This is a genomic window from Allobosea sp. WAO (assembly GCF_001509835.1).
Taxonomy (GTDB): domain Bacteria; phylum Pseudomonadota; class Alphaproteobacteria; order Rhizobiales; family Beijerinckiaceae; genus Allobosea.
Genome location: NZ_JXTJ01000011.1, coordinates 56401 through 111488, shown reverse-complemented (window position 1 = coordinate 111488; position 55088 = coordinate 56401). Strand labels below are relative to the sequence as shown.

Annotated in this window: 56 protein-coding genes (2 of these 56 only partly in view); 33 read left to right on the top strand and 23 right to left on the bottom strand. The window is 67.5% G+C overall.

Going from position 1 to position 55088, the window contains the following annotated elements; translation table 11 throughout:
- From pqqB to DK26_RS21340, 5 genes are all read right to left on the bottom strand, one after another.
- A protein-coding gene (pqqB, locus tag DK26_RS21360; RefSeq protein ID WP_066476738.1) for a pyrroloquinoline quinone biosynthesis protein PqqB crosses the window boundary here: on the bottom strand, nucleotides 1-191 show its 5' end (the start). Its footprint begins 697 nt before the window's first position; 191 of the gene's 888 nt are visible here — the first part of the coding sequence; it begins with the start codon at nucleotides 189-191; its stop codon lies beyond the left edge, outside the window.
- Nucleotides 192-484: 293 nt separating this feature from the next.
- On the bottom strand, nucleotides 485-1990 hold the full coding sequence (locus tag DK26_RS21355) for a tripartite tricarboxylate transporter permease (RefSeq protein WP_066476735.1): 1506 nt from the start codon (nucleotides 1988-1990) through the stop codon (nucleotides 485-487).
- Nucleotides 1991-2044: 54 nt separating this feature from the next.
- The gene (locus DK26_RS21350) at nucleotides 2045-2599 is read right to left on the bottom strand and encodes a tripartite tricarboxylate transporter TctB family protein (protein WP_066476733.1); all 555 of its coding nucleotides are present in this window, start codon (nucleotides 2597-2599) and stop codon (nucleotides 2045-2047) included.
- A complete protein-coding gene (locus DK26_RS21345; protein WP_066476731.1) occupies nucleotides 2596-3564 on the bottom strand; it encodes a tripartite tricarboxylate transporter substrate binding protein in 969 nt (322 codons plus the stop codon). Before DK26_RS21345 ends, DK26_RS21350 begins: the two co-directional genes overlap by 4 nt.
- A gap of 51 nt (nucleotides 3565-3615) precedes the next feature.
- Complete coding sequence (locus tag DK26_RS21340; RefSeq protein ID WP_248310064.1) at nucleotides 3616-4308, bottom strand: FCD domain-containing protein; 693 nt, start codon at nucleotides 4306-4308, stop codon at nucleotides 3616-3618.
- Nucleotides 4309-4407: 99 nt separating this feature from the next.
- On the opposite strand from DK26_RS21340, the gene DK26_RS21335 reads away from it, so the two are divergent.
- Genes DK26_RS21335 through DK26_RS21325 form a run of 3 tightly spaced genes read left to right on the top strand, consistent with a single transcriptional unit; the run spans nucleotide 4408 to nucleotide 7245 of the window.
- Entirely contained in the window at nucleotides 4408-5604 is a 1197-nt protein-coding gene (locus tag DK26_RS21335; protein ID WP_066476729.1) for a CoA transferase, read from the top strand.
- Nucleotides 5605-5635: 31 nt separating this feature from the next.
- Complete coding sequence (locus tag DK26_RS21330; RefSeq protein ID WP_066476728.1) at nucleotides 5636-6421, top strand: enoyl-CoA hydratase; 786 nt, start codon at nucleotides 5636-5638, stop codon at nucleotides 6419-6421.
- A 14-nt stretch (nucleotides 6422-6435) separates the two neighbouring features.
- A complete protein-coding gene (locus DK26_RS21325; RefSeq protein WP_066476725.1) occupies nucleotides 6436-7245 on the top strand; it encodes an enoyl-CoA hydratase in 810 nt (269 codons plus the stop codon).
- A gap of 214 nt (nucleotides 7246-7459) precedes the next feature.
- Here DK26_RS21325 and DK26_RS21320 read toward each other — a convergent pair whose 3' ends face one another.
- The gene (locus tag DK26_RS21320; protein ID WP_066476722.1) at nucleotides 7460-8428 is read right to left on the bottom strand and encodes a tripartite tricarboxylate transporter substrate binding protein; all 969 of its coding nucleotides are present in this window, start codon (nucleotides 8426-8428) and stop codon (nucleotides 7460-7462) included.
- 16 nt (nucleotides 8429-8444) lie between these two features.
- The gene (locus tag DK26_RS21315) at nucleotides 8445-9638 is read right to left on the bottom strand and encodes a M20 aminoacylase family protein (protein WP_248310063.1); all 1194 of its coding nucleotides are present in this window, start codon (nucleotides 9636-9638) and stop codon (nucleotides 8445-8447) included.
- 96 nt (nucleotides 9639-9734) lie between these two features.
- On the opposite strand from DK26_RS21315, the gene DK26_RS21310 reads away from it, so the two are divergent.
- Together DK26_RS21310 and phnD are read left to right on the top strand one after the other, a co-directional pair.
- Complete coding sequence (locus tag DK26_RS21310; RefSeq protein WP_210179287.1) at nucleotides 9735-10652, top strand: LysR substrate-binding domain-containing protein; 918 nt, start codon at nucleotides 9735-9737, stop codon at nucleotides 10650-10652.
- A 341-nt stretch (nucleotides 10653-10993) separates the two neighbouring features.
- Nucleotides 10994-12043 carry a phosphate/phosphite/phosphonate ABC transporter substrate-binding protein gene (phnD, locus tag DK26_RS21305; RefSeq protein ID WP_066476708.1) on the top strand — a complete coding sequence of 350 codons (1050 nt, stop codon included), beginning with the start codon at nucleotides 10994-10996 and terminating at the stop codon, nucleotides 12041-12043.
- 93 nt (nucleotides 12044-12136) lie between these two features.
- Here phnD and DK26_RS21300 read toward each other — a convergent pair whose 3' ends face one another.
- The 7 genes from DK26_RS21300 to DK26_RS21270 all read right to left on the bottom strand — a co-directional run bounded on the left by DK26_RS21300 (nucleotide 12137) and on the right by DK26_RS21270 (nucleotide 17388).
- The gene (locus DK26_RS21300) at nucleotides 12137-12847 is read right to left on the bottom strand and encodes a cytochrome c3 family protein (protein WP_066476889.1); all 711 of its coding nucleotides are present in this window, start codon (nucleotides 12845-12847) and stop codon (nucleotides 12137-12139) included.
- A gap of 12 nt (nucleotides 12848-12859) precedes the next feature.
- Complete coding sequence (locus DK26_RS21295) at nucleotides 12860-13363, bottom strand: nitrate reductase cytochrome c-type subunit (RefSeq protein WP_083533429.1); 504 nt, start codon at nucleotides 13361-13363, stop codon at nucleotides 12860-12862.
- A complete protein-coding gene (napA, locus tag DK26_RS21290; RefSeq protein ID WP_066476707.1) occupies nucleotides 13330-15831 on the bottom strand; it encodes a periplasmic nitrate reductase subunit alpha in 2502 nt (833 codons plus the stop codon). Before napA ends, DK26_RS21295 begins: the two co-directional genes overlap by 34 nt.
- Nucleotides 15828-16106, bottom strand: a complete 279-nt coding sequence (locus DK26_RS21285) for a chaperone NapD (RefSeq protein ID WP_066476706.1) — start codon at nucleotides 16104-16106, stop codon at nucleotides 15828-15830. Before DK26_RS21285 ends, napA begins: the two co-directional genes overlap by 4 nt.
- Nucleotides 16099-16608: a ferredoxin-type protein NapF gene (gene napF / locus DK26_RS21280; protein WP_066476705.1), complete on the bottom strand. Its 510-nt coding sequence runs from the start codon at nucleotides 16606-16608 to the stop codon at nucleotides 16099-16101. Before napF ends, DK26_RS21285 begins: the two co-directional genes overlap by 8 nt.
- Before the next feature lie 10 nt (nucleotides 16609-16618).
- Nucleotides 16619-16798, bottom strand: a complete 180-nt coding sequence (gene napE / locus DK26_RS21275) for a periplasmic nitrate reductase, NapE protein (protein ID WP_066476704.1) — start codon at nucleotides 16796-16798, stop codon at nucleotides 16619-16621.
- A gap of 293 nt (nucleotides 16799-17091) precedes the next feature.
- Entirely contained in the window at nucleotides 17092-17388 is a 297-nt protein-coding gene (locus DK26_RS21270; RefSeq protein WP_066476703.1) for a hypothetical protein, read from the bottom strand.
- A gap of 360 nt (nucleotides 17389-17748) precedes the next feature.
- Here DK26_RS21270 and DK26_RS21265 point away from each other — a divergent pair, with 360 nt between their 5' ends.
- From DK26_RS21265 to DK26_RS21250, 4 genes are read left to right on the top strand one after another with little or no spacing between them, the layout of a single operon-like run.
- The gene (locus DK26_RS21265; RefSeq protein ID WP_066476701.1) at nucleotides 17749-18762 is read left to right on the top strand and encodes a phosphotransferase; all 1014 of its coding nucleotides are present in this window, start codon (nucleotides 17749-17751) and stop codon (nucleotides 18760-18762) included.
- The gene (eno, locus tag DK26_RS21260; RefSeq protein WP_066476698.1) at nucleotides 18759-20054 is read left to right on the top strand and encodes a phosphopyruvate hydratase; all 1296 of its coding nucleotides are present in this window, start codon (nucleotides 18759-18761) and stop codon (nucleotides 20052-20054) included. The genes DK26_RS21265 and eno overlap by 4 nt, the downstream gene beginning before the upstream one ends.
- A 4-nt stretch (nucleotides 20055-20058) precedes the next feature.
- Entirely contained in the window at nucleotides 20059-21012 is a 954-nt protein-coding gene (locus DK26_RS21255; RefSeq protein ID WP_066476695.1) for an NAD(P)-dependent oxidoreductase, read from the top strand.
- 4 nt (nucleotides 21013-21016) lie between these two features.
- Nucleotides 21017-22030 (top strand): LacI family DNA-binding transcriptional regulator, encoded by a 1014-nt coding sequence (locus tag DK26_RS21250; protein WP_083533428.1) that lies wholly within the window; start codon nucleotides 21017-21019, stop codon nucleotides 22028-22030.
- A gap of 36 nt (nucleotides 22031-22066) precedes the next feature.
- Here DK26_RS21250 and DK26_RS21245 read toward each other — a convergent pair whose 3' ends face one another.
- From DK26_RS21245 to DK26_RS21235, 3 genes are all read right to left on the bottom strand, one after another.
- Nucleotides 22067-23341, bottom strand: a complete 1275-nt coding sequence (locus tag DK26_RS21245; protein ID WP_066476690.1) for a TRAP transporter large permease — start codon at nucleotides 23339-23341, stop codon at nucleotides 22067-22069.
- Between the two features lie 51 nt (nucleotides 23342-23392).
- A complete protein-coding gene (locus DK26_RS21240) occupies nucleotides 23393-23962 on the bottom strand; it encodes a TRAP transporter small permease (RefSeq protein ID WP_066476687.1) in 570 nt (189 codons plus the stop codon).
- Nucleotides 23963-24023: 61 nt separating this feature from the next.
- Complete coding sequence (locus DK26_RS21235) at nucleotides 24024-24941, bottom strand: TRAP transporter substrate-binding protein (RefSeq protein ID WP_248310062.1); 918 nt, start codon at nucleotides 24939-24941, stop codon at nucleotides 24024-24026.
- A gap of 389 nt (nucleotides 24942-25330) precedes the next feature.
- On the opposite strand from DK26_RS21235, the gene DK26_RS21230 reads away from it, so the two are divergent.
- Complete coding sequence (locus DK26_RS21230) at nucleotides 25331-26035, top strand: GntR family transcriptional regulator (RefSeq protein WP_066476681.1); 705 nt, start codon at nucleotides 25331-25333, stop codon at nucleotides 26033-26035.
- A 9-nt stretch (nucleotides 26036-26044) separates the two neighbouring features.
- Here DK26_RS21230 and DK26_RS21225 read toward each other — a convergent pair whose 3' ends face one another.
- Complete coding sequence (locus tag DK26_RS21225) at nucleotides 26045-26926, bottom strand: NAD(P)-dependent oxidoreductase (RefSeq protein WP_066476676.1); 882 nt, start codon at nucleotides 26924-26926, stop codon at nucleotides 26045-26047.
- 245 nt (nucleotides 26927-27171) lie between these two features.
- Here DK26_RS21225 and DK26_RS21220 point away from each other — a divergent pair, with 245 nt between their 5' ends.
- The 9 genes from DK26_RS21220 (at nucleotide 27172) to DK26_RS21185 (ending at nucleotide 36426) form a co-directional block, all read left to right on the top strand.
- Nucleotides 27172-28695: a serine hydrolase gene (locus DK26_RS21220; RefSeq protein ID WP_066476674.1), complete on the top strand. Its 1524-nt coding sequence runs from the start codon at nucleotides 27172-27174 to the stop codon at nucleotides 28693-28695.
- Nucleotides 28692-30005: an ABC transporter substrate-binding protein gene (locus tag DK26_RS21215; protein WP_198162387.1), complete on the top strand. Its 1314-nt coding sequence runs from the start codon at nucleotides 28692-28694 to the stop codon at nucleotides 30003-30005. The genes DK26_RS21220 and DK26_RS21215 overlap by 4 nt, the downstream gene beginning before the upstream one ends.
- Complete coding sequence (locus DK26_RS29430) at nucleotides 30002-30271, top strand: hypothetical protein (RefSeq protein ID WP_198162386.1); 270 nt, start codon at nucleotides 30002-30004, stop codon at nucleotides 30269-30271. The genes DK26_RS21215 and DK26_RS29430 overlap by 4 nt, the downstream gene beginning before the upstream one ends.
- Nucleotides 30272-30380: 109 nt before the next feature.
- Nucleotides 30381-30590, top strand: coding sequence for a hypothetical protein (locus DK26_RS21210; RefSeq protein ID WP_066476671.1), 210 nt, complete (start codon nucleotides 30381-30383; stop codon nucleotides 30588-30590).
- 105 nt (nucleotides 30591-30695) lie between these two features.
- On the top strand, nucleotides 30696-31817 hold the full coding sequence (locus tag DK26_RS21205) for an anhydro-N-acetylmuramic acid kinase (RefSeq protein WP_066476668.1): 1122 nt from the start codon (nucleotides 30696-30698) through the stop codon (nucleotides 31815-31817).
- 32 nt (nucleotides 31818-31849) lie between these two features.
- On the top strand, nucleotides 31850-32428 hold the full coding sequence (gene rfbC, locus DK26_RS21200) for a dTDP-4-dehydrorhamnose 3,5-epimerase (RefSeq protein ID WP_066476665.1): 579 nt from the start codon (nucleotides 31850-31852) through the stop codon (nucleotides 32426-32428).
- Entirely contained in the window at nucleotides 32425-33480 is a 1056-nt protein-coding gene (gene rfbB, locus DK26_RS21195) for a dTDP-glucose 4,6-dehydratase (RefSeq protein WP_066476662.1), read from the top strand. The genes rfbC and rfbB overlap by 4 nt, the downstream gene beginning before the upstream one ends.
- Nucleotides 33481-33574: 94 nt before the next feature.
- Nucleotides 33575-35740, top strand: a complete 2166-nt coding sequence (locus DK26_RS21190) for a protein-disulfide reductase DsbD domain-containing protein (protein ID WP_198162384.1) — start codon at nucleotides 33575-33577, stop codon at nucleotides 35738-35740.
- A 56-nt stretch (nucleotides 35741-35796) separates the two neighbouring features.
- Nucleotides 35797-36426 (top strand): redoxin domain-containing protein, encoded by a 630-nt coding sequence (locus DK26_RS21185; RefSeq protein WP_198162382.1) that lies wholly within the window; start codon nucleotides 35797-35799, stop codon nucleotides 36424-36426.
- A gap of 23 nt (nucleotides 36427-36449) precedes the next feature.
- On the opposite strand, the gene ubiB is transcribed toward DK26_RS21185, so the two are convergent.
- Both ubiB and ubiE read right to left on the bottom strand, forming a co-directional pair.
- On the bottom strand, nucleotides 36450-38006 hold the full coding sequence (gene ubiB / locus DK26_RS21180) for a 2-polyprenylphenol 6-hydroxylase (protein ID WP_066476658.1): 1557 nt from the start codon (nucleotides 38004-38006) through the stop codon (nucleotides 36450-36452).
- A 145-nt stretch (nucleotides 38007-38151) separates the two neighbouring features.
- Entirely contained in the window at nucleotides 38152-38913 is a 762-nt protein-coding gene (gene ubiE / locus DK26_RS21175) for a bifunctional demethylmenaquinone methyltransferase/2-methoxy-6-polyprenyl-1,4-benzoquinol methylase UbiE (protein ID WP_066476879.1), read from the bottom strand.
- A 96-nt stretch (nucleotides 38914-39009) separates the two neighbouring features.
- On the opposite strand from ubiE, the gene mutM reads away from it, so the two are divergent.
- On the top strand, nucleotides 39010-39900 hold the full coding sequence (mutM, locus tag DK26_RS21170) for a bifunctional DNA-formamidopyrimidine glycosylase/DNA-(apurinic or apyrimidinic site) lyase (RefSeq protein WP_066476657.1): 891 nt from the start codon (nucleotides 39010-39012) through the stop codon (nucleotides 39898-39900).
- 54 nt (nucleotides 39901-39954) lie between these two features.
- Here mutM and DK26_RS21165 read toward each other — a convergent pair whose 3' ends face one another.
- Entirely contained in the window at nucleotides 39955-40428 is a 474-nt protein-coding gene (locus DK26_RS21165) for an SRPBCC family protein (RefSeq protein ID WP_066476655.1), read from the bottom strand.
- Nucleotides 40429-40600: 172 nt separating this feature from the next.
- Between DK26_RS21165 and DK26_RS21160 the strand changes: the two genes are divergently transcribed.
- From DK26_RS21160 to DK26_RS21120, 9 genes are all read left to right on the top strand, one after another.
- Entirely contained in the window at nucleotides 40601-41374 is a 774-nt protein-coding gene (locus tag DK26_RS21160; RefSeq protein WP_066476646.1) for an enoyl-CoA hydratase, read from the top strand.
- Between the two features lie 153 nt (nucleotides 41375-41527).
- Nucleotides 41528-42526, top strand: coding sequence for a threo-3-hydroxy-L-aspartate ammonia-lyase (locus DK26_RS21155; protein ID WP_184231771.1), 999 nt, complete (start codon nucleotides 41528-41530; stop codon nucleotides 42524-42526).
- On the top strand, nucleotides 42523-42918 hold the full coding sequence (locus DK26_RS21150; RefSeq protein ID WP_066476643.1) for a RidA family protein: 396 nt from the start codon (nucleotides 42523-42525) through the stop codon (nucleotides 42916-42918). The genes DK26_RS21155 and DK26_RS21150 overlap by 4 nt, the downstream gene beginning before the upstream one ends.
- A 175-nt stretch (nucleotides 42919-43093) precedes the next feature.
- Nucleotides 43094-43360 carry a 30S ribosomal protein S20 gene (rpsT, locus tag DK26_RS21145; protein ID WP_066476640.1) on the top strand — a complete coding sequence of 89 codons (267 nt, stop codon included), beginning with the start codon at nucleotides 43094-43096 and terminating at the stop codon, nucleotides 43358-43360.
- A 782-nt stretch (nucleotides 43361-44142) separates the two neighbouring features.
- Nucleotides 44143-45660: a chromosomal replication initiator protein DnaA gene (gene dnaA / locus DK26_RS21140; RefSeq protein WP_066476637.1), complete on the top strand. Its 1518-nt coding sequence runs from the start codon at nucleotides 44143-44145 to the stop codon at nucleotides 45658-45660.
- A gap of 171 nt (nucleotides 45661-45831) precedes the next feature.
- A complete protein-coding gene (dnaN, locus tag DK26_RS21135) occupies nucleotides 45832-46950 on the top strand; it encodes a DNA polymerase III subunit beta (RefSeq protein ID WP_066476634.1) in 1119 nt (372 codons plus the stop codon).
- Nucleotides 46951-46961: 11 nt separating this feature from the next.
- Nucleotides 46962-48089 carry a DNA replication/repair protein RecF gene (recF, locus tag DK26_RS21130; RefSeq protein ID WP_248310061.1) on the top strand — a complete coding sequence of 376 codons (1128 nt, stop codon included), beginning with the start codon at nucleotides 46962-46964 and terminating at the stop codon, nucleotides 48087-48089.
- A gap of 138 nt (nucleotides 48090-48227) precedes the next feature.
- On the top strand, nucleotides 48228-48842 hold the full coding sequence (locus DK26_RS21125) for a LysE family translocator (protein WP_066476629.1): 615 nt from the start codon (nucleotides 48228-48230) through the stop codon (nucleotides 48840-48842).
- A 1-nt stretch (nucleotide 48843) separates the two neighbouring features.
- The gene (locus DK26_RS21120; protein ID WP_066476628.1) at nucleotides 48844-49197 is read left to right on the top strand and encodes a cupin domain-containing protein; all 354 of its coding nucleotides are present in this window, start codon (nucleotides 48844-48846) and stop codon (nucleotides 49195-49197) included.
- A gap of 3 nt (nucleotides 49198-49200) precedes the next feature.
- On the opposite strand, the gene DK26_RS21115 is transcribed toward DK26_RS21120, so the two are convergent.
- Together DK26_RS21115 and hrcA are read right to left on the bottom strand one after the other, a co-directional pair.
- Nucleotides 49201-49809, bottom strand: a complete 609-nt coding sequence (locus tag DK26_RS21115) for an ankyrin repeat domain-containing protein (protein WP_248310060.1) — start codon at nucleotides 49807-49809, stop codon at nucleotides 49201-49203.
- 47 nt (nucleotides 49810-49856) lie between these two features.
- Nucleotides 49857-50939, bottom strand: coding sequence for a heat-inducible transcriptional repressor HrcA (hrcA, locus tag DK26_RS21110; protein ID WP_066476613.1), 1083 nt, complete (start codon nucleotides 50937-50939; stop codon nucleotides 49857-49859).
- 141 nt (nucleotides 50940-51080) lie between these two features.
- On the opposite strand from hrcA, the gene rph reads away from it, so the two are divergent.
- The 4 genes from rph to DK26_RS21090 all read left to right on the top strand — a co-directional run.
- The gene (gene rph / locus DK26_RS21105) at nucleotides 51081-51797 is read left to right on the top strand and encodes a ribonuclease PH (protein WP_066476874.1); all 717 of its coding nucleotides are present in this window, start codon (nucleotides 51081-51083) and stop codon (nucleotides 51795-51797) included.
- A 189-nt stretch (nucleotides 51798-51986) separates the two neighbouring features.
- A complete protein-coding gene (rdgB, locus tag DK26_RS21100) occupies nucleotides 51987-52637 on the top strand; it encodes an RdgB/HAM1 family non-canonical purine NTP pyrophosphatase (RefSeq protein WP_066476611.1) in 651 nt (216 codons plus the stop codon).
- Nucleotides 52638-52669: 32 nt separating this feature from the next.
- Nucleotides 52670-53836 (top strand): radical SAM family heme chaperone HemW, encoded by a 1167-nt coding sequence (gene hemW / locus DK26_RS21095; protein WP_066476872.1) that lies wholly within the window; start codon nucleotides 52670-52672, stop codon nucleotides 53834-53836.
- A gap of 196 nt (nucleotides 53837-54032) precedes the next feature.
- On the top strand, nucleotides 54033-55088 hold the 5' portion of the coding sequence (locus DK26_RS21090) for an SMP-30/gluconolactonase/LRE family protein (protein ID WP_157089778.1). Its footprint extends 156 nt past the window's final position; the window shows 1056 of its 1212 coding nt (coding positions 1-1056); its start codon is at nucleotides 54033-54035; the stop codon falls past the right edge of the window.

Genomic DNA, 55088 nt, shown 5'->3' with positions numbered 1-55088 from the left:
ATCTGGCCGCCGAGATCGGGCGAGGCGTTCAGCACGGTCCAGCTCTCGCTGTCGAGGCTAACCGCGAGGCTCGCTTGCGTCCGCCAGGGCGCACGAGGATCCCTGTTCCAGGCCAGCGCACAGGCCGGGCAGCGGCAATTCCATTGCGGGAAGCCGCCACCAGCCGCCGCACCGAGAACGATGGCCTTCACCGGCGCCCCTCAGCTCACCGCCTTGTCGCGAACGCAAAGGGCGAGCGCGCCGGCTTCCGACGCTGTCGCCCGCATTCGATCCAGGACATGCCCGGCTCCTTCGGTTGCACCGTAGGCTACGCCCGACGCAAGGCGGCTTCCTTGCGCCGGGTGTAGCCTAAGCCATCGTTCGCGTACCGGCTACGGGGCTTCGCCTCTCTCACCGCCCGCCCGCGGTGAAAGCGGGCCTGCCTGACATCCGCACGATACGGCACGTCATTCTCGGTCGTGCGCCAGCCGCCCCCGCCAGGCGACTATTTCTGAGCAGCGCGCAGGCGCGCCGATGCCATTGCGCCTCTGACTGTCCGTGCGAGCCAGGGCGCGCAGACACTCAGCGCCGTCACCACGAACAGGGCGACCACGATCGGCCGGGTGAAGAACAACAGCCAGTTGTGGTCGAAGATCAGCAGGGACTGCTTCAATGTCTCCTCGACCATCGTGCCGAGCACCAGGCCCATCACCAGGGGCGCAGGCGAGAATCCGTAGCGGCGCATCACGAAGCCGATCACGCCGAAGCCGAGCATGACCAAGACATCGACCAGCGACTGGTTGGGACCGTAGGCGCCGACGATCGCGAAGACCAGCACGCCCGGCCACAGGATCGCGTCGGGGATCAGCGTGATCCGGGCGAAGAGTTTGGCGGCGAACAGGCCGAGGAAGACATAGATCAGGTTCGAGGCCAGCATCGAGGCGAAGACGGCATAGAGCAGAGTAGGCTGTTCGTTGAACAGATGCGGGCCGGGCCGCACGCCCTGCACGATCAGGCCGGCGAGGATGATCGCGGTGGTCGCGCTACCGGGGATGCCGAGCGCGAGCGTCGGCACCATGCTGCCGCCCACGGCAGCGTTGTTGGCGGCCTCGGGCCCGGCGATGCCCTCGATCGAGCCCTTGCCGAACTCGTCCTTGTATTTCGACCAGCGCCTGGTCTCGTTATAGGAGATCAGGGCGGCAGTGGTCGCGCCCAACGCCGGCAGGATGCCGATGAAGGTGCCCAGCACGCTCGACAGGCCAATCGCCTTGGCGCATTTGCGATAATCGGCCATGGTGGGCAGCTTCATCACCCCAAGGCCGAGCCGCTCGGGAATGATCTGCAGCCTGCCGGCCTGCACCAGCAATTCGCTGATCGCGAACAATCCGGTCAGCACCGGCACCAGGCCGAGCCCCTCGCTCAGTTCGGGAACGCCGAAGGTGAAGCGGTCGACGCCGGTCATCAGATCGAGCCCGACCGTTGCCAACAGCACGCCGAAGGCCCCGACCATCAGGTTCTTGATGCCCGTCGAGCTGCCCACGGCAGCCAGCATCGACAGACCGAAGATGGCGAGCGCGAAATATTCGGGCGGGCCGAAGCTGTATGCGGCCTTCGCCAGCAGCGGGGCCGCGACGATCAGCACGAAGACGCTGAATATGCCGCCGATCGCGCTTGCGATCGTCGATATGCCCAGGGCTCGCCCGGCCTCGCCGCGCCGCGCCATCGGATAGCCGTCATAGGCGGTCGCCGAGGCGGACGGGTCACCGGGCGTGTTGATCAGGATCGCGGTGATCGAGCCGCCGAAATTTGCGGCGCAATAGATCGCGCCGAGGAAGGCGATACTGGCGACCGGGCTCATGGTGATGGTGATCGGCAGCAGAAGCGCCGCCGTCGTGCTGCCGCTGAGGCCCGGCAGCGCACCAACGATGACGCCGAGCACAGTTCCCGCGAGGATGATGCCGACCATATAGGGGTCGGCGAGGATCGCCATGCCGGCAAGAAAAGCGTCCATCTGGTCCTCGTAGCGGGTTGCACAACGCTCCAGCAGGCGCGATGCGCGCGCTGCTCAGCTCAACCAGGTCTGAAGAAATCCGCGGGGCAGGCCGATGCCAAAGCCGCGCACGAAGGCGAAATGCAGAGAGAGCGACATGCCGACGGCGATCGTCGCCAGCAGCAACAACCGCCGCTCGCCCCAGAGACGCCCGATGCCGATGATCGATGCGACGACGGCGCCGTGGATGCCGAACACCGCCATGGCCGCCATCACGCCACCGATCGCCGCCGCCGTGGCGTAGACCATCGGATGCACCGCCTCGATCTCCGGCTGGCAACGGCTGCTGGCTGTCCAGGCCAGCCAGCACGCCAGCACGATGATGACGCCGAGCACGAGCTGCGGAAAAGCCGCCGGACTCATGCCCGTGGAAATCGCCGCCGGGACGTCGTCGAAGGCCAGTGTCAGGCCCCAGACCGCGAGGGACAGCGCGATGATGACAAGGGCGGTCGCAACATCCGGGCGGACACGGCCGGGCACGGCCCCGGCCGCAGCGGATGCCTCGTCGTCCCGTTCCGTCGTCGACGCCGCAAGCGAGGCCGCCGGCGACGGAAGCTGCCGGGCCATCATTTCTTGATCCCGATCGAGGTCAGGGCGGCGTCGCCGGTTTTCAGGAATTCATCGATCTCCGCCTGCCATTCGGCGCGGCCGACGACGCTGTCCCGGGATTGGCCGGAGCTTTTCAGATAATCCTGATAGATCTGGCCTTTCATGGCCTTGATCAGGCCCTCTTCCAGCACCTTGATCCGGTCCTCCGGCGTGCCCTTCAGAACGGCGAAGCCGCGCGTCGTCGAGTAGACCGCCGGGATGCCGATCTCAGCCGCCGTCGGGGTCTGCGGCAGCGAATCCATCTTGTTCTTGGAGAACGCGATCAGCGCCCTGACCTCATTCGCCTTGATCTGCGATTCAGCCTCGGCGTAGTTCAGCAGCGCGCCATCGAGATTGCCGCCGACGAGATTGACGACAATGTCGCCTCCGCCGCGGAAGGGCACCACGATCGGCTTCAGCAGCCCGGCCTTCTCGGCGAAGCCGACGACCGCGATGTGGTCGACGCTGCCGATCTGTGTGGTGCCGAACTTCAAGGACTTGGTCTTGGCAGCCGCGATGAAGTCCTGCGCCGTCTTGTAGGGGCTATTGGCCCCGACCATCAGGACTTGCGGATCTTCGGTGGCACGGGCGATGCCGACGAGATCGCCGACCTTCACTCCAGCGCCCTTGCCTTGCAGCAAGGTCAGCAGATGGGTCTGCGTGATCAGCATGATGGTGTGCCCATCCTTGGGACGGGAGACGGCATATCCAAGCGAGGCCGCCCCGCTGCCGCCGGTCTTGTTGGCGACCGCGAGCTCGGTCTTCAACGCGGCGGGTGCCTGAACCATCATCATCCGGGCGGTGATGTCGGTGCCACCGCCAACACCGGCGTGGGTGACGACCTCGATCGGCTTTGACGGAAACGCCTCCTGGGCCCTGACTGCTCCCGCGGCCAGGACAGCGAGGCCGAGGCCCAGCGCAAGGCACGTCTTCTGATGTGCTGGCATTGTCGTTCCCTCCTCCATTGTGGGCCGGCCCATTCGGGCTCGTTCCCTTCTTCAGCCTTCTTTGCGTTCCTCCGCTTCCTGGCGCGAGAGCAGCCAGCGGCGTTTGCCGCCATGGGCGTGATCTTCGGCGAGCCTGCGGGCACGATCGGCATCGCCGGCGGCCATGGCCTCGACGATTGCCCTGTGCTCGGCGTTGGATTCGCGCATGCGTGGCGCCGTGCTGAGCGCGCTCTGACGCAGGAGATGGGTCTCCTTGATCAGCGCTTCATAGGTTTGCCTGGCGCGACCATGGGCGGCGAAGTCCAGGACCACATCGTGAAATTCGAGGTTGAGGCGATAGTAGCTCGCGCCATCGTCCCGCTCGATGGCGTCGTCCATCTGCGCCACCAGCCCCGACAGTGCCGCGAGCTGCTGCGGCGTGATCAGGTTCGCCAGTCTCTGGCAAACGAAGCCGAAGACGACGGCGCGTAGATCGTAGATCTCGTTGGCCTCCTCGTCCGTAATCTGGCGGACGAACACGCCGAGATTGACGACCGAGTTGAGCAGCCCGGAGCGGACCAGACCGCGCGTCGCCTCGCGAATCGGCCCGCGGCTGACACCGAGGCGGGCAGCCAGCGCCTGCTCGTTGATGCGCTCGCCGGCCGCCAGCTCCCCGCTCAGGATCATGCGCTCGATCTCGTCCTGGACGATATCGGTCAGGGTCTGCGTGCGGCGCTGGGCGATGGCTGACATGACGTCGTTCATGGCCCGATCCTTGACCTGCAAAGAGCAACTGTCAACAGTTGACGAAACATTGTTGACAGTCTGCATTCTGCTCGGCAGGCTGCTGACAAGGAGAAGGCCATGCCTTTCGAACCCGCCTCGCAAGCCCTGTCCCGCTTCACCGTGCTCGATCTGACCCGCGTCAGATCCGGACCCACAGCCGTCCGCCAGCTCGCCGACTGGGGGGCGAACGTCATCAAGATCGAGACGCCGCCTGAGCTCGAGCCGGGCGAGGGGCCGGGCGGACCGCGCCATGGGCCCGACTTCCAGAACCTGCATCGCAACAAGCGCAGCCTGACGCTCAATCTCAAATCCGAGGAGGGCAAGGTGATCCTGCGCAGGCTCGTCGAGAAGGCCGATGTGATCGTCGAGAACTATCGCCCGGACGTGAAGCATCGGCTCGGCATCGCCTATGAGCAGTTGGCCGAGCTCAACCCGCGCCTCGTCTATGCCAGCATCTCGGGCTTCGGACAGGATGGGCCCTATGCGGCGCGGCCGGGCTTCGACCAGATCGCACAGGGCCTTGGCGGGCTGATGTCGATCACCGGCCTGCCCGGGCAGGGGCCGGTCCGCGTCGGCATTCCGGTGGCCGACCTGACGGCCGGGCTCTATTGTTCGCTCGGCATCATGGTGGCGCTGCTGGCGCGCGAGGAAACCGGCAAGGGCCAATGGGTCCAGACCTCATTGCTCCAGGCCCAGATCGCGATGCTCGATTTCCAGGCGGCGCGCTGGCTGATGGATGGCGAGGTCCCCAAGCAGGCCGGCAACAATCACCCGACCAGTATCCCCACCGGCGTTTTCCAGACTGCGGACGGCCATATCAACATCGCCGCGACCGGGCAGGCGATCTGGGAGCGCTTCTGCCGCTCGGTCGATCGCACCGACCTGATCACGCATCCGGACTATGCCACTTCGGCACTGCGCTCCCGCAACCGCGACGCGTTGGGGCAGGAGATCAACGCGATCCTCACTACGCAGAATTGCAGCTACTGGATCGCGCGTTTCAGCCAGTTCGGCGTGCCCTGCGGCTCGATCAACAGCATCGACGAGGTCTTCGCAGACCCGCAGGTGCAGCATCTGGGCATTGCGCAGAGCATCCATTCGCCGGCGCTCGCCCGCGAGATCACGCTCGTCGGCCAGCCGGTCCAGCTCAGCGGCACGCCGAGCTCCATCCGCGTGCCGCCGCCGGAACAAGGCGAGCAATCCGACGAGATCCTGCGCGAGATCGGCTTCTCGCCCGCGGATATCGCCGCCTTCCACGCCAATGGCACGATCTAACCGAAGCGACCGCAGTCAGGATTTCCCCAAAATGACCGACAAGATGATCGCCCGAAAGGCCGATGGTATCGGCTGGCTGATCTTCAACAATCCCGAGCGCCACAACGCCGTCTCACTGGAGATGTGGGAGGCAGCGATCAGAATCATCGCCGGTTTCCGGGCCGATCCGGACGTGCGGGTCGTGGTGGTGCGCGGCGCCGGCGAGAAATCCTTCGTCTCCGGCGCGGATATCTCGAAATTCGACGACGAGCGTGCGCAGGAAGAGGCGGTGAAGCGCTATGAGGTAGCAACCGAGGGCACCTACAGCGCGCTGCGGGCCATCGAAAAGCCGACCATCGCGATGATCCATGGCTACTGCATCGGCGGCGGCGCAAACCTCGCCGTCTGCTGCGATCTGCGCCTATGCAGCGAGACCGCGAAATTCGCTATTCCCGCCGCCAAGCTCGGCCTCGGCTACGGCTATGCCCGTATCCGGCGGCTGCTTGAGGTGGTGCACCCATCCTTCGCCAAGGAAATCTTCTTCACGGCCCGCCAGTTCGACGCCGAGGAAGCGCGGACCATGGGGCTCGCCAACCGTATCGTCCCGCAGACGGAGCTAGAGACCTACGTCACCGATTATGCGCGCACCATTGCCGGCAATGCACCGCTGACGGTGACCGCGATCAAGCAGATCGTGAACGAGGCGCTGAAGGATGAGGCGGACCGCAATCTCGCCTTCTGCGACAGGCTGGTGAAGGCCTGCTTCGACAGCGAGGACTATGCCGAAGGCCGCCGCGCCTTTGCCGAGAAGCGCAAGCCGAACTTCAAGGGCCGCTGAGCAAGGGAACGACGATGTCCGACGGCGCCCAGACGGAAGCCCTGCCGACCATCCTCTACGACGTCGCCGATGGCATCGCGACGGTCACCTTCAACCGCCCCGAAGCGCGCAACGCCTTCACCTTCGAGATGTATGACCGGCTCGTCGAGATCTGCGAGACGGTGAACGCCGACAGCTCGACCCGGGCGGTGGTCCTTACCGGCGCGGGGGGGCGGGCCTTCGCTGCGGGCACCGACATCGCGCAGTTCCGCGCGTTCAGCACCCCGGAGGACGCGCTCGGATACGAGGCGCGCATCGACCGCGTGCTCGGCGCGCTGGAGACTTGCCGGGCCCCGACCATCGCAGCTATCGCAGGCGCCTGCACCGGTGGCGGGGCGGCGATCGCCGGCTGCTGCGACCTGCGCATCGCGGCGAGCAACTCCAAATTCGGCTTCCCGATCGCGCGCACGCTCGGCAACTGCCTGTCGATGTCCAACTATGCCCGCTTCGCCGAACTGCTCGGAACCGCGCGGCTGAAGGAACTGATCTTCACGGCGCGCCTGTTCGAGGCGCAGGAGGCGCTGGCGATCGGACTCGTCAGCGAAGTGGTGGCGGAGCCGGCCGACCTCATGCCGCGCGCGCAGGAACTGGCGCGTCTCGTTGCCGGGCATGCGCCGCTGACCTTGCAAGCGACGAAGCAGGCCCTACGCCGTCTCAGGCCCGCGATCCCGCGCGACGAAGGCGATCGCCTAATCCTGATGTGCTACATGAGCGGCGACTTCAGGGAAGGGATGAACGCCTTCCTCGAGAAACGGGCGCCGTCATTTTCCGGATTGCGGCCTTAACGCGCCCGTCGAGGCGGCTCTCACCGGACGCAGCATTTCTGATCCAAGGCCTCGGCAGCACATCACCGCCGGCCACGATATCGGCGCGCTGCGCGCGCGGCCATCCTCTTCGGCCACGGAAGACCGGCGGGGTCGGTCGCCGATCTCGGCGCGCGGTTCGAGGCGCAGCTGGCCACGTTGGCCGCCCGGCGGCACCGTCGATCGCCTTGTGCTCTTACTCCACCTTGGCCTTCGCCGCTTTCAGCAGAGGCGTCCAACGCGCATACTCCGCCTTGATATGCGCCGCGTAGTCCTGCGGGCTGAGCGGCGTCGGCACGGCCGATTGCTGCGTGAGCTTGGCGCGCACCGCCGGGTCGGCCAGCGTTGCCAGGGCAGCCTGATGGATTTTTTCGATCAGGGCCGGAGGCGTTTTGGCCGGAGCGGCGAGGCCGAGCCAGTTGGCCACCGCGTAGCCGGGAACCGTTTCCGAGATCGCCGGGATGTGCGGTGCGAGCGGCGAGCGCTCGGCCGTGGCGACGCCGAGAATGCGCAGTTGCCCCCCCTCGCCGAGCGGCATCAGCACCGGGCCGGTTCCGATCGTCGCATCGATCCGGCCGGCCAGGAAGTCACCCATCATCGGCCCGCCGCCGCGATAGGGCACATGCACGACATTGATGCCCGTCAGCGACTGCAGCAGCAGCAGGGCGACATGGCTCGGCGAGCCGATGCCGGAGGATGAGAAGGTGATCGCGCCCGGCCTGGCACGGGCGTCGTCGACCAAATCCTTGACGGTCTTCCAGGGCCGATCGGCCGGCACGGCGAGCACATCGAGGATCGAGCAGAGCAACGCGATCGGCGCGAAGTCTTTCTGCGGATCGAAAGGCAGCTTGTCGTAGACCGTCGGGTTGATCGTCTCGGGCCCTGGCGTCGCCAGCATCAGCGTGTAGCCATCCGGCTCCGCCTGGGCGACGCTGGCGGCGGCGAGGTTTCCGCCGGCGCCGGCCCGATTCTCGACATAGACCGTCTGGCCGAGACGCTCACCCAGGCCTGGGCTGATCTGGCGTCCGACGATGTCGGATGCGCCACCGGCGGCGAAGCCGACGACGAGACGAATCGGCCTGGTCGGCCAGGCCTGCCCCTGGGCGAGGCTCGAGCTGCTCCAGCCGAGGCCGGCGGCACCTGTCAGGAAGGTTCTGCGGCGCATCGGATAACTCCCCCTTTTATGCTTCAGCCCGCAGCTCGCGCCGGGCGAGCGTCACCCAATAGGCCGAGCCGATCGTCACGAGCGCGTCGTTGAAGTCGTAATGCGGCGTGTGGACGTGATGGAGGGCCCCGTCGGGCGCGAAGCCATTGCCGATCAGCATGAATGCGCCGGGCCGTTCGCGCAGCATGAAGGCGAAGTCCTCGGCCGCCGTGATCTGCGGGAAATCGCGATCTATTGCGCCCTCTCCGAAGGCGGAAGCAGCGGCGTCGGCGGCGCGGTTGGTCTCGTCGCGGCTGTTGACCAAAGGCGGATAGTGCGAGTCGATCATGACCTCGGCCATGCAGTTGTGACCGCTCGCCGCCGAAGCCGCGAGTTCGTTCAGGCGCCGGATGACGACCTCGCGCACTTCGGGGCGGTAGGTCCGCATCGTCCCGGTGAGCAGCACCTGCGCGGGGATGTTGTTGGGTGCATCCGCCGCCCCCGCGCCGATATGCCCGACGCTGATCACGGCGGTCTCGTGGCCGGGGATGTTGCGCCCGATCACGCTCTGAAGCGTCAGCACGAACTGAGCCTGCGCCATCGTCGGGTCGGTGGCGCGATGGGGGCGCCCGCCATGGCCGCCAGTGCCCCTGAAGACGACCCGCCAGCTGTCCATAGCCGCGAGCATCGGCCCGCTGCGGATGCCGAACCGGCCGATTTCGAGCCCCGGCTCGTTGTGCAGGCCATAGACGGCGTCGCAGGGGAAGCGCCGGAAGAGGCCCTCCTCGACCATCACCTTGCCGCCCCCGCCACCTTCCTCAGCCGGCTGGAAGATGAAATGGACGGTGCCGGCGAAATCGGGGTTCATCGCGAGATGGCGCGCGGCGCCGAGCAGCATCGCCGTATGGCCATCATGGCCGCAGGCGTGCATCAAGCCGTCATGGACGGAGGCGTAAGGCAGGCCGGTCGCTTCGCGGATCGGCAACGCATCCATGTCGGCACGCAGGCCGATCGCGCCCGCGCCCGGCAGACGCCCGCGCAAGGCGCCGACGACGCCGGTACCGGCGAGCCCTTCGCTGACTGCGATGCCCCAGCCGCGCAGTTTCTCGGCAACCAGGGCGGCGGTCCTGAATTCCTTGAATGCGATTTCGGGATGCCGGTGCAGATCACGTCGGATCGCGATCATCTCGGCTTCCTGGCCGCGCAGTGTTTCGATCAGGCATTGGGTCACGGTGATCAGTCTCCTGGCGCGGAGGATCATTCCGTTCCAGGCGACGGTAAAATACATTCATCTGGCTGAAACATTCATAGAATGTATGTTCCGGCGATGAAGAACTTCACGCTCAAGCAGCTGCGCTACATCGTGACGGTCGCGGCCGGAGGCTCGATCGCCGAGGCGGCGGAGGCCCATGCGATCTCGGCCTCCTCGATTCGCGAGGCCATCGCCTTCGCCGAGGCCAAGCTTGCCGCCCCCCTGTTTCGCCGCACCCCCGCCCGCGGCGTCGCCTTGACCGCGGAAGGCCAGCATTTTGCTGCGCTCGCCGAGCAGTTCCTGGCAGCTCACGATGCCTTTGAGCACGCCGCCTTGCGCATTCCGCATGAATGGCAGACCGAGATGCGGATCGGCGTCGTCGCCACCGCCGCAGCGGCGATCATCCCGCCCCTGCTGCTCCATCTCGCCGCCCGCGCGCCGCAGGCCCGCTTCCGTCTCGAGGAGATGAGCTCCGAGGAGGTCGCGACGCGGGTGAGGTCGGGCGAACTGCTCGCCGGCCTCGCCTTCAACGACGCCATGACGGTCGACCTCTCCTTCGTCCCGATCATGCGCGCGCCGATCCATGCCGGCCTGCATCGCGGCCATAGGCTGGCGGGCGCCGCTTCGGTGACACTGGGGGAGTTGCGGGAGGAGCCGTACATCCTGCTCGATTTCCCCGGCGCCCGGGCCTATTACGCCGGCCTGTTCGAACAGCATGGCCTGAAGCCGGCGCTGCGCTATGTCGTGAGTTCAAGGGAGCTGGCCGCCGAGCTCGTCACCGCCGGCCTCGGCTATTCGCTGTTCAACATGCCGCCATCGCCGCGGATGCGTGCGTCCGAGGCAATGGCCCGCGTTCCGCTCGACACGAGCTACTGGTGCCCGAGCTTCGGCCTGTTCTATGCACGGCAATATCGGGCCATGCCGATGATCAGGGAACTGGTCGGCGCCGTACGCAATCTGCGTCGTGAGTTCGCAACGCGCCCCGTGCAGTGATCCGGGTCGACCGCCGGAGTGCATCCCATCCGATCCGCAGCGCCGATTTCTCCGCGACACGTGGCTTCATCGCCGCGAGTGCGCCTCTCCTCGCGAACCATCTGGGTCGGCCGGCTCTCCGTAGAGACCGCGGCTCCATGGCCGGCCCATGGAGCGGCGAACGACACGTCATCGAGCGCCCTGCCCCAACCGAACCGCCGTAGCAAGCGCGGCGCATTCGAACATAAGTGTTGACCGCAAGACATTTGTCCGAGAACTTGGGTCAGTGCGCCGGCAAATTAAGAGAACCGCGCCAGCGGCGAGCAAGAATAGCCGTGCTGAAATGCCTCTGGAGGAACAGAATGAAGATCGTAAACTTGGCGAAAGCCGCCATCGTCGGCTCGCTTGCCGCAGCCATTCTCTCGCCGCTCGGCGCCAGCGCCCAGGATGCTTGCCCCAATCGCGGGCAGCTCGACGACCAGTATTGCGACGCCAACAATGATCTCGTCGCCGACACGCCGACCGACGCCGCCAAGCAGAAGGACCCATCGACGCTGGTCTTCGCCTATACGCCGGTCGAGGATCCCGCGATCTATGCCAACCTGCTCAAGCCGTTCGTGACGCATCTCAACACCTGCATCGGCCGCAAGGTGGTGTATTTCTCGGTCCAGTCGAACACCTCGCAGATCGAGGCGATGCGCTCGGGCCGGCTTCACATCGCTGGTTTCTCGACCGGCCCGACCGCCTTTGCCGTCAACATGGCCGGTGCGGTGCCCTTCGCCGCTGGCGGCTCGGAAGCCGGGCCGCGCGGCTACAAGCTGATCGCGCTGGTCAAGGCGAACAGTCCCTACAAGACGATGGCAGATCTCAAGGGCAAGAAGGTCGCGCATACCTCGCCCTCCTCGAACTCCGGCAATCTCGCCCCGCGCGTGCTGTTCCCGCCGCTCGGCCTGACCCCGGACACCGACTACAAGCCGCTGATGTCGGGCGGGCACGACAAGTCTATCCTCGGGATCAACCATGGCGACTACGACATGGCGGCGATCGCGGACGACGTCTTCGAGCGGATGGTGGCGCGCGGCACGATCAAGCGCGACGATTTCCGCGTGCTCTACACCAGCGAGGTCTTCCCGACGAACGGCTATGTCCACGCCCACGACCTGAAGCCGGAACTGGCGGCGAAGATCCGCGAATGCTTCTTCAGCTACAAGTTCACCGATGAGGAGAAGAAGGAGTTCAACGGCGAGGATCGCTACGTCCCGATCACCTACAAGGAGAAATGGGGCGTGGTGCGCGAGGTAGCCGAGAAATCCGGCACGCCGTTCAACAAGCGCAGCTACGAGGCCGAGGCCAAGCGCGAGGCCGAGGCGCTGGAGCGCAAGAAGGCCCAGCAGCAGGCGCCGAAGAACTGACCACCGGCTCAGCCCTGAAATGAAGCAAGACGGCCCCGGCACACACCGGGGCCGTCTTCGCTTTCACGCCGATTTGCTGAAAGCACGCCGCCTTTACTTTGAGGGCAGATCGGCGAGATAGGCCCGCATCTCCCGCTCGGGTCCATGCCAGGCGGCGCCCTTGCCCTGCAGCTCCGGCTTGTCCTTCCAGCCGGGTTCGACCCCGGTCATGTCGGGGAGCAGATGCGCGATGCCCTTGTGGCAGTCGATGCAGGTCTTCTCGCCCGTGGTCAGGAAGCGGCTATGGATATCGGCCGCCCGGCGCGTCTGCTTGGTGAAGTCCATCGCCACCGAGGAATGGCAGTTGCGGCATTCCAGGGAGTCGTTGGCCTTGAGGCGCGACCATTCGTGCTTGGCGAGTTCGAGGCGCATGCCGAGGAACTTCTCGCGCGTCGAGATGGTGCCGAAGATCTTGCCCCAGACCTCCTTCGAGGCCTGCATCTTGCGGGCGATCTTGTCGGTCCAGTTATGCGGGACATGACAGTCCGGGCAGCTGGCGCGCACGCCCGAACGGTTGGAGAAGTGTACCGTCTGGGTCAGCTCCTGATAGACGTTGTCGCGCATCTCGTGACAGGAGATGCAAAACTTCTCGGTATTGGTGACCTCGAGCGCGGTGTTGAAGCCACCCCAGAACAGCACGCCGCAGATGAAGCCGCCGACCGTCAGGAAGCCGAGGCTGAGATAGGCGCTGGGCCGGCTGATGATGCGCCAGAACCAGAGAACCCGGTTCCAGCACCAGAGAAACAGAGCCTTGAGCTTTGCCATCATGCCGCCCCGTTACCGCTTGCGGCCAATGTCTTTGGCGTCCTGGAAGGTATTCTGGACCAAAGGCGGCACATCGGTCTGCTGGACATGGCAGGCGGTGCAGAAATAGCGCCGCGGCGTCACGTCGGAGAGAACCTGACCGTCGCGATCCTGGAAATGCGTGATGCTGATCATCGGGGCGCCAGAGCCCTCGGTGAATTCGCGCTTGTGGCAGTCCATGCAGCGATTGGTGTTCAGCGTCAGCTGGTAGCCATCGATCGAATGCGGGATCACCGGGGGCTGCTCGGGATAATTCCGCATGCGCTTGACGTCGTCGACGATCGGCCGGCCAAGCGCCGGGACCCTGTCGAGTTCCATGGGCTGGGCCGTACCGGTCAGCCGCGGGACGATCTTCACCGGCGCGCCCTCCTGCGAGAAGGCCGCCCCGAAGACCAGGACGATGCAGGCCGCCAGCGCGGCCCCGAGAACGGTCCGCGCGCGCATCAGGCGGTGACCGGAACGATCTTGACCGCGCATTTCTTGAAATCCGTCTGCTTGGAGATGGGATCTGTGGCGTCGAGCGTCGTCTTGTTGATCAGCTGGCTGGCGTCGAACCAGGGCACGAAGACGACGCCGGGCGGCATGCGGTTGCGCCCGCGGGTCTCGACACGGGTGCGCATCTCGCCGCGCCGCGAGATCAGCCTGATCTCGGCGCCCTGGTTGAGCCCGCGCTTGCGGGCGTCCTCGGGATGCATGAAGCAGCGCGCCCCCGGGAAGGCCTTGTAGAGCTCGGGCACGCGCATCGTCATCGAGCCGGAATGCCAGTGCTCGAGCACGCGGCCGGTGACCAGCCAGAGGTCGTATTCGCCATCCGGCGATTCCGCCGGCGGCTCGTAGGGCACCGCGATGATGCGGGCCTTGCCGTCCTTGTTGCCGTAGAACTCGACGCCCTTGCCCGGCTTCACATAGGGGTCGAGGCCCTCGCGATAGCGCCAGAGCGTCTCCTTGCCGTCGACCACCGGCCAGCGCAGGCCGCGGACCTCGTGATAGAGCTCGTACGGTCCGAGATCATGGCCATGGCCGCGGCCGAAGGTGGCGTATTCCTCGAACAGGCCCTTGTGGACGTAGAAGCCGAAATCCTTGGATTCCTGGTTCTCGTATTCGGGGCTGGTCTCCGAGAGCGGGAACTTGTCGACATTGCCGTTGCGGAACAGCACGTCGAACAGGGTCTTGCCGCGATAGTTCGGATTGGCGTCGAGGATCTCCGGCGGCCAGACCTCGTCGGTGGTGAAGCGCTTGGAGAACTCCATCAGCTGCCAGAGATCGGAGCGGGCCTGGCCGGGCGCATTGACGAGCTGGTGCCAGACATGGGTGCGCCGCTCGGCATTGCCGTAGGCGCCCTCCTTCTCGACCCACATCGCCGCCGGCAGGATCAGATCCGCCGCCATCGCGGTGACGGTCGGGTAGGCGTCGGAGACGACGATGAAGTTCTCGGGATTGCGATAGCCCGGATAGGTCTCGCCGGAGCTGTTGGGAGCCGCCTGGAGGTTGTTGTTGACCTGGATCCAGTAGAAATTGAGCTTACCGTCCTTGAGCATCCGGTCCTGCTCGACGGCGTGGTAGCCGGGCTTGTCCGGGATGATGCCGGGCGGGACGCGCCAGATCTCCTCTGTGTGCTTGCGATGCTCGGGGTTGGTCACCGTCATGTCCGCCGGCAGGCGGTGGGCGAAGGTGCCGACCTCGCGCGCCGTGCCGCAGGCCGAGGGCTGGCCGGTCAGCGAGAACGGGCTGTTGCCGGGCTCGGAGATCTTACCGGTGAGCAGGTGCAGGTTGTAGACGAGCTGGTTGGCCCAGACGCCGCGCACATGCTGGTTGAAGCCCATAGTCCAGAACGAGACGACCTTGCGCTTGGGGTCGGCATAGAGCTCGGCGAGCTGCTGCAGGAAACCGGGCTCGACCCCGGTCAGCGCCGAGACCTTCTCCAGCGTATAGTCCTTGACGAAGTCGGCATAGGCCTGGAAGTCGCTCGGCGTGGTCGCGCCGGGATCAGCCGCCTTCCTGGCCTTGACCTCGCGCGGATCATCCGGCCGCAGGCCATAGCCGATCTCGGTCGCGCCCTTGACGAAGGTGGTGTGCTTCTCGACGAACTCCTTGTTCACCCGTCCGGTCGAGATGATGTGGTTGGCGATGTAGTTCAGGATCGCGAGGTCCGTGCCCGGCTTGAAGACGATCGGAATGTCGGCGAGGTCGGAGCTGCGATGGGTGAAGGTCGAGAGCACCGCGACCTTGACATGCGGCTGGCCGAGCCGCCGGTCGGTCACCCTCGTCCAGAGGATCGGGTGCATCTCCGCCATGTTCGAGCCCCAGAGCACGAAGGCGTCGGCATGCTCGAAATCGTCATAGCAGCCCATCGGCTCGTCCATGCCGAAGGTGCGCATGAAGGCATAGGCGGCCGAGGCCATGCAGTGGCGTGCATTCGGATCGAGATTGTTCGAGCGGAAGCCGGCCCGCATCAGCTTGGTAGCGGCATAGCCCTCAAAGATCGTCCACTGGCCTGAGCCGAACATGCCGAGCGCCGTCGGCCCCTTGGCCTTCAGCGTCTCCTTGGCCTTGGTGGCCATGGTGTCGAAGGCTTCCTGCCAGGAGACCGGCGTGAACTCGCCGTCCTTGGCGTAGACGCCGTTCTTCTTGCGCAGCAGCGGCTGGGTCAGCCGGTCGCTGCCATACATGATCTTGGAGAGGAAATAGCCCTTGATGCAGTTGAGGCCGCGGTTGACGTCGGCCTTCATGTCGCCGTGGGTGGCGATGACCTTGCCTTCCTTGACGCCGACCATGACGCCGCAACCGGTGCCGCAGAAGCGACAGGGCGCCTTCGACCATTTGATCTGGAGGCTGTCGACGCCGCCGGTGACCGGCTGGGCCTCGGCGGGAACGCTCATATTGGCGGCCAGAGCGGCAACGCCGGCCGCCTGTGCCTTCAGCATCTCGCGACGGGACAGGGTCATGAGTTCACTCCGATGTCGTCGAGTTCTTCGATCTGTTCGAAAACCATGTTGGCGGACAGAACGCCGTCGAGAAGCGCGATCTCGGTAAGGCGCCCACCGATCTCGCCGGTGCTCGCGCCTTCCATGACGATCACGATCTTGCCGCCCTCGACCCGATGGACCTCGGTGTCGGGCATGGCTTCGATCCGGGCGACCACCTCGGCGCAGCGCTCCGGAAAGGCCGAGACCACGGCGCTCGAGATGTGGACGAGGCCGGCTTGTGTACGCTCAGGCATGGGCTGCCTCCACCAGCGGGGCCGCCATGACGATCGCGTCCGCAGGGCAGGTCGAGACGCAGGCGCCGCAGCTGTTGCAGCGATCAGCGTCGAGCGAAGGTAGCGCCGGCCCGCCGAGCCGGGGGCGGAAGCGGATCGCGCCCTCGGGACAGGCATCGCCACAGCTCTGGCAGACCACGCCGCGCACGGCGAAACAGGCCTCGCCGATCGAGACCACATGTGGGAAGGCCGGCAAGGCCCGGTCGAACACCGGCTCGGGGCAGGCCTCCGCGCATTTGCCGCAGAAGGTGCATTCATTGCGGCTGAAATCGATCTGGGGCCAGCGCCCCGGGCCCATACGGACGATCGCCTGCGGGCAGGCGTCGATGCAGGCGCCGCACCCGGTGCAGGCGGCTGCAAGTTTCTCGAAGCGGGTCCAGGGTGGCTGGACGGCGTCGCGCGGCGGCGCAAGACGCCCCGTCAGGAAGCCGCGTCTGCCGAGATCCGGGGTTTCGGTGGCCATGACCGGCGCCTCACGCCGGAGGGCCGGGCGGTCCGAAGACCAGTTGCGACATCCAGACGAGGAAGCCGTAGCCGCCGACGACGCCAACGGCGATGAGCGGCCAGATCACGACGGCAAGGATGATGAATGCCAGGATCTCATCGCGCCGGGTGCGGGTCTCACCAGTTCCAGCACTGACATTCTCGGACATCGCCGCAGCTCCCCGATCGCAGGCCATACGCCTCGCTAACTGGGCCTCAAACTGTATCTTTTCTAATGTGAGTATGTGACCGGGAGGCGACACTGTCCAGCCGTCCAGGCGCGAATTTCCCGCGGGGAAGCCCGTATCCGAGGCGGCCAACGGATGCAGAGTCAGTCAGACTCGCAAATATACCTTCAAAATACCGATTTTATGGCTTCGCACGCTTTGGGCGCGACTTTGCGTCGCGCCCTTGATCGTCCAACGAAAGCCGAGACGGCGATCGAGGAGGCTGAACTCCTCCGTCAGGGGCAGGCGAAGCTGCTGCGGCTGTCAGGAACGCAGCGCGATCCATTCGGCAGGTTCAGGGCACCCGAAGCGTCGCGGCGGACATAGGCTCCGTTGGGCAAGGTGAAGCCGCCGGCGGGGTCGACCTGCACGCGGGTGCCGTCAGGCAAGACATAACCGCCGGCACCGTCGCTGACGATGCGCTTGGCTTGCGGGGAGACCTGCGGAGCGACCTGCCGCGACTGCGAGACGCAGCCCGCAGCCAAAGCCGCGAGGGCCGCAACGGCGGTAAAACGGAAAGCGCGTGTCATCATCACCTCTCGCACGATCGTGGTTTCCAACCGGCTCGCGGACATCCGCCGTCCGGGCGCCCATCCGGGCACCGCAAGGACGGCCGCAAGCCTCCTAGCTCTACAGTCGGCGGGCCATCCCCGGGGTTTCCCGAATCGCCGGACCGCCCCTGCCGAAACGGCAATCTGCCGTCCCCGGCGCCATTCCGCAAACCTTCGCCGCTGCCGGCAAAGCCTGAACAGGGCGATCTCGGCCCGCAAAACGCCGGCCAGCATGGCGCCGACGCATGACTGGCGCTTGACAGGAGCGCCTACGATCGGGCCATTGCGACAAGCGTTGCGCTATCGTTAGCACAGCATCATGCGATAAATGCGAGGGGCGAGTTGGCTCAGATTCCGGCAGAGACCGTCTCCGACTTCCTGCGGGTCACGGGACTGGTCGATGACCCCACCCGCGCGCGCCTGATGCCGCTGACGGGCGGCGTCGCCTCCGACATCTGGAAAGTCGAGAGCGAGAACGGCCGGCGGGTCTTCGTCGTCAAGAAGGCGCTGGCGCAGTTGCGTGTCGCTCAGACCTGGCTGGCGCCGGTCTCGCGCAATGCCAGCGAGGTCGAGTGGCTGAAGGCGGCCGGCCGCATCCTGCCCGATGTCGTGCCCGATATTCTCGCGAGCGATGCCGAGGCCGGCATCTTCGCGATGAGCTATCTCGATCCTGCCGACCATCCTGTCTGGAAGCAGGAGCTGCGGGCCGGCCGCGCCGATCCGGCCTTCGCGGCCAGGCTCGGGGCGGTGATCGCGGCCATCCATGCCGGCACGCATGGCTCGGCCGAGATCGCCCGGCGCTTCGCCAATGACGACACCTTCCACTCGATTCGCATCGAGCCCTATCTGGAGGCGACGGCGCGCGTCCATTCCGACCTCGCAGCCCCCCTGATGGCACTGGCCGGCGAGACCCTCGCCGCCAAGGTCGCGCTCGTCCATGGCGACATCAGCCCGAAGAACATCCTGGTCGGCCCAAAGGGCCCGGTGATCCTCGACGCCGAGTGCGCCTGGTATGGTGAGCCGGCTTTCGATCTCGCCTTCTGCCTCAACCATCTCCTGCTGAAGTGCCTGTGGACGCCCTCCGCGAGCGCCGGCTTTCTCGCCTGCTTCGACGCTCTGGCGGAGAACTATCTCGCGGGTGTCGACTGGGAACCGCGCGCGGCAATCGAGGCGCGGGTTGCACGGCTGCTGCCGGCGCTGTTCCTGGCGCGGGTCGATGGCAAGTCGCCGGCCGAATACATCACCGCGGAAGCCGACAAGGACCGTATCCGGCGTGTCGCCCGCCCGCTGATCGTAAAGCCGGTGGCGCGTCTTGCGGCCATCCGCCAGCTCTGGACCGAGGAGATTTCCCGATGACCGATACGAGGATTGCTGCCGTCCGCGGCCGCCGGGTCTGGGATTCCAGGGGACGGCCGACCGTCGAAGCCGATGTCGTGCTTGAAAGCGGCGTTCGCGGCCGCGCCATCGCACCGGCCGGCGCCTCGACCGGCAGCGGCGAGGCGCTCGACCGGCGCGATGGCGGCGCAGCCTTTGGCGGGCTCGACGTCACCGGTGCGGTCGCCGCGGTCAATGGCGAGATCGCGGCGGCGCTCGCCGGACGAGACGCCGGCGATCAGGCTGCCATCGACTCCGCCTTGATCGCGCTCGACGGCTCGGAGAATCTCGGCCGGCTCGGCGGCAATGCCGTGGTCGCGACCTCGATGGCCGTGCTGCATGCCGCGGCAAATGCGAGCGGGCAACCGCTCTGGCGCCATTTGTCGAGTGGCAGGCCGGTGCGCATCCCAGTACCGGAGATCCAGATTTTTGGCGGCGGCGCGCATGCGGCGCGGCGCGTCGACGTGCAGGACTTCATGGTGATGTGCCCGGCGGCGAATTCCTTCGCCCAGGCATTGGACTGGACGGCCGAGGTCTACCGCTCTGCCGGCGCGCTGATGAAGCAGGCCGGCAAGCTCCAGGGCGTCGCCGACGAGGGCGGCTTCTGGCCAGCCTTCGCCTCCAATGAGGAAGCGCTGGACACGCTGATGCGCGCCATCGAGAGTGCCGGCTTCAAGCCCGGCGAGGAGGTAGCGATCTCGCTCGACATCGCCGCCTCCGAATTCGGCCGCAACGGCGCCTACAAGCTGGCGCTGGAGCAACGCGAGCTCGATTCCGCCGGGATGATCGCGCTGCTCGGCCGCTGGCTAGAGAGCTACCCGATCATCTCGATCGAGGACCCGCTGGCCGAGGATGATGCCGAGGGCTTCAAGGCCTTCACCGCGCTCTACGGCGAGCGCTGCCAGATCATCGGCGATGATTTCCTCGTCACCAATGCGGGCCGTGTCGAGGCGGCGGCGGCGAGCAAGGCGCTGAACGCCGTACTGATCAAGCCGAACCAGTCCGGCACGGTCAGCGGCACCCGCGCCGCACTCGAGGCCGGCAAGGCCGCCGGCTTCGGTACCATCGTCTCGGCCCGCTCCGGCGAGACCGAGGACGTCACCATCGCCCATCTTGCGGTCGGCTGGGATGCCGGCCAGTTCAAGGTCGGCTCCTTCACCCGCTCCGAGCGCATGGCGAAATGGAACGAGATGCTGCGCATTGAGGAAGAGCTCGGCAGCGAGGCGCGCTTCGCCGGCTGGCACGCCCTGCCCTTCGCCCACGGCCCGAGCTGAGCCGATGAAGGCGCTGTTCCATTTCTCGCCCGGCGCAGCCCTGCAAGCGCGGCTCGCTGAGGTCGCCTCGCCGCGGATCGCCGTCGTCGACCAGCGCGACGAGGCTGGGTTCGCCCGCGAGATTGCCGATTGCGAGGTGCTGCTGCACGTGCTGACGCCGGTGAGCGCAGCGATGATCGCGATGGCGCCGAAACTGCGGCTGATCCAGAAGATCGGCGTCGGCGTCAACACGATCGACCGCGCCGCCGCGGCAGATGCCGGGGTTGCCGTCGCCAACATGCCGGGAACCAATACGGCGGCGGTCGCCGAGCACACGCTGGCGCTGATGCTCGCGACCTTGCGCCGGGTCGCGGCCTTCGACGCGGCGACACGCGCCGGACGCGGCTGGCAGATCGGCGTCGAGAACGCGATCGGCCTCGGCGAGATCGGCGGCAGCCGGATCGGCTTCGTCGGCTATGGCGGCGTGCCGCAGCGGCTGACGCCGGCCTTACAGGCGCTCGGCGCGGAGGTCTGCTTCTGGAACCGCAGCCTGAGGCCGGATGCAGCGGCGACTTCCCTGCCGTTCGACGAAGTGCTGGCGACGAGCGACATCCTCTCGCTGCATCTGCCGCTGACCGCCGAGACCAGGGGGATGTTCGATTGCGCGCGCCTCGCGCAATTGAAGAAGGGCGCAATCCTGATCAATACCGCCCGCGGCGAGCTAATCGACGAGAACGCCCTCGCCGAGGCCCTGCGGAGCGGCCATCTCGCCGGCGCCGGGCTCGACGTGTTCGAGCGCGAGCCGATGACGGAGCCCGGCCCTCTCGCCGCCTGCCCGACCCTGGTCGCGACGCCGCATATCGCCTGGCTGACGCCGCAGACCTTCGAACGCAGCCTCGCCGTGGCGCTGGAGAATTGCCGCCGCCTCGCGGCCGGCGAACCCCTGCTGCACCAGATCGCGCCCGAAGCTGCGGCCTAAGCCGATGCCAACGCGCGGGCCGGGCATGGTGACGGCGCGGCAGGTGGCGGAAAGCCTCGGCGTCGCCGTCTCCACGGTCGGCCGGGCCCTCGCCGATGATCCGCGCATCAGCCAGCGCATGAAGCTCATGGTGCGCGAGGCGGCGCAGCGGCTGGGCTATGTCGAGAACCTGCCGGCCCAGATGATGCGCGGCGGATCGAGCCGGCTGATCGGGCTGATGCTGCCCGACATCCGCAACAGCTTCTACGCCACCATCGCGGACGCCCTGTCGGCCTGCTGCGATGCCGCCGGCTACCAGCTCGTGGTCTCGCTCGCCGACAATCCCGAGGCGGAAAGCCGCCATGTCCGGCAGCTGGCGAGCGCCCGGGCGGCGGGCATCGTCATCGTTCCCACCCCCGACCCGCAACCTGAGACCTGCGCGATGCTGGCGCGCATCCCGCATGTCCAGCTGCTACGCCGCGTGCCCCAGCTCTCGCCAGCCTGGTTCGGCATAGACGACATGGAGTGCCTGCGCGCCGGCACCGGCCATCTCATCGCCCGCGGCCATCGCCGCATCGCCTATATCGGCGGAACCGGCGACTATTCCACCGGCGCCGACCGCCTCGCCGGCTTCCGCCGCGCCTTCGCGGAAGCCGGGCTCGACCCGGCACTTGCGACCGAGCATCTCGGACCGCCGGCCGATCCGCGCTTCGGGGCCACGGCCACCGCCGCCCTATTCGCGGACGCCGAGCCGCCGAGTGCTATCATCACCGGCGCCGTGCAGCTGACCGGAGCGGTGCTGCAGGCAATTGCCGGCCGCCCGCATTCCGACGGGCGCGAGCCTGCGATCGTCGGCTTCGGCGACGAGCCTTCCTTCTCCTGGTGGCGGGGCGAGCTGACCGCGATCGCCATGCCGATCCAGGAACTGGCGCAGGCCTGCGGCGGCTGGCTGATCGAGCGCCTAGATACCGGCGCGCCCATCGAGGCCCATTCCAGCATGGCCAGCGCGCAGCTCGTCGAATACCGGAGCGACGTCTGATCAGCCCCGCCTCGGCTGCTCAGCGCGGCATTTTCATCAGCGCAGCATCTTGGGCAGCCAGAGCGTCAGCTCGGGGAAGAGCGTGATGATCACGAGGGTGCCCACAAGCGGGATGTAGAAAGGGAGCAGCTCCTTGAGCACGGCGCGCATCGAGACCTTGGCGATGTCCGAGATCAGGAAGAGCGCCAGCCCCATGGGCGGGGTCAGCAGGCCGAGCATCAGGTTGAAGATCGCAACGATGCCGAGATGGACGGGATCGACGCCTGCCATGTGCAGCGGGCCGGCGATGATCGGGATCACCAGCAAAGTCGCCGTCGTCGAGTCAAGGAACATGCCGACGACGAGCAGCAGCAGGTTGACGATCAGGAGCAGCATCAGCGGGTCGCGGCTGAGCGAGAGCAGTTCTCGCGCCACGGTCTGCGGGATCTGCTCAATCGCCATGATCCAGCCGAACAGGGCGGCGGCGGAGACGATGATCAGGATCGCCGAGGTGCTTTTCAGCGTCTCATAGGCCGAGACAAGAAGATGGTGCCAGGTCAGCGTCCGGTAGATCACCGCGCTGATGAAGATGACGTAGACCACGGTGATAGAGGCCGCCTCGGTCGGCGTGAACCAGCCGACCAGCATGCCGGAGATCAGCAGCACCGGCGTCAGCAGCGCCGGCAAAGCCGGCAGGAAGCTGTCCCAGAGCTCACGCCAGGTCGGCCAGCGTTCGGCGCGTGGGTATTTGCGGATCCAGGCCAGGATGGCGACGGTGATCATCAGCATGGCGACGCAGATCAACGCCGGGACAATGCCGGCGATCAGCAATTGCACGATCGAGACATTGGTGACCGAGCCGTAGATGATCAGCGGGATGCTCGGCGGGAAGATCGGCCCGACGATCGCCGAGGCGCAGGTCAGCGCCCCCGCGAACTCACGCTTGAAGCCATGGCTGGTCATCGCCTTGACCTCGATGCGGCCGAGCCCGCCGATATCGGCCAGCGCCGCCCCGCTCATCCCGGAGAAGACGAGGCTGGCGAAGATATTGACCTGCGCGAGCCCGCCATGGATGCGCGCCACGAGCGTCGAGGAGAAGCGGTAGATCCGCTCGGTGATGCCCGCCTGGTTCATCAGGTTGCCGACGAAAATGAAGATCGGCACCGCGACCAGCGGGAAGGAATCGAGCGCATAGACCATGCGCTGGCCGACGAGCTCGAGCGGGAAGCCGTTCCAGAGCACGTAGGCGATCGCCGGCAGCATCACGGCGAGCACGACGGGCCAGCCGAACAGGAAAAACAGCGTGAAGGAGCCGAGGAGAAGGAGCGTCATCGTGCCGTCGCGTTCCTGCGTGGCGGGAGGGGTGAGCCGGCCGGCCTGGCCTCAGGTGATATGCGGCTCGGGCTCGTCGCTGATCTCGTCGGAGAAGCGCACATAGGGCGGGTGACCCTTCAGCGCCTTCCAGAGCTGGACGGCGGATTCGACCGCCGCGAGGACGAAGCCGAACAGGGCCGCGGAGAAGAAGATCCAGTAGGGGATGCCGAGCGTCGGCGTCGCATTGTCGAGATTGGCCAGCGTCGCGACCATCACCGCCATGCCGGCGATGCCGAAGCCGAGCACGGCCGTCAGCGAAATCGCCGCTGCGAAGAGGGAGCGTGTCCGCTCCGACAGCATGATCAGCACCTCCTCCATGCGGATATTGGTGCCGGAGGCGACGACATAGGGCAGCGCCGTGAAGACGACGCCGATCAGCATGAAGCGGGTCAGTTCCTCCGAGCCGATGAAGGGCGCCTGGAATATCTGCCGCAGCACCACCTGCAGCGCCGGCAGTGTCAGCATCAGCACCAGCATTGCGACGGCGGCGTAGCGGAAGGCATTGCGGAGCGGCCGCAGGAGGCGGTCGATCGCGAGGGGCGCGCCGACGTCCTGCGGCTGGACATGCTGATCGGTCATGGAACTCGCCGGCTGGAGCGGAGGAGCCGGGCGGCAGACCGCCCGGCAGCTTGGCGAAGCGTCACTTCACCGCGGCGATGCGCTCGATATAGGGCTTCCAGCTCGGGAAGTCCTTGTTGACCTCGGCGATCACCCGCTCGCGGAACTCGACGAGCTTGAGCCCGTCCTGCTCGGTGACGAAGGTCATGCCTTTCTTCTTGAGCTCGCCGATCAGGTCCTGCTCGGCCTTGTTGGCCTGCTGCAACGTGTCCTGTGCCAGCACCTCGAAGACCTCGTAGACCGCCTTGCGATCGTCGGCGCCCATGCCCTGCCAGACGCGCTCGTTGATGAAGACGGGCAGCACGTTCTGCATGTGCCCGGTCAGCATCACATGGGTCTGCACCTCGTAGAGCTTGTTGGCGTTGATCATGGTCAGCGGGTTTTCCTGGCCGACGACCATGCCGGTCATCAGCGCGGTCGGCAGCTCGGCGACCTCGACCGGGGTCGGGATCGCGCCGAAACCCTTGATCATCGTGGTCCAGAGCTGCAGCGGCACGCCGCGGAAGGGCTTGCCCTGCAGGTCGGCCGGCGAGCGCACGGCCATCTTCGCGGTCATCTGGCGCGCGCCGCGGAAGAGCCGCCCGACAATGCGCATGCCGCCATCCTTGGCGAGCTTGTCGTTGAACTCGATCAGGACTTCCGACTTCTGCGGATCGGTCGCCGCCAGGGCATGGGCGCCATCGCGGTAGATGAAGGGCGCGTTGAAGACGGCGATGTCCTTGGAGAGACGGGCGAGCGAGGCGAATTCGTGATGGCCCATCGAGATCGCGCCGGACCGTACGCCGTCGATCAGTTCCTGCACGCCGCCGAGCTGCGAATTCGGGAAGACCTGGACCTGGACGCGGTCGACGGTCGCCTTGGGGATGCGCTTGCCGGCCTCGTCGCCATACCAGTACTGGATATCGCCTTCCGAGCCGACATGGGCGTAGCGCAGTTTCACCTGCTGCGCCGACGCGCCACGGAGGCCTACGAATTGGGCACTTGCGAGCGCACCCGCGCCCACTAAGAGTTCGCGCCGACGCAGCATGACAACTCCTCCCGTTCTCGCTTGGCTTGTGCCGTTATGATTGCAGCGAAACCCGGCCGTCGCGCCGGCAGAGATGTCCGTTACTGGCCACCGCGATCGGCGCGCGAGCGGGCGCATGGCCCGGTGCGGCGCGGAATGGCGGCGTGCAACGGCGGATCTGCTGCGGCATGGCGGCCCGGACGCTTCTCTCCCCTTCGCCGCTTTGCGCGGTCCTTGTTGAGCACTGGTATTTTGCATACAAGTTTGACGAAGCGTCAAGCAGGAGCGGCGATCAAGACCCGCTCCGCCGGGGGAGCGCGCAGATGAGCGTCACGGTCACGGAAGGCGCCGAGGGGGTAGAGACGGCGCCGCGCCGCAAGGGCCGGCTTCATGTCGCGACCGTCGAGGCCTTGCGCCAGATGATCGTCAGCGGCGCGCTCAAGCCCGGGCAGAAGCTGCGCGAACAGGAACTCTGCGACCGACTCGGCGTCTCCCGCACCCCGCTGCGCGAGGCCCTGCGGACGCTGGCGGCGCAGGGCCTGGTCACGCTCTCGCAGAACCGCGGGGCCGAGGTCGCGGCCTTGAGCCTCGACGACATCACCGCGCTGTTCGATGTCGTCTCGACGCTGGAGGCTCTAGCGGCTCGCCTCGCCTGCAAGGCGGTCTCCGACGAGGAGATCGAGGAGATCGCTGCGCTGCACGAGCAGATGCGGGGGCACCATGCGCGCGGCGAATTGCCCGAGTACTTCGCGCTGAACCAGCGGATCCACCGGGCGATGATCGAGGCGGCCCGCAATCCCGTGCTTCTCGACGTCTGGGAGCGAATGGCGCCGCGGGTCGAGCGCGCCAAATACCTGCCCAATCTCCACGGCCAGCGCTGGCACGAAGCGATGCGCGAGCATGAGGCGATGGTCGCCGCGCTGCAGGAGCGCGATGGCGAGAGCCTCGCCGCGCTGATGCGCCAGCATTTCGCCAATGGGCTTGCCGTCGTGCAGTCGGCGGGAACGGATCGCGGACCCGCCGACTGAAGGCTCGACTTAGGCGGCGGGAGGCGCGACCTCCGGCAACACCTTGACCACGGCGATGGCGTCGAGCTCGCTGTGGCCCTGGCCGACCAGCATGCGGTAGAGCGTCGTCGCCTGCGCCACCATCGGCATGGCCAGATGGTGCTCGCGGCCGGCCTCGGTCAGCATTTCCAGGTCCTTCAGCACCTGGCGGGCATAGCCGCGCGGCGCGAAATCCTGCGCGATCATGCGCGGCAGCATGGCCTGCAGCACCGCCGAATTGCCGAGCCCGGGTGCCAGGGCGGCAGGGATGCGGCTGGCATCGACGCCATAGGCTTCGGCGAGGCGCAGGCCTTCGGCGACGATGCAATAATTGGTCAGGCAGAGCGCCTGGTTGACCAGCTTGGTCGCCTGGCCGGCGCCGACATCGCCCATATGGGTGAAGAGCCCGAAGAGCTCGACGAGCGGCCGCGCCGCCTCGACCGCCTCCTTGGTCCCGCCTGCCATGATGGCGAGCGTGCCAGCCTCCGCCGCCGGCGGCCCGCCCGAGACCGGCGCGTCGATGAAGCCGATGCCCTTGGCCGCCAGCGCGGCGGCGAGCTTCTTGGTCACGGCGATCTCGGTGGTCGAGAAATCGATGACGACGGCCCCCCCCGGGGCCGCGCCGAGCACGCCGTTGTTCCCGGCGATCACCGTATCGACCGCCTTGGTGGTGGTGACGGCAATGCAGATCTGCCGCACCCCGCGCGCGACTTCGGCCGGCGAGCCGACGATTTCGACACCGAGGGCCTGCGCCTCGCTCCGGCGATTGGGATCGATGTCATAGCCGACGACTTTGCGACCGCTCGCGACAAGGCGCTTGCAGAAGCCCGCCCCCATCAATCCCAGCCCGATGAAACCGACCGCTTCGCTCATCCCGATGTCTCCGATCCCCCGCGGCTTCCGCCGCCTCTTGCTGTTGTTCTGCGCCTACGGTGCGGCCGGGCCGCAGCAGAGAGCACCGCCGCATTCTTGCATACAAACACTTCCGACGCGAAGCGCGACGAGCCGGGAATGTCGCCTGGCCTTGCCGCGGACGCATGGCCATGCGATTGCGCCCGAGACGGCATTGCGCTGAACATCCGCTCGGGCTTCGCTCCGGAATCGGCGGGAGGATCGGGATGCTCGACTGGAGCGGCGCGCGGAACGAAGCGGCGGCGATCGCCGAGGCCTGGACGCGCGAAGGTGGACCGGGCGGCGCGATCGTATTGTTCGACCGCGACGGCATCCGCGAGGTCGCGAGCGGCGGTTTCGCCGCGATCGAGCACCGTTTGCCCTTCACGCCGGACACGCCGAACCGGCTCGCCTCGATCAGCAAGCATATCTGCGCCGCATTGCTGCTGCGCGCCGGCGTGCCTCTGGACGAACCGCTCGGCAAGCTCCTCGCCGAGGCGCCGCCGGCGCTTGCCGCCGTGCCGCTTGCGCGAGCGCTCGACATGACCGGCGCCCTGCCCGACACAATGGAGGCCTTCTGGCAGCAGGGCGTGCCGTTCACCACCAGCCTCGGCGCGGACGAGATCTTGGCGCGCGCCCGGCTGTTTCCGGCGCTGAACGGCGAGCCCGGCACCGAGATGGCCTATTCCAACACCGGCTGGCGCCTCGCCCAGGCGGTGCTGGAGCAGCACAGCGGCAAAAGCTATACCCGGCTGGTCGATAGGCTGATGGGGGCACTAGGCCTGCCGATCCGCTTCGCCCGCGACGAGAGCGAGGTGATCGATGGGTTGGCGACCGGCTATTGGCGCGAGGGCGATGCCTGGCGCCGCGGGCGCTATGGCTTCAACTTCTCGGGCTCGGGCGGCATGGCCGGCAGTGCCGCGGCATTGGCGCGCTGGGCCTGCGCCCTGCTTGCCGGCCGCGAGCCGCTCGCCGGCCTGCTCGAACAACTGGCGGCGCCGCGGACCTTCGCCGATGGCAGCGCCAGCGTCTACCGGCTTGGCCTCGTCGCCAGCACGCTCGGCGATGTTCAATTGCTCGGTCACGGCGGCTCGTTGCCCGGCTATCGCAACCATTTTCTGATCGCGCCGGAACAGGGCGTCGGCGTCGTCCTGCTCGGCAATCGCGAGGAGGAGACGCTGTGGCCGGCGCTGCGCGTGCTGGCCGCCCTGCTCGGGCAAACCCTGCCGGCACCGGCCGAAGAGATGCCCGACGGGCTGTTCGCGGCGGAGGAAGGACCGTTCTGGGCCGAATTCGGCGCGGGCGCGATCAGCTTCATGGGCGGCTATGAGAAGCTCGTCGCCGATGGCTCCGGCGGGATGCGCAGCCTGCCAGCCTATCTCGACATCAGGTTGAAGCGCAGCGGCGCCGATACGGTCGAAGGCCTGATCGGCGGCGTGCCGCGCCGGCTCACCCGCGTCCCCGATGCCACGGCACTCGATCCGCGCCTGCCGGGGCGCTGGCGCGACAGAAACCTCGGCACCGAGATCCTGATCCGTGGCGATGGCAGCGCCCGCCTGCCCTGGGCGGGCTCTGCCATCGAGACGGCGCTGACGCCACTGCCCCGCGGGCGGGCGCTCGCAGACCTCCCGCATGGCCCCTGGCGGCACCGGCCTTGCTTATGGCTGCAGCCGGACGGAACCTTGCGCCTCGCCGGTCACCGCTCGCGCATCCTGCATTTCGACCGCCTCACTGACAGAGCCACGCTATGACCGCTTCCCGTTTCGCCGCGCTCATCGGCGCGGCCGCGCTGCTCCTGACCACACCGGTGCAGGCCCAGCCGGCGCCGAAGAACGTGCTGCGCGTCGCCCCGCATGCCGACCTCAAGACGCTCGATCCCGTGGCGGCCTCGATCGTCATCACCCGCATGCACGGGCTGATGATCTACGAAACCCTGTTCGCCTGGGACGCCAATCTCCAGCCGAAGCCGCAGATGGTCGAGAGCTTTTCGACCGCACCGGACGGCTTGTCCTGGACCTTCACCCTGCGGCCGGGCCTGAAATTCCATGACGGCCAGCCGGTGACGACGCGCGACGTCATCGCCTCGCTGACGCGCTGGATGAAGCGCGACACGATCGGCGGCAAGCTCGGCGAATACACCGATGGCATAGAGGCGAAGGACGACAAGAGCTTCGTGCTCAAGCTGAAGAAGCCGATGGCGCTGGTGCCCTTCGCGCTCGGCTCGGCGGTCGGCCAGATCCCGGTGATCATGCGCGAGGCCGATGCCGCGACCGACCCGATGAAGCCGGTGACGGAGGCGATCGGCTCCGGCCCGTTCAAGTTCAACCGCGCCGAATGGCGCAGCGGCGCCAAGGTCGTCTACGACAAGAACCCCGACTATGTGCCGCGTTCCGAGGCGGCCGACGGGCTCGCGGGCGGGCGCGTCGTCAAGGTCGACCGGGTCGAATGGGTGATCATGCCGGATGCTGCGACGGCCGCCGCGGCCCTGCAGACCGGCGAGATCGACATCTGGGAGCAGCCGAGCCAGGACCTGATCCCGGTCGTCGCCAGCGCCAGGGACGTCAAGGTCGAGCGCTACTCCAACCTCGCCAACCAGGTGATGCTGCGCCCCAACAGCCTGCACCCGCCCTTCGACAACCCCAAGGCCCGGCTTGCGCTGGCCTTCGCCACCGACCAGGCCGAATTCCTGGCCGGCGGCTTCGGCGACGAGGAGTGGTGGAAGCGCTGCAACGCCTATTTCATCTGCGGCGGCCCGAACGGGACCGAGGCGGGCACGGACGCCTTCGCCAAGCCCGATCCCGAGAAGGCCAAGCAGCTCCTCGCCGAAGCCGGCTACAAGGGCGAAAAGCTCGTGCTGACCACCAGCAACGACATCGCCGCGATCGGCCGGATGGCCGAGGTCGCCGCCGCCCAGCTGAAGAAGGCCGGCGTCAATGTCGACGTGCAGTTCTCCGACTGGGGCACCGTCACCACGCGCCAGCAGAACAAGAACCCGCCTGACCAGGGCGGCTGGAACCTGTTCGTCACCTATGCCTCGGGCGCGACCATGCAGTGCCGATGACCAATATCGGCACCAATATGGCCTGTGAGCGCGCCTGGGCCGGCTGGCCCTGCGACGCCGAAGCCGAGAAACTGCGCGGTGCCGTGGTCGATGCGCCCGACGATACCGCGCGCAAGGCGGCAATCGAGACGCTGCACAAGAGGCTCGCGGAGATGCAGCCCTACCGGGTGCTCGGCCAGTTCGACCAGCCCTATGCCAGGCGCGGCAATGTCTCGGGCGTGCTCGCCGCACCTGTCATGCTGTTCTGGAACGTGCAGAAGAACTGAGGCGCCGATATGCGCCGCGTTAACCGGCCCGAAGCGCGGCGTTAACCAGTTCATGACCCATGCCGGACGACACTGTTGCGAGCGAATCGTTGCAGTCCGTGAGAGCGTTATGGGTCAGGTTCTTCAGTTCCGTCCGTTGAAGCCGGTCGTCGCCGAAAGCGATGGCGACGCGCTCGACCTGTTGTCGGCGATCGACTTCGCGCTGCGCGACCTCAAGGACATCGCCCCGCATATCCTGCACGAGGGCGCCCGCGAGCAGGCGCGGCAGTGCCAGCAGATGCTGCAGGACGCGTTCGACGCGGCTCTGATGGTCGGCTGAAGGCCGAGCAAGACCCCTCTGGCCTGGGTCGATCTCGACGCGGCTAGCGCCGGCACGCCGCCCATGCGAACCATCGCTGCAAGCAGATTCGCGGGAGAGAACCCGATGCAGCCGCTTTGGGCGATCGGATTGATGACCGGCACCGTCCTCGACGGCAATATCGACATCGCGGCGATCCGCAGCGATGGCGAGACGGTCACCGAATTCGGCCCCTGGCGGCTCGCGCCCTATACCGCCGACGTCCGCGCTTTGCTGGGGCAGGCGGTCGAGGCGGCACTGTCCTGGCGCTTCGAAGGGCCTGAGCCTGCAATCTTCGCCGAGGCGACGCGTGCGCTGACCCTGGCTCAGAGCGATGCCGTCGCGCAGTTTCTGGCGGAGGAGGGGATCGCCGCCAGCGACGTCGCCGCGATCGGTTTCCACGGCCAGACCGTGCTCCACCGCGCGCCGACGCCGTTGCGCAAGGGCGATACCCGCCAGCTCGGCGATGGCGCCTTGATGGCGAAACGGCTCGGCATCGACGTGGTCTATGATCTTCGCAGCGCCGATGTTCGCGCCGGCGGCCAGGGCGCGCCTCTGGCGGCAAGCTATCATGCGGCGCTGCTGCGCGGCCTCGGCGCCGGCAGCGAGACGGCGGTGCTCAATCTCGGCGGCGTCGGCAATCTCAGCGCGCTCGACGCCAACGGACAAGTGCTCGCCTTCGATACCGGCCCGGGCAATGCGCCCCTCAACGACTGGATCAAACGCCACGGCAAGGGCGAGATGGATCGCGACGGCGCCTTCTCACTGGCCGGCAATGTCGACGAGGCAAGGCTCGCCCGGCTGCTCGAACATCCTTACCTGTTCGCGCCCTATCCGAAATCGCTCGACCGGCATGATTTCACCGCGGCGATGGCCGACGGGCTCTCCTTCGAGGATGGGGCGGCGACGCTGACCGCCTTCACCGCCGGAGCCGTCGGGCGCGGGCTCGACCTCCTGCCGATCCGGCCGCAGCGGCTGATCGTCTGCGGTGGCGGGCGGCGCAATCCGGCGATCATGGCCGCGCTCAATGCCCGCAGCGGTGTAGAGGCGATTCCCGCGGAAGCCGTGGGCTGGCGCGGCGACGCGATCGAAGCGGAGCTGTTCGCCTTCCTGGCCATGCGCGCCAAGGCCGGCCTGCCGATCAGCTTCCCGCTCACCACGGGCGTCCCCGAGCCGATGAGCGGCGGGCGGATCGCAAGGGGGCGTTGACAGCGGCAGCGCGGCGGGGCTGAACGACGGCCATGAGCAAATTCGCCTTCGAACCCCTCGCCATCCCGGCCGTCATCCTGGTCCGGCCGAAGAAATTCGGCGATGCGCGCGGCTACTTCATGGAAACCTGGAGCGTCGAAGCCTTCGCCGCTGCAGGGATCGACGCCGTCTTCGTGCAGGACAACCAGTCGCTCTCGGCGGCGCGCGGCGTGGTGCGCGGCCTGCATTTCCAGGCGCCGCCGGTGCCGCAGGCCAAGCTTGTCCGCGTGCTGAGGGGCTCGATCTTTGACGTCGCTGTCGATCTGCGCCGGAGCTCGCCGAGCTATGGCAGATGGTGCGCGGCGACACTGACCGCCGAAGGCGGCGAGCAGCTTTTCGTGCCGCACGGCTTCGCCCATGGCTTCTGCACGCTCGAGCCCGGCACCGAGGTCGCCTACAAGGTCGACGGACCCTATGCGCCGGAATGCGAGGGCGGCCTCGCCTGGAACGACCCTGCTCTCGCCATCGATTGGCCCGTCGCGCCCGGAGAGGCGCAGCTCTCGGGCAAGGATGCCGTCCTGCCCGGCCTTGCCGGCTTCGACAGCCCCTTCAGCTACGAGGCCGCCCGGTGAAGCGCTATCTCGTCACCGGCGGCGCCGGCTTCATCGGCTCGGCGGTGGTGCGCCACCTGATCCGACAGACGCCGCATCATGTGCTGGTCGTCGACAAGCTGACCTATGCCGGCAATCGCGACAATCTCGCGCCCGTCTCGAACGATCCGCGGTTCGCTTTCCTGCAGGCGGACATCGGCGATGCGGTGGCGATGCGACGGGCCTTCACCGAGTTCGCGCCCGACATCGTCATGCATCTCGCGGCCGAGAGCCATGTCGACCGTTCGATCGACGGGCCGGCCGCCTTCATCGAGACCAATATCGTCGGCTCCTTCGTGCTACTGCAAGAGGCGCTGCGGCACTATCGCTCGCTCCCTCCCGACGAACAGGCCTGCTTCCGCTTCCACCAGATCTCGACCGACGAGGTGTTCGGCTCGCTTGGCGCGGACGGCCTGTTCACGGAGAGCTCGCCCTATCAGCCCAACTCGCCCTATTCGGCCTCGAAGGCGGCCTCGGACCATCTGGCGCGCGCCTGGCACCACACTTACGGGCTGCCCGTCGTGCTCTCCAACTGCTCGAACAATTACGGGCCCTATCACTTCCCCGAGAAGCTGATTCCGCTGATGATCCTCAACGCGCTCGAGGGCAAGAAGCTGCCGGTCTACGGCAGCGGCGCCAATGTTCGCGACTGGCTGCATGTCGAGGACCATGCGCGCGCGCTCGCCCTGATCGCGGAGAAGGGCCGGCTCGGCGAGAGCTACAATGTCGGAGGCGGCGCCGAGCGCAGCAATCTGGAGGTCGTCGAGGCGATCTGCGCGCTGATGGACGAGCTTGCGCCCGATGCCGGCATCGGCCGGCGCGCCGGGCTGATCGAATTCGTCGCCGACCGGCCGGGGCATGACCAGCGCTATGCGATCGACGCTACGAAGATCGCGCGCGAGCTCGGCTGGCGGCCGCAGGAGAGCTTCGAGAGCGGGCTCAGGAAGACCGTCGCCTGGTATCTGGAGAACCGCGACTGGTGGAGTAGGATTCGCAGCGGCGTCTATCGCGGGGAAAGGCTGGGCGCGGGCTGAGGCGTAGCGCGCACAAGGCGGAGCCTGCGGCGTGGTGCCGCTCTCACCGGCTTGTCATTGGCAATCACATGGCAAAACGGGCATCAAAACCGCCATGACTATGCTCGCTACCACCGCCCGGACCGGTTTCGCCCTGGTCAGGCGCCTTGCGCTCGGCTTCGCGCTTTTGTCCCCCGCTGTCAGCCTGGCGGCGGAATCCAGCGCCGTGACCTCGCCGCGCGTCACCGCCACCTTGCTGTCGAGCCGCGACGCGGTCGCGCCCGGCGAGCGCTTTCACCTCGCGCTGACGCAGAAGATCACCGCGGGCTGGCACACCTATTGGCGCAACCCCGGCGATTCCGGCGAGCCGACCAAGATCGACTGGCAACTGCCCGAGGGCGCGACGGCGGGGCCGATCCAGTGGCCGGCGCCGAAGGCGATCGCCTTCGAGCCGCTGGTCAATTTCGGCTTCGACGGAACGGTGCTGCTGCCGGTCGAGATCAGCGTGCCGGCCGACGCCAAGCCCGGCGAGCGCTTTGCCATCACCGCCAAGGCGACCTGGCTGGTCTGCGAGAAGATCTGCATCCCCGAAGAGGGCGTGCTGAGCCTCGATCTGCCCATCGCGGCCGAAGCCGTCATCGACAGCGCCGCACAGGCGCGCATCGAGCGGACGCTGGCGGGGCTGCCGCAGGAGGCGCCGTTCCGGGCCAAGCTGACCGCCAGCGGGCCGGACAAGATGACGCTCGCCATCCCCGAGCTGCCGGCCGGGATCAGCGAGCTGCGCTATTTTCCGCTCTCCGACACGTTGATCGAGCATGCCGCCGCCCAGCCGGGCGAAGGCGGCACACTGACCCTGTCGCGTTCCAGCGCCTTCCGGATCGCGGAGCCGAGCGTCGAGGGCGTCATCACCTACAGTCAGGGCGGGACAAAGCGGGCGCTGGCGCTGAGCGCCGATGTCGCACCCGATCTGCTGGCGCAGGCGAGCGCCCCGCCTGCCCCGCCCGCTGCGGTCACGTTGCCGACGCTGCCGGCGCCGCCGGCCGAGGACCTGACGATCTGGGTGGCGCTGGCCTTCGCCTTTGCCGGAGGCTTGATCCTTAACCTGATGCCCTGCGTGCTGCCGGTGCTGTTCATCAAGGCGCTCGGCTTCGCCCAGTCGGCACAGGCGAGCCGCTCCGAGGTGCGCGTGCACGGGCTGCTCTTCCTTGCCGGTGTGGTGGGAACCTTCATGGTGCTCGCCGGGCTCGCGATCGCGCTCGGCGCCGGCTGGGGCTTCCAGCTGCAATCGCCGCCGCTCGTCATCCTGCTCGCCGTGCTGATGAGCCTGATCGGCTTCAACCTGATCGGCGCCTTCGAGATCGGCGGCAAGGTCCAGGGGCTGGGCGACGGGCTCGCCAGCCGCGGCGGACCGGTCGGCGCCTTCATGACCGGCGCGCTCGCCGTCGTGGTCGCGACGCCTTGCACCGCCCCCTTCATGGGCGCGGCCATGGGCTACGCGCTGACGCAGCCGCCCGCCGCTGCGCTCTCGATCTTCCTTGCACTCGCACTAGGCTTCGCCCTGCCGGTGGTGGCGCTCTCCTTCGCGCCCGGCCTGCAGCAGCTCCTGCCCAAGCCCGGGCCGTGGATGGTCGTGCTGAAGCAGGCCTTCGCCTTCCCGATGTTCGCCACGGCGATCTGGCTGGTCTGGGTCGCGACCATGCAGACCGGCGCGAACGGCGCGCTCGCCGCGCTGATCGCGATCCTCGTCGCCGGCTTCGCGGTTTGGCTGCTCGGCGTGACGCGCCGCCGCGGGGCCGTCCTGCGCATCGTCGCCGCCGGCCTCGCCGCCCTGTTCGTCACCGCGACGGCAGCCTTCGTCATCGAAAGCGCCGTGCCGCCGAAGCAGGTGCCGGCCAGCGCCGGCGCGAGCGATGTCTGGTCGCCGGAGCGCGTCGCCGAGTTGCAGGCGCAGGGCAAGCCGGTCTTCGTCAATTTCACCGCGGCCTGGTGCATCACCTGCCTCGCCAATGAGCGCGTCGCCCTCTCGCGGCAGGACGTCAAGGACGCGTTCGCCGCGCTCGGCGTCGTCTATCTCAAGGCCGACTGGACCAATCGCAACGCCACGATCGCCGCCGCGCTCGCCGAGCATGGCCGCGCCGGCGTGCCGCTCTATCTGGTCTATCCCGGCACCAAGGGCGCGCAGGCGGAAGTGCTGCCGCAATTGCTCACCACCGACATCGTGATCCGCGCCGCCGAGCGCGCTGCAGGCCGGGAGGTCCAGACCGCCGCCAGCAAGCGTTGAGGCCCGCAAGGGACGACTGCCCTTCAACCGGGAAGATGGAGACAGACATGAAAGCCATGAGCAGACAGACTTTCATCGCCGGCCTCGCCGTCACCGCATTCTCGCTGGCCTCTAGTGCGGCGCTCGCCCAGGGCGCAGCGAAGCCGGGCGCACCAGCCCCCGCCTTCTCGATCGTCGATGTCGACGGCAAGCCCCAAAAGCTCTCCGACTATGCCGGCAAGACGGTGATCCTCGAGTGGACCAACCATGACTGCCCCTATGTCCGTAAGCACTACAACAGCGCGACAATGCAGACCCTGCAGAAGGACATGGCCAGGGAAGGCATCGTCTGGCTGTCGGTGATCTCCTCGCCCGTCGGCGAGCAGGGCCATGTCGATGCGGCCAAGGCCAAGGAGCTGACGAAGAGCCGCGACGCGGCGCCCGCCACCATCCTGCTCGACCCGAAGAGCGTGATGGCGCGCGCCTATGGCGCCCAGACCACGCCGCACATGTACATCATCGACCCGAAGGGCAAGCTCGCCTATGCCGGGGCGATCGACGACAAGCCCTCCGCCAGCGCCTCCAGCCTGACCGGCGCCAAGAGCTATGTCCGCCAGGCGGTGGCCGAGATGAAGGCCGGAAAGCCGGTCTCGGAGCCGGCGACCAAGGCCTATGGCTGCGCCGTCAAATACGCGCCGGTGAGCTGAGACGGCCGGCCTAAGGCGACGCGCTAACTCAGCACCGCATAGGCGAGCAGCCCTGCGATCAGCCAGAGCGCCCAGTTGCCCCAGCGATTGCGCGCGGCTTCCGCCCGGCCGATCGCCTGGACGCTGGCCTCGTCGAGCGAGAAGCCGTTGCGGGAGGCGTCCTCGAGCTGGCCGAGCACACGCTCCGCCCGGCCGACCGTCGCCGGCAGGTTCGCGAGGCTCGAGGCCAGCGTATGCATGCCGCGCCCGACATCCTCGATCCTGCCGAGCGGGCCGAGATTGCGGGTGATCCATTCGCGCACCACCGGCTCGGCCGTGGTCCACATGTCGAGATGGGGATCGAGCGTGCGCGCAACGCCCTCGACCACCACCATGGTCTTCTGCAGCATGACGAGCTCGGTGCGCGTCGCCATGTCGAAGAGGCCGGTGATCTCGAAGAGCAGGGTCAGCACCTTCGCCATCGAGATCTCGTCGGCGCGCTTGTCGTGGATCGGCTCGCCGACGGCGCGGATCGCCTGGGCGAAGTCGGCGACCGCGTGATGGCCGGGGACGTAGCCCGCCTCGAAATGCACCTCGGCGACGCGCTGGTAGTCGCGGGTGATGAAGCCGAGCAGGATCTCGGCGAGGAATCGCCGCTCCTTGTGCCCGAGCCGGCCCATGATGCCGCCATCGACGGCGACGAGCCTGCCCTGCGCGTCGATGAACAGGTTCCCCGGATGCATGTCGGCATGGAAGAAGCCGTCGCGGATCGCGTGCCGGAGGAAGGACTGGATGACGTTGCGGCCGAGCGCCGGCAGGTCGTGGCCGGCAGCGCGCAGGGCCTCGACATCGGAGAGCCGGATGCCGTCGATCCATTCGTCCACAAGCATTTCGCGCGCCGTGAGCTGCCAGTCCGGCGCCGGCACGCGGAAATCCGTGTCCTCCTTGGTGTTCTCGGCGTATTCGGAGAGCGCAGCCGCCTCCAGCCGCAGGTCCATCTCCATGGTGACGGAGCGCGCCAGCGTCTCGACGATGGCGACAAAGCGCAGGCGCCGCGCCTCCGGCGAGCGTCGCTCGGCCAGCTCCGCACCGAAGCGCATGGCGGCGAGGTCGCGATGGAAGCGGTCGCGGATGCCGGGCCTGAGGATCTTGACTGCGACCTCGGAGCCGTCGCGCAGCCGGGCGCGATGGACCTGCGCGATAGAGGCTGCCGCAACCGGCTCGCCGAATTCGGCGAAGATCGCCTCGACCGGCTTGTTATGGGCCGCCTCGATGGCGGCGCGTGCCTGCGCCATCGGGAAGGGCGCCATCCGGTCCTGCAAGGCCGAGAGGTCCTCGGCGATCTTCATGCCGACGACGTCCGGGCGCGTCGCGAGGAACTGGCCGAACTTCACATAGGATGGGCCGAGCCTTGTCAGCGCGGCGGCGAGCCGCGTGGCCGAGGAGCCGGCGCCTTTGCGCTCGATCAGCCGGCCGAGGCCGATCAGCCCGCGCGCCGCGGGCGGCAGCACCGAGGGGTCGACCAGGGCGAGCGCGCCCTCGCGGGCCAGCACGAAACCGACCCGCGCCGAGCGGGCGAGATGGGCGATGGCCGAGATCATGCGGCGGCGTACGTATCAGCCTTCCCCGTCATGCTCGGCCTTGTGCCGAGCATCCACGCCTTGCGGCGTGAAGGAAGGGAAGAGGTGGATGGTCGGGACAAGCCCGACCATGACGGCGACAGGCGCATCATGTCAGAGAACAACGTCACAGCTTCCAGCCGGAATGCAGCGCCACCACCCCGCCGGTCATCGGCGTGAACGAGGCGCGGCGGAAGCCGGCAGCCGCGATCATGTCGGCGAAGACCTGCGGCCGTGGGAATTTGCGGATCGACTCGACGAGGTACTGGTAGGGCTCGGCCTCGCCGGTCACCATCCTGCCCATGGGCGGGATGACGTTGAAGGAATAGGTCTCGTAGACCTTGTCGAGCAGCGGCACGTCGACATGCGAGAATTCGAGGCAGAGGAAGCGCCCGCCGCGCTTCAGGACGCGATAGGCCTCGCTCAGCGCCTTGTCGATGCGCGGCACGTTGCGGATGCCGAAGGCGATCGTATAGGCGTCGAAGCTGTTGTCCGGCAGAGCGAGCTCCTCGGCATTGCCCTGGACGAAGTGGATGCGGTCGTCACCAGGGAAACGCTTCTGGGCGCGCTCGCGGCCGACGGCGAGCATCTCGGCATTGATGTCGAGCACCGTGACCTCGGCCCGCGGCCCACCCGCCTCCAGCACCTTGAAGGCGACGTCGCCGGTGCCTCCGGCCACGTCGAGATGGGCGAAGGCCCGGTCGCGCGGCGGTTTCAACGCCGTGAGCAGCGCCTCCTTCCAGAGCCGGTGCAGCCCCGCCGACATCAGATCGTTCATCAGGTCGTAGCGGCCTGCGACCTTGTGGAAGACGTCGTCGACCTTGGCCTGCTTCTCGGCGAGGGGCACGGTCTCGAAGCCGAAATGGGTTGAGTCGGAAGCTGCTGTCACGGCTGGGCTGCTCTTGTGGTTCGCTGCGGCGATGAATAGCGAATGCGGCGGGGCTTGTCGCGGCCCGTCTCGACGCATGCTGAAGGGCGCAACGCCATGCCTGAACTTCCCGAGGTCGAAACCGTCAGGCGCGGGCTCGAGCCGGCCATGCTCGGCGAGCGCTTCGCCCGGGTCGAGCAGAAGCGGCCGGATCTGCGCTTCCCGCTGCCCGAGCACTTCGCCGAGCGCCTGACCGGCCGGCGGGTCGAGGCGCTGTCGCGGCGGGCGAAGTACCTGATCGCCGATCTCGACGATGGCGAAGCGCTGATCATGCATCTCGGCATGAGCGGGCGCTTCATCGTCGAGGCACCCGGCACGCCCGCGACCGAGCCCGGCGCCTATTACAACGAGATCGGCCGGCATCTGAAGCACGACCATGTCGTCTTCCATCTCGGCTCGGGCGCGCGCGTCACCTACAATGACGTGCGCCGCTTCGGCTTCATGGACCTGATGCCGCGTAGCGAGCTCGAGACCTGCAAACACTTCGCCGGCATGGGGATCGAGCCACTCGGCAACGAACTCTCCGGCGAGCTGATCGCCAGGCTGTTTTCCGGCAAGGCCGCACCGCTGAAGGCCGCCCTGCTGGACCAGCGCCTGATCGCCGGGCTCGGCAATATCTATGTCTGCGAGGCACTATTCCGGGCCGGGCTGCATCCTGAAGCGGAGGCAGGAACCATCGCGACCCCGACCGGCAGGCCGCGTGAAAAAGCGCATGCGCTGGCACAGATCATCCGCGAGGTGCTGGAGGAGGCGATCGCCGCCGGCGGCTCGACCTTGCGCGATTTCGCCCATGCCGACGGCTCGCTCGGCTATTTCCAGCATCGCTTCAAGGTCTATGACCGCGAGGGCGGCACTTGCGTCACGCCGGGATGCGGCCATCTGGTCAAGCGGCTGGTGCAGTCCGGGCGCTCGACCTTCTATTGCGAGAGCTGCCAGAAGCGGGGCTAGAGGTGTTCGATCGGCTCTCGCCTTCCTCACAGACAAGCGGCAAAGCTGCGCGTCTCAGGCCGTCTCGATAAAGCGGGCGAGGTTCTCCAGCGTCGAGCGCAGCCCGACATCGTGGTCCTCCTTGCGGATGCCGGCCGGGACGTTCTCGCAGAGGATCGTCACCTCGGTGCCGTCGCGGACCTCCTTCAGGCGCCAGCTCATCGTCATCGTGCCGGCGAAGGCGGGATCGTCCGAGACGAAGCCGACCTCCCAGACGATGCGCTCGCCCGGCCCGAGCGCGACGAAGCGGCCCTCCACGACATCGCTGTCCGCCGTCGCCTTGCCGGGCGCGCCGACCGGATCGTCATAGGTCAGGACGATGCGGTAGCTCCCGCCGACAACAGGCTCGAAGCGCTCGACCCGCGCCTGCATGCCTTGCGGCGCCAGCCACCTCGCCAGCGAAGCGGCATCGACAAAGGCGTGGTAGATCGCCCCGGGCGAGGCCCTGATCACCCGCGAAGCCGTGTCGATCCTGTTTCTGGCAGGCATGAGCGCTTTCCTGGTGGGCAATGAGGCTAGCACGGCGACAATGCGGGAATGCGGCAGGAGGTTCCCCTGCCCGCGCACGCCCCGCCCCATCCTGGCTTGCGCCGGCACGCATGGACTTGCGCCCCTCCCGCCCGCTAATGCTGGCCGCAACAGCAGCATCCGGGAGGCCGCCATGGCTTATGAGACCATTCTCGTCGAGGTTAAGGGCAAGGTCGGCGTCATCACGCTGAACCGGCCGCAGGCGCTGAATGCGCTGAACGGCCAGCTTATCGGCGAGGTCAACGCGGCACTCGACGGCTTCGAGCGCGATCCCGGCATCGGCTGCACGGTCATCACCGGCTCGGAGAAGGCCTTCGCGGCCGGCGCCGACATCAAGGAGATGCAGGACCGGACCTATCCCGGCACCTATCTCGACGATAAATTCGCCGATTGGGACCGGATCGGCCAGCGCCGCAAGCCGATCATCGCCGCGGTCGCGGGCTTTGCGCTCGGCGGCGGCTGCGAACTCGCGATGATGGCCGATTTCATCATCGCCGCCGACAATGCCCGCTTCGGCCAGCCCGAGATCAACCTCGCCGTCATCCCCGGCGCCGGCGGCACGCAGCGCCTGACCCATGCGATCGGCAAGGCCAAGGCGATGGACCTTTGCCTCACCGGCCGGATGATGGACGTGAACGAGGCCGAACGCGCCGGGCTCGTCGCCCGCATCGTGCCGCTCGCCGATCTGATGAGCGAAGCGCTGAAGGCGGCCGAGCAGATCGCCACGAAGTCGCTGCCTTCGGTGCTGACCGCCAAGGAAGCGGTGAACCGGGCCTTCGAGGTGACGCTGAACGAGGGGCTGCGCTTCGAGCGTCGCGTCTTCTCGGCGCTGTTCGCGACCCAGGACCAGAAGGAAGGCATGGCCGCCTTCGCCGAGAAGCGGAAGCCCGAGTTCAAGAACCTCTGAGGCAGCAGCCTCGGCAGAGGCCTGCGCCCGCCCGGGGCAGAACCGGGCGGGCGACCAATCAGCCTGGTGCATGGCCGGCCCGACATGGTTTGACTTGAAGCGCGCCGCCGCGGCGCACACGATGCGCGCTTCAAGTCAACGGGATTCCTTGCCATGACCGCCGCAGCCAGTTCCCTCACCGACGGCATCACGCTGCCGACCTATGCCGATGTCGAGGCAGCGGCGGAACGCATCCGCGGCGCTGCGCATCACACGCCTGCCCTGACTTCGCGCACCGCCAATGAGCGCACCGGCGCCAATCTCGTCTTCAAGGCCGAGAACCTGCAGCGCATGGGCGCCTTCAAATTCCGCGGCGGCTACAACGCCATCGCCGCGCTCACAGCCGAACAGCGCAGGGCCGGCGTCCTGACCTATTCCTCCGGCAACCATGCCCAGGCCATCGCCTATGCCGGCAAGCTGCTCGGCGCGCCGACCACGATCATCATGCCGCAGGATGCGCCGGCAGCGAAGGTCGCAGCGACCAAGGGCTATGGCGCCGAGGTCGTCTCCTATGACCGCTACAGCCAGGACCGGCTGGCGCTCGGCGACAGCATTGCCAGGGAACGCGGCCTGACCCTGATCCCGCCCTATGACCACCCTGCGGTGATCGCCGGCCAGGGCACGGCGACCAAGGAGTTGATCGAGGATGCCGGCGAGTTCGACATCATCCTGGTCTGCCTCGGCGGCGGCGGCCTGCTCGCCGGCGCCTTGCTCGCCGCGAAGGCCCTGAACCCCGGCTGCCGGGTCTATGGCGTCGAACCCGAGGCCGGCAATGACGGCCAGCAATCCCTGCGCAAGGGCGAGATCGTCAAGATCGACGTGCCCAAGACCATTGCCGACGGGGCACAGACGCCCTTCCTCGGCAACTACACCTTCCCGATCATCCGCGACCTCGTCGAGGACATCGTCACGGTGCCGGATGCCGCCCTTGTCGCGGCGATGCGCTTCTTCGCCGAGCGCATGAAGCTCGTGGTCGAGCCGACCGGCTGCCTCGCCGCCGCCGCCGCCTTCACCGGGGCAGTCCCCGTCGAGGGCAAGCGCGTTGGCGTCATCCTCAGCGGCGGCAATGTCGACCTCGCCAGCTTCGCGCGCTTCATCGGCGAGGGCGCATGAGCGAAATCGAGACCATCCTCTCGCCCGAGGTCCCGGCGCCGGCCGGGCACTATTCCCAGGCCGTCGCCTACAAGGACCTCGTCTTCGTCTCCGGCCAGCTCGCTCCGCGCCCGGACGGCAGCCCTACCGCGGCCGAGCCTTTCGCGGTGCAGGCGCGCCAGGCGCTGGCCAATCTGCTGGCGGTGCTCGCTGCCGCCGGCTCCGGTCCGGCCGATGTGCTGAAGGTCACCGCCTATCTGGTCGGCGGCGGACACTGGCCGGAGTTCAACGCGATCTATGCCGAGGTTTTCGGTGACCACCGCCCGGCACGGGCGGTGGTGCCGGTTCCGGAGCTGCATTATGGCTATCTGATCGAGGTCGAGGCGGTCGCCATCCGGCGCTGGGAAGGTTGATCACCACCGGTCGGCATTTCCGCGTTGACGTGGCAACCGGCAGCGATTATAGGCTCACGGATCGCGACGGCCTGCGCCAGCACGGCCGTCGCTCACGTTTTTCATGCAAGGGTTCGCGCTCCGCGTCACTTGGCAAAAAGCCCGGTGTCGGCCGCGACGAGGACGAGGACGAACGATGGCCAATACGACGTCGGCCAAGAAAGCCGCTCGCAAGATCGCGCGCCGCACCGAGGTGAACAAGTCTCGCCGCAGCCGCATGCGCACCTTCCTGCGCAAGGTCGAGGAGGCGATCGCCTCCGGCGACAAGGGCGCCGCTGCCGAGGCCTTCAAGGCCGCCCAGCCGGAGATCATGCGGGCTGCCCAGAAGGGCGTGGTCCACAAGAACACCGCCTCGCGCAAGGTTTCGCGCCTGGCTCATCGCATTGGCGCGCTGGCTTCCTGAGCCGCGTTCCGCAGAGCGATTTTTAGCGTGTTTCAACCCGGCCCTTCGGCCGGGTTTTTCTTTGGCCGGAACACCTCCGCAAAGCTCGGCCGGCAGAGACGAAAATCTCTGCCACAGTGGCGATTCCGCAATCATTCCATCGCTTTCCGGACTTGACTCCATCGCGGTTTTCCGGGCGCAAAAACCGTCCTTAACGGGTTTTTGACCGCGCAAAATTAGGCCATATTTTTCATCACCTTAGCAGGCAAAGCAATCGCTGCTCGGGATTCCCGAGGCTTCCCGTGGCGGCTTTTCGACCCCGCCGAAAAAAAGATTCGCGGCCTTCCCGACAGCCCAGCTGTAAAGAAAAGCTTAACTTCCCCAACCTATTGCAGGGGGTCTGCCGGTGGGGCAACGGCTGGGGCTTCCCGGCTGAATCCCGATAGCCGGCAGAGGGGGATATTGCCCCCGTCCGAGGGCTCCCTATAAGGTCCTCTCATCGCCGGGCGGACAGAGATGTCGGACCGGGATTTCCAAAGATCGAAACTCGTTTTGGCTTACAACCAGAGAGGTTGGAGGGATGCGGCTCTTTATCTTGTGACGCTATACTTGTTGAGATGAAGAGCGGTTTCGTCCTGCGACGAGCCCTCCACTCCTGAGCCGACGACGAACATTGGCACGATCCGAGCCTTCGGCCTGTCCGGGGGACGTGGATTCTTTGCTTTCACCAAAATCAGCGCGGCCGACCGGCTTTGCCGGCCGGGTGACGCCGCGCGCAACCGATTGAACAGGGCGATAGAAAAATGCTGGAGCAGATCGAGACTGGCGATTTTGTCGATGTTGCGTCGGGTCCGTCTGTTGCGAAACTGGGTTTGGGCAAAGGCGCGGCTGCCGCCGCGGAGAAGGAGAGCTGGGACCGCGTGCGCCGCCGCCTGCGTGCCGAGCTGGGCGAGGACGTGTTCTCGAGCTGGTTCGCCCGCGTCGAGATCTGCGCCGTGGTCGAGGGCGTCGCCCATCTCACCGTTCCCACCCGCTTCCTGAAGAGCTGGCTCGAGGCGCATTATGCCGAGCGCCTGCGGGCCCATTGCACCGCCGAGCTCGATGCGCCTCACGGCGTCTCGCTGAGCGTGCGCCAGGTGGCGCGTGACGGCGCCGAACCTCGCCCCGAGAGCCCGGCCCAACGCCCCCGCATCACGGATGCCCGCGCCCCGGCAGCAGTCAATGTCGAAGCCGCCCCGGCCGCAGCGATGCCCCCGGCCTCCGAGCACGACGTGATGGACGCCTGCGGCACCGTGCTCGACCGCCGCATGAGCTTCCAGAGCTTCGTGGTCGGCAAGTCGAACGCGCTCGCCTTCGCCGCCGCCGAGCGCATCGCGGCCGCCCCGGCCGGCTCGGCGCCCTACAACCCGCTCTACATCCATGCCGGGGTCGGCCTCGGCAAGACCCACCTGATCCAGGCGATCGCCCAGGACGCGCGTCAGCACGGCAAGCGTGTCGCCTACTTCACTGCCGACCGCTTCATGTACGGCTTCGTCGCGGCGCTGAAGTCGCAGACCGCGCTGGCCTTCAAGGAGAAGCTGCGCGGCATCGACCTGCTGATCGTCGACGATGTGCAGTTCATCCAGGGCCGCTCGATCCAGCAGGAATTCGGCCATACGATCAACGCGCTGATCGACGCCGGCAAGCAGATCGTCGTCGCCGCCGACCGGCTGCCGGGCGATCTCGAGACGATGGAGGAGCGCATTCGCTCGCGCCTCGCCGGCGGCCTCGCGGTCGAGATCGGCGAGCTCGACGAAGGCCTGCGCGTCAAGATCCTGGGCAGCCGACTCGAGGCGCTGCAGGCAGCGCATCCGACCTTCCAGGTCAATCCGGACGTCACCACCTATGTCGCCCGCGCCGTCGCCACCAATGGCCGCGATCTCGACGGCGCCGCCAACCGGATCCTGGCGCATGCGACCCTGACCGGGGCGACCGTGACCATGGAGACCGCCGAGGCGGCGATCCGCGACCTGGTGCGCACCCGCGAGCCGCGTCGCGTCAAGATCGAGGAAATCCAGAAGCTGGTGGCGACCCGCTACAATGTCAGCCGCGCCGACATCCTCTCGGAGCGCCGCACCGCCGCGGTGGTCAAGCCGCGCCAGATCGCGATGTACCTCGCCAAGGCCCTGACGCCGCGCTCGCTGCCCGAGATCGGCCGCCGGTTCGGTGGGCGCGACCACACCACCGTGCTGCATGCCGTGCGCAAGATAGAGAAGGCGATCGGCGAGGACCGGCTGCTGCATGACGAGGTCGACCTGCTGAAGCGCATGCTGCAGGAGTGAGGCCGCGCGCCGTGCGCAGACCGGCCCAGGCGGGCCGCAAGCGGCACGACGTGGCGCTAAGCTGTGATTGCCGGCGCGCGCACCCTTGCGCCGGCGCAAGCGCTCCGGCAATGTCGCGGGCCATTCCGTCGCCCGCCGTCCGGTGGGCGCCAGCACATGCCAGAAGACGCCATGAAGGTTACGGTCGAACGCTCCACGCTCCTGAAGTCGCTCGGGCATGTCCATCGGGTGGTGGAACGCCGCAATACGATCCCGATCCTGTCCAACCTGCTGCTGCGCGGCAGCGAGGACGGGTTGAAGCTGAAGGCGACCGATCTCGATATCGAGGTGGTCGAGACGGTTCCGGCCGACATCGTCGAGCCCGGCGCGACCACCGTGCCGGCCCACACGCTCTACGACATCGTCCGCAAGCTGCCGGACGGCGCCCAGGTCTCGCTGGAGACGACCGGCGACAGCGGCCAGATGGTGCTGCGCTCGGGCCGCTCGCGCTTCACCCTGCAGACCCTGCCTGAAAGCGATTTCCCGGACATCACCGCCGGCGAGATGGCGCATCGCTTCGTGCTGCCGGCCGGCGAGCTCAAGCGCCTGATCGACAAGACCCAGTTCGCGATCTCCACCGAGGAGACCCGCTACTATCTCAACGGCATCTATCTGCACGCCATCGACGTCGAGGGCCGCCCGGTGCTGCGCGCGGTCGCGACCGACGGGCACCGCCTCGCCCGCGTCGATACCGCGGCCCCGCAGGGCGCGCTCGGCATGCCGGGCGTGATCGTGCCGCGCAAGGCCGTCGCCGAGATCCAGAAGCTGCTCGAGGATGGCGAGAGCGAAGTCCAGGTCGAGCTGTCCGGCAGCAAGATCCGTATCGCGACGGCGGCGGTGGTTCTGACCTCGAAGCTGATCGACGGCACCTTCCCCGACTACCAGCGCGTCATCCCGAGCGGCAACGACAAGTTGCTCACCGTCGACAGGGGCGACTTCGCGGCTTCCGTCGACCGCGTCTCGACGATCTCATCCGAGCGCGGCCGCGCCGTGAAACTGTCGATGGCCGAGGGCCGGATGACGCTCTCGGTGACCAATCCCGATTCCGGCTCGGCGACCGAGGAGATCGAGGTCGACTACGATGCGAGCCCGCTCGATATCGGCTTCAACGCCCGCTATCTGATGGACATCGCAGCCCAGCTCGACGGCGACACCGCCCTGCTCAAACTCGCCGACCCCGGTTCGCCCACGGTGATCCAGGACCGCGAGGGCGCCTCGGCACTCTATGTGCTGATGCCGATGCGGGTCTGACGCGGCCAGCCTTGACCGCGGTCGCCCGCCTCACCCTGCAGAATTTCCGTTCCTACCCGGCCCTCGATCTTGCGATCGAGGGCCGGCTCGTTGCGCTGTGCGGCGAGAACGGCGCCGGCAAGACCAACCTGCTCGAGGCCCTCTCGCTGTTCGCGCCCGGCCGCGGCCTGCGGCGGGCCGACCTCGCCGATATGGTGCGGGTGTCGGGCGATGGCGGCTTTGCCGTCTCGGTCGGGCTCGCCGATGACGGGGCAAGGCTCGGGATCGGGCTGGAGCCGCCCGATGGCGAGGGCCGGCGCACCCGCCTCGCCCGCATCGACGGAGCACCCGCCAGCTCTGCGACGGCTTTCAGCGAATATCTGCGCCTGGTCTGGCTGACGCCGGATCTCGATGGCCTGTTCCGCGGCTCGGCCGGCGAGCGCCGGCGCTTCCTCGACCGGCTGGTGCTCGCGGTCGACCCCGCCCATGGCACGCGCTCCAACGCGCTCGAAAAGGCGCTGCGCTCGCGCAACCGCATTCTCGAGGAGAGCCCCTTCGAGCGGCGCTGGCTCGACTCGGTCGAGCGTGAGATCGCCGAGCTCGGTGTCGCGGTCGCCGCCGCCCGCGCCGAAACCGTGGCGAGGCTGTCGGCGATCATCGCGCAGAACCGCGACGAGAGCTCGCCCTTCCCGCATGCGCAGATCCGGCTCGAAGGCGAGATCGACGCGCTGGTCGAGAGCTTGCCGGCGCTCGACGCCGAGGACCGCTACCGCGAACTGCTCGCGCAGATGCGGCCGCGCGACAAGGCGGCGGGACGGACGCTCGCCGGGCCGCAGGCCTCCGACCTCCTCGTCCGCCATGCCTTGAAGGACATACCGGCCGGCCAGGGCTCGACCGGCGAGCAGAAGGCGCTGCTGATCGGGCTCGTCCTGGCGCATGCGCGGCTGGTGGCGAGCATGAGCGACCTGCCGCCCCTGGTGCTGCTCGACGAGATCGCCGCCCATCTCGACCCGCGCCGGCGCGCCGCGCTCTATGCCGGCCTCGGCGAACTCGGCTGCCAGGTCTGGATGACCGGCGCCGACCCCGCTCTGTTCGGCGACCTGCCGCCGCAATCCCAGCGCCTGCTGGTCACGCCGGGCAACGTCGCCGCCCTGCCCTGAGGGTCCGTATCCGAACGACGGGCCCGGCAGGCCTCACGCCCGCTGATCGCAGCCATCACGCATGCCGATGGGACAGCCGCGCTGCGCGCTGCTAAATTCGCCGCCCAGCAGAGCTGCACGACGCAGGGAACCGAACGCATGGACATCGCCGGATTCATGGTCTTCGCCGGGGTCTATTTCCTGGCGGTCGCCTCGCCGGGCCCCGGCATTGCGGCACTGGTGGCCCGCTCGCTCTCGACCGGCTTTCGCCGCGCCGTGCCCTTCGTGCTCGGCATCGCCGCCGGCGACCTCGTCTGGCTGACCTTCTCGGCGCTCGGCCTGTCGCTGCTGATGCAGAGCTTCCACGGCGTCTTCGTCGCCATCAAATATGCCGGCTGCGCCTATCTGATCTATCTCGCCTGGAAGCTCTGGACCACGCCGGTCGAGAGCACCAAGGCGCCCGAGGCCATCCCCGGCGAGGGCTGGCGCCTGTTCTTCGGCGGCATCGCGCTGACGCTCGGCAACCCCAAGGTGATGGTGTTCTTCGTCTCGATCCTGCCGCTGGTGGTCGATCTCAGCGCGATCACGCCGCTGCTCTTCGTCGAGATCGCGGTGCTGACCATGGTGATCATCAACACCACGCTGCTCGGCTACGCCTATGCGGCCGACCGGGCCCGGCGGCTGGTTTCGAGCCCACAGACGATGCGCCGGATCAACCGTTTCACCGGCGGCGTCATGGCCGGCGCAGCGGCCGTGATCGCGACGCGCGGCTGAGATGACGGGCACGAACGCAGGTCCCCACGCCATTCGCCGCGAGGACTGGTCCGAGACGCCAGGTGAATGGCATGGCGAGGTTCAAGGCTTCGGCGGCGAGGTCTCGCTGATCTTCGTCCGCGCCGAGCCGGGCAATGGACCGCGACTGCATACCCATCCCTATCCCGAGACCTTCATCGTCCGCACCGGGCGGGCGCTCTACACGATCGGCGACCGGGAGATCGAGGCTGGGCCGGGAGAAATCCTGGTGGTGCCGGCCGGTGTGCCGCACAAGTTCCGCAGCCTCGGGCCGGACACGCTGGAAACGATCGACATCCACGCCAGCGAGCGCTTCGCCACCGACTGGTTGGAATAAAGCTCAGCGTCCGCCCTTCGCGGCGATCAGCTTGGCAACCTCGCTCTGGCCGCGCTTGCGGGCATGCTGGAGCGGGCTGATGCCATCCTTGTCGGCGAGATTGGGATTGGCGCCGGCATCGAGCACCAGCTTGGCGACCTGTTGGTGGCGCGGCCCGCCATCGCCGAGGATCACGATCTCCAGGAGACAGGTCCAGCCGAGATTGTTGACGTGGTCGAGATCGATGCCGCTGGTCAGGAGCAGCTTCACGGTCTCGACATGGGCGCGCTCGCAGGCCGGGATCAGCGCATTGCCGCCATAGCGATTGCGGATCGAGAGATCGGGCTTCAGCGGCAGCATGGCGGCGATGATCTCGCTACGGCCGCTGGCCCCGGCGAGCAGCCAGGGCGTGTCCTGGTTGGTAGCCTGGGCATTCAGGCTGGCCCCGGCGGCGAGCAGGGCCTTGGCGACTGCGACATGGTTGCCGGCGACGGCGCGTAGCAGCGGGGTCTGGCCCTGCCCGTCGCGCTGTTCGAGATCGACGCCGGAAGCGATCAGCCGGCTGACCTCGGCAAGATTGCCGGAAGAAGCGGCGGAGAGCAGGTCCGCAGTTGCTGCACGAGCGCCCGTCATCAGCATCGCTCCCGCCAGAACACCGGCCAATAGCCGCCCGGCCCGTCTCATCGTCCACCTTCGAGCAGCCGCCCGACCACCCGCGCGGTATAGTCGACCATCGGCACGATGCGGGCATAGTTGAGGCGCGTCGGCCCGATGATGCCGACCACGCCGACGATGCGCTGCTCGCCATCGCGGAAAGGCGCGGCAACGATCGAGGAACCCGACATCGAGAACAGCTTGTTCTCCGAGCCGATGAAGATGCGCACCCCGTCGCCGGCCTCGGCCCGGGTCAGAAGGTCGATCAGCTCGGTCTGCGTCTCGAGATCGGCGAAGAGCAGGCGGATGCGCTCCAGATCCTCCTGCGCCTTCAGATCCTCCAGCAGATTGGCCTGGCCGCGCACGATCAGATGCCGGTCGCCGGAAGGGCCCGACGAGGTCGCGATGCCGCTTTCGACGAGGCGCGCCGTCAGCCCGTCGAGCTCGCGCTCCATCTGGGTGCGGCTGTCGTCGATCTCGCGGCGGATCTCGGCGAGCGTCTTGCCGGCGATGCGGGCGTTGAGGAAATTGCCGGCCTCGACCAGCGCCGAGGCCGGCAGGCCCGGCGGAAGCGCGAGCAAACGGTTCTCGACCGTGCCATCATCGGCGACCAGCACGACGAGGGCGCGATTGGCATCGAGCCGGACGAATTCGATATGCTTCAGCCGGGCATTGGCCTTGGTGGTGACGACGACGCCCGCTCCGCGCGAGAGGCCCGAGAGCAGCGCCGAGGCCTCGGTCAACGTGCCGTCGAGGGTGCGCCCGCTTGCGGCCGCCCGCATCTGCGCCTCGATCCGGGTCCGCTCCTCCGAAGTGAGGTTGCCGACCTCCATCATCGCGTCGACGAAGAAGCGCAGGCCCCGCTCGGTCGGCAGACGCCCTGCCGAGGTGTGGGGGGCGTAGATCAGCCCGGCCATTTCGAGATCGGTCATGACGTTGCGTACCGTCGCCGGCGACAGCGTCATCGGCAGGAGGCGCGCGATGTTGCGCGAGCCGACCGGCTCGCCGGTAGCAAGATAGCCATCGACGATATGGCGGAAGATTTCGCGCGAGCGCTGGTCGATCTCGACCAGGCCGCCCGGCGATTCCGGGCGCGTATAGGCGCTCATCTGGCGTCAAGGGGCCTGTTGTACATGCGCCATTGTCCCTTCCCGGACGCGGCGGATCAAGCGGCATCTGCAAGGCCTCGCCTTGCCGCCCCATCTTGAAACGCCTACAAGCCGCCGATCCCTAAGAGCAGGACGATGATGATGAGACCCTCCAAGCGTGCCGCCGACGAGATGCGCAAGGTCACGCTCGAGCGCGGCGTGGTCCGCTATGCCGAGGGCTCCTGCATGGTGAGCTTCGGCGAGACCAGGGTGCTCTGTGCCGCGACCGTCGAGGAAAAGGGTCCGCCCTGGCTGCGCGGCACCGGCAAGGGCTGGGTCACGGCCGAATATTCGATGCTGCCGCGCGCCACGCATGAGCGCACCCGCCGCGAGGTCACCTCCGGCAAGCCCTCGGGCCGCACCCAGGAGATCCAGCGCCTCGTCGGGCGCTCACTTCGCGCCGTGGTCGACCTGACCGCGATCGGCGAGCGCCAGATCGTCGTCGATTGCGACGTGCTGCAGGCCGATGGCGGCACCCGCACCGCCTCGATCACCGGCGCCTGGGTCGCGCTGCACGATGCGCTGAAATGGATGGAAGGTCGGGGCATGCTCAAGGGCACCAACCCGCTGAAGGACCATGTCGCGGCGGTGTCCTGCGGCATCGTCGCCGGCAACCCGGTGATCGATCTCGACTATGTCGAGGATTCCGGCGCCCAGACCGATGCGAATTTCGTGATCACCGGCACCGGCGGCCTCGTCGAGGTGCAGGGCACGGCCGAAGGCGCGCCGTTCTCGGAGGACGAGCTGATGGCCTTGCTCAAGCTCGCCAAGGGCGGCGTCGGCCAGCTCGTCGCGCTGCAGAAGGCGGCGGTGGCATAATCGAGTTTTAGGGATGAACGCGACGGAGATCGGGCTCGGGTTAGCGATCGCCTTGGCGGTCCTGCTCGTTGTGATTGCCGTTAGCGTTCGGCCGAGCCAGAAGATCGACCGCAAACAATCATCCGCCCCCCTCGATCGAGGCCATGAGCCGCCGCGGGACGACGGCGGAGGACACCCGGTATGAGCACAATGACAACGCCCAACCGTCCCCTGTCCGGCAGGGTCGTGATTGCGACCCATAACCAGGGCAAATTGCGCGAGATGCGCGAATTGCTGGCGCCCTATGGCGTCGAGCTGGTCTCGGCCGGCGAGCTCGGCCTGCCCGAGCCCGAAGAGGACGGCCACATGTTCGCCGAGAACGCCGCGATCAAGGCGGTGGCGGCGGCCAGTGCCTCCGGCCTGCCGGCTCTGGCCGACGATTCCGGCATCTGCATCGACGCGCTGGACGGCGCGCCCGGCCTGTTCTCGGCGAACTGGGCCGGGCCCGGCAAGGATTTCGCCCCGGCCCTGGCCCGTGTGCAGGCGGAGCTCGCCAAGCGTGGCGCGACCACGCCCGAGCAGCGCAAGGCGCATTTCGTCTCGGCGCTGGTGATCGCCTGGCCGGACGGGCACCAGGAACTGTTCGAGGGCCGCGTCTTCGGCGAGATCGTCGAGGCCCCCCGCGGCCCCTCCGGCTTCGGCTACGACCCGATCTTCCAGCCGGCCGGCTATGCCAAGACCTTCGGCGAGATGACGGCGGAGGAGAAGCACGGCATTCCCGCCGATGGCTCGCCCGGACTGTCGCACCGCGCTCGCGCCTTCCATGTGCTGGCCGCCGCTTGCCTGAGGAAGCCCGCTTGACCGCCAGGGCCGCCTTGGCCGGGCGGCAGAGCATGCCGGCACATCCGACCGCGGATGCCGGCTTCGCGGTCTATGTGCATTGGCCGTTCTGCCTGGCCAAATGCCCCTATTGCGACTTCAACTCCCATGTCCGGCATTCCCCGCCCGACCAAGCGCGGTACATCGCGGCCTTCCGCCGCGAGATCGCCCACCGCGCCGCGTTGGCGCCGGGCCGCACCGTCTCCTCGATCTTCTTCGGCGGCGGCACGCCTTCGCTGATGGAGGGCGCGACCGTCGGCGCGATCCTGGACGCGATCGGCGAGCACTGGGCCGTCGATCCCAATTGCGAGGTCTCGCTCGAGGCCAATCCGACCAGCGTCGAGGCCGGCCGCTTCCGTGATTTCCGGGCCGCGGGGGTGAACCGCGTCTCGCTCGGCGTGCAGGCGCTGAACGATGCCGACCTCAAATCGCTTGGCCGGATGCACTCGGCGCAGGAGGCGTTGGATGCGGTCGCGATCGCCCGGAAATATTTCGAGCGCTACTCCTTCGACCTGATCTATGCCCGCGCGCCCGGCCAGACGCCGGCGCTCTGGCGGGCTGAGCTCGAGCTCGCGATCAGCCATGCCGCCGAGCATCTCTCGCTCTACCAGTTGACGATCGAGCCCGGCACCGCCTTCGACCAGCTCTACCGGGCCGGAAAGCTCGCCATTCCCGATCCCGATGCCGGGGCCGAGCTCTACGAGATCACGCAGGAGATCACCGCCAAGCACGGGCTGCCGGTCTACGAGATCTCGAACCATGCGAGGCCCGGCGCCGAATGCCGGCACAACCTGGTCTACTGGCACTATGGCGAATATGCCGGCATCGGCCCGGGTGCCCATGGCCGGCTGGTGACGGCCGACGGCCGGATGGCGCAATCGACCGAGAAGCATCCTGAAACCTGGCTGCAACGGGTCGAGGCCGATGGCGACGCGCTGATCGAGAACGAGCAGCTCACCGCCGAGGCGCAGGGCGACGAATATCTCCTGATGGGCTTGCGGCTGGTCGACGGCATCGACCTTGCCGTGTTCGAGGCCCTGTCGGGCCGGAAGCTCAACTCGAACCGTATCGGCAGCCTGATCGGCGAAGGCTTCCTGATGCGCAAGCCCGGCGGGCGCCTCGCCGCGACGCCGGAAGGCGCGCTGCTGCTCGACGCGCTGGTCGCCGATCTCGCCGCCTGAGCGGCAAGGCACGCGGCGGACGGGCGGAATCCCAAGCATTCAACCGATTTAGTCGGAAGGGAAGTCCCGGCCGGCCGGCAACAGCCATGACGCTGCGTCACATCCGTGCCACGCCGCCGCCGCAATCGGCGCTCCCGATGCGTCCCGCAAGGACGGAACAGTCCAATCCAGGGAGGCCAAGATGCATCAGCAGTCTATGGACGATGGATCGCGCCCGGCGCTTTCGCGCCGCAGGCTCCTGCAGGTCGCCGGTGCCGGCGCGCTCGCCGCAAGCGCGGGGCAAGCCCTAGCACAGACGCCTTCCGGGCCGGCGGCGCCGCCGAGCACGGTGACCACGCCGCCCCGCGACTTCAGCCGGAACGGTGCGCCGACGACCTATTTCTGGGATCCCGACATCATCGCCGTCGACCCCGCCTTCAACGGCCTCGCCCAGCCCAATGCCCCGATCCAGCGGCTCTGGACCGGCGCGCTTTGGAGCGAGGGCCCGGCTTGGAACGCGCAAGGGCGTTATCTCGTCTGGAGCGACATTCCCAACAACCGGCAATTGCGCTGGCTCGAGGATGACGGCCGGGTCAGCGTCTTCCGCACGCCCTCCGGCAACAGCAACGGCAACAGCTTCGACTATCAGGGCCGGCAACTCTCCTGCGAGCATCTCAACCGCCGCGTCGTGCGCTATGAGCTCGACGGCTCCGTGACGATCCTCGCCGACAAGTTCGACGGCAAGCGGCTGAACTCGCCCAACGACATCGTCCAGCATCCCGATGGCAGCTACTGGTTCACCGATCCGCCCTATGGCGGCCAGCTCTACGAGGGCGCGCCCGATGCAGCCGGCGGCCCGAGCAACGCCAACGGCAAGATCAATCCGCGCCTTGGCCAGCCTCCCGAGATCGGCTTCTTCAAGCGCGAACTGCCGACCAATTGCTACCGGATCGACCCGAGCGGCCGCGTCGACCTCGTGGTCAACGAGAGCCAGGTGCCAGACCCGAACGGGCTCTGCTTCTCGCCCGACCACAAGAAGCTCTACATCGCCTCGACCGGCAAGGGCCCGGGCGATACCGGGCCGGGCGGCAAGGGCGACATCCATGTCTTCGATGTCGGGCCCGACAACAAGCTCTCCAACCAGAAGCTGTTCTCGGACTGCATGGTCGACGGCGTGAAATGCGGGCCGGACGGGCTGCGCTGCGATGTCGAGGGCAATCTCTGGGCCTCGTCCAATGCCGGGCGCGCCGTCGGCTATAGCGGCGTGCTCTGC

Excerpts from the sequence above, each read along its gene's own strand:
- DK26_RS21295 (WP_083533429.1), bottom strand. The coding sequence starts at position 13,363 with ATGCGCGGTCAAGATCGTTCCGGTCACCGCCTGATGCGCGCGCGGACC.
- DK26_RS21245 (WP_066476690.1), bottom strand. The coding sequence starts at position 23,341 with ATGACGCTCCTTCTCCTCGGCTCCTTCACGCTGTTTTTCCTGTTCGGC.
- napE (WP_066476704.1), bottom strand. The coding sequence starts at position 16,798 with ATGTCCGAGAATGTCAGTGCTGGAACTGGTGAGACCCGCACCCGGCGC.
- DK26_RS21270 (WP_066476703.1), bottom strand. The coding sequence starts at position 17,388 with ATGATGACACGCGCTTTCCGTTTTACCGCCGTTGCGGCCCTCGCGGCT.
- hemW (WP_066476872.1), top strand. The coding sequence starts at position 52,670 with ATGCCGGCACATCCGACCGCGGATGCCGGCTTCGCGGTCTATGTGCAT.
- mutM (WP_066476657.1), top strand. The coding sequence starts at position 39,010 with ATGCCTGAACTTCCCGAGGTCGAAACCGTCAGGCGCGGGCTCGAGCCG.
- DK26_RS21335 (WP_066476729.1), top strand. The coding sequence starts at position 4,408 with ATGCCTTTCGAACCCGCCTCGCAAGCCCTGTCCCGCTTCACCGTGCTC.
- dnaA (WP_066476637.1), top strand. The coding sequence starts at position 44,143 with ATGCTGGAGCAGATCGAGACTGGCGATTTTGTCGATGTTGCGTCGGGT.
- DK26_RS21190 (WP_198162384.1), top strand. The coding sequence starts at position 33,575 with ATGACTATGCTCGCTACCACCGCCCGGACCGGTTTCGCCCTGGTCAGG.
- DK26_RS21330 (WP_066476728.1), top strand. The coding sequence starts at position 5,636 with ATGACCGACAAGATGATCGCCCGAAAGGCCGATGGTATCGGCTGGCTG.
- DK26_RS21355 (WP_066476735.1), bottom strand. The coding sequence starts at position 1,990 with ATGGACGCTTTTCTTGCCGGCATGGCGATCCTCGCCGACCCCTATATG.
- dnaN (WP_066476634.1), top strand. The coding sequence starts at position 45,832 with ATGAAGGTTACGGTCGAACGCTCCACGCTCCTGAAGTCGCTCGGGCAT.
- DK26_RS21240 (WP_066476687.1), bottom strand. The coding sequence starts at position 23,962 with ATGACCGATCAGCATGTCCAGCCGCAGGACGTCGGCGCGCCCCTCGCG.
- hrcA (WP_066476613.1), bottom strand. The coding sequence starts at position 50,939 with ATGAGCGCCTATACGCGCCCGGAATCGCCGGGCGGCCTGGTCGAGATC.
- DK26_RS21310 (WP_210179287.1), top strand. The coding sequence starts at position 9,735 with ATGAAGAACTTCACGCTCAAGCAGCTGCGCTACATCGTGACGGTCGCG.
- DK26_RS21350 (WP_066476733.1), bottom strand. The coding sequence starts at position 2,599 with ATGATGGCCCGGCAGCTTCCGTCGCCGGCGGCCTCGCTTGCGGCGTCG.
- DK26_RS21300 (WP_066476889.1), bottom strand. The coding sequence starts at position 12,847 with ATGGCAAAGCTCAAGGCTCTGTTTCTCTGGTGCTGGAACCGGGTTCTC.
- DK26_RS21285 (WP_066476706.1), bottom strand. The coding sequence starts at position 16,106 with ATGCCTGAGCGTACACAAGCCGGCCTCGTCCACATCTCGAGCGCCGTG.
- DK26_RS21125 (WP_066476629.1), top strand. The coding sequence starts at position 48,228 with ATGGACATCGCCGGATTCATGGTCTTCGCCGGGGTCTATTTCCTGGCG.
- DK26_RS21160 (WP_066476646.1), top strand. The coding sequence starts at position 40,601 with ATGGCTTATGAGACCATTCTCGTCGAGGTTAAGGGCAAGGTCGGCGTC.
- rdgB (WP_066476611.1), top strand. The coding sequence starts at position 51,987 with ATGACAACGCCCAACCGTCCCCTGTCCGGCAGGGTCGTGATTGCGACC.
- DK26_RS29430 (WP_198162386.1), top strand. The coding sequence starts at position 30,002 with ATGACCAATATCGGCACCAATATGGCCTGTGAGCGCGCCTGGGCCGGC.
- DK26_RS21215 (WP_198162387.1), top strand. The coding sequence starts at position 28,692 with ATGACCGCTTCCCGTTTCGCCGCGCTCATCGGCGCGGCCGCGCTGCTC.
- DK26_RS21220 (WP_066476674.1), top strand. The coding sequence starts at position 27,172 with ATGCTCGACTGGAGCGGCGCGCGGAACGAAGCGGCGGCGATCGCCGAG.
- phnD (WP_066476708.1), top strand. The coding sequence starts at position 10,994 with ATGAAGATCGTAAACTTGGCGAAAGCCGCCATCGTCGGCTCGCTTGCC.
- DK26_RS21165 (WP_066476655.1), bottom strand. The coding sequence starts at position 40,428 with ATGCCTGCCAGAAACAGGATCGACACGGCTTCGCGGGTGATCAGGGCC.
- rpsT (WP_066476640.1), top strand. The coding sequence starts at position 43,094 with ATGGCCAATACGACGTCGGCCAAGAAAGCCGCTCGCAAGATCGCGCGC.
- DK26_RS21205 (WP_066476668.1), top strand. The coding sequence starts at position 30,696 with ATGCAGCCGCTTTGGGCGATCGGATTGATGACCGGCACCGTCCTCGAC.
- rfbC (WP_066476665.1), top strand. The coding sequence starts at position 31,850 with ATGAGCAAATTCGCCTTCGAACCCCTCGCCATCCCGGCCGTCATCCTG.
- DK26_RS21225 (WP_066476676.1), bottom strand. The coding sequence starts at position 26,926 with ATGAGCGAAGCGGTCGGTTTCATCGGGCTGGGATTGATGGGGGCGGGC.
- DK26_RS21340 (WP_248310064.1), bottom strand. The coding sequence starts at position 4,308 with ATGAACGACGTCATGTCAGCCATCGCCCAGCGCCGCACGCAGACCCTG.
- DK26_RS21250 (WP_083533428.1), top strand. The coding sequence starts at position 21,017 with ATGCCAACGCGCGGGCCGGGCATGGTGACGGCGCGGCAGGTGGCGGAA.
- DK26_RS21150 (WP_066476643.1), top strand. The coding sequence starts at position 42,523 with ATGAGCGAAATCGAGACCATCCTCTCGCCCGAGGTCCCGGCGCCGGCC.
- DK26_RS21255 (WP_066476695.1), top strand. The coding sequence starts at position 20,059 with ATGAAGGCGCTGTTCCATTTCTCGCCCGGCGCAGCCCTGCAAGCGCGG.
- ubiB (WP_066476658.1), bottom strand. The coding sequence starts at position 38,006 with ATGATCTCGGCCATCGCCCATCTCGCCCGCTCGGCGCGGGTCGGTTTC.
- napF (WP_066476705.1), bottom strand. The coding sequence starts at position 16,608 with ATGGCCACCGAAACCCCGGATCTCGGCAGACGCGGCTTCCTGACGGGG.
- DK26_RS21210 (WP_066476671.1), top strand. The coding sequence starts at position 30,381 with ATGGGTCAGGTTCTTCAGTTCCGTCCGTTGAAGCCGGTCGTCGCCGAA.
- DK26_RS21345 (WP_066476731.1), bottom strand. The coding sequence starts at position 3,564 with ATGCCAGCACATCAGAAGACGTGCCTTGCGCTGGGCCTCGGCCTCGCT.
- DK26_RS21155 (WP_184231771.1), top strand. The coding sequence starts at position 41,528 with ATGACCGCCGCAGCCAGTTCCCTCACCGACGGCATCACGCTGCCGACC.
- DK26_RS21120 (WP_066476628.1), top strand. The coding sequence starts at position 48,844 with ATGACGGGCACGAACGCAGGTCCCCACGCCATTCGCCGCGAGGACTGG.
- DK26_RS21185 (WP_198162382.1), top strand. The coding sequence starts at position 35,797 with ATGAGCAGACAGACTTTCATCGCCGGCCTCGCCGTCACCGCATTCTCG.
- DK26_RS21325 (WP_066476725.1), top strand. The coding sequence starts at position 6,436 with ATGTCCGACGGCGCCCAGACGGAAGCCCTGCCGACCATCCTCTACGAC.
- DK26_RS21230 (WP_066476681.1), top strand. The coding sequence starts at position 25,331 with ATGAGCGTCACGGTCACGGAAGGCGCCGAGGGGGTAGAGACGGCGCCG.
- eno (WP_066476698.1), top strand. The coding sequence starts at position 18,759 with ATGACCGATACGAGGATTGCTGCCGTCCGCGGCCGCCGGGTCTGGGAT.
- DK26_RS21320 (WP_066476722.1), bottom strand. The coding sequence starts at position 8,428 with ATGCGCCGCAGAACCTTCCTGACAGGTGCCGCCGGCCTCGGCTGGAGC.
- DK26_RS21115 (WP_248310060.1), bottom strand. The coding sequence starts at position 49,809 with ATGACGGGCGCTCGTGCAGCAACTGCGGACCTGCTCTCCGCCGCTTCT.
- rph (WP_066476874.1), top strand. The coding sequence starts at position 51,081 with ATGAGACCCTCCAAGCGTGCCGCCGACGAGATGCGCAAGGTCACGCTC.
- napA (WP_066476707.1), bottom strand. The coding sequence starts at position 15,831 with ATGACCCTGTCCCGTCGCGAGATGCTGAAGGCACAGGCGGCCGGCGTT.